Origin of the sequence: Neisseria sp. P0019.S003 (assembly GCF_051957115.1) — a bacterium.
GTDB classification, from domain to species: Bacteria; Pseudomonadota; Gammaproteobacteria; order Burkholderiales; family Neisseriaceae; genus Neisseria; species Neisseria flavescens_D.
The window spans coordinates 228,350-285,639 of the sequence record NZ_JBQCWT010000003.1; the positions used below are offsets into that span (position 1 = coordinate 228,350).

Below are 57,290 nucleotides of genomic sequence, written 5' to 3' on the forward strand. Positions count from 1 at the left end.
GGCAAACAGAGGGCGGTAGCTGATGCCGTTGAGCGGCTCGGCTTCGGAAACGATGGCAAGGTCGGCGCGGTGTTGCAGCAGCAGCCCGACCGGATCGGCTTGGAAACCGGAAACGATGTCCAATTCAACTTGCGGCCATAACGGGCGGAATTCGCCCATGGCAGGCATCAGCCAGTCGAAGCAGGTGTGGCATTCGACGGCAAGTCTGAGTTCGCCCGCTTCGCCTTCGATAATCCGTACCAGATCACGTTCGGCGGCGGCAACCTGCGGCAACAGCTCACGCGCCAGTTGCAATAGGCGCATACCGGCCGGAGTGAAGCGCAAAGGTGTGGATTTACGTTCAAACAACGGCGTTTCGTAATAATTTTCCAAGGCGCGGATTTGGTGCGACAGGGCGGATTGGGTCAGGAAAACCCGTTTGGCGGCAAGGGAAACGCTGCCGGTTTCTTCTAAAGCCAGCAAGGTTTTGAGATGACGCAATTCGATAATAGAGTCCATGTGTTTTCAGACGGCCTGTGGGTAAGGTAGCGTATATTAAAATAATTCATGATGATGTGCAAATGATTAATGTTGGGAATGATTGCTGAAATCGGAATGTAAGAATTTGAGGCATAAACAGATTTTGCGGTTAGAATGCGAAGCTGTTTTTGAAGATAGATATAAGGAGCGGAATATGGCTTTACGCCGCGAAATTCTGGCTTGGTGCGATGAGACATTGCAGGTCGGGCTGTTTAAGGACTATGCGCCCAACGGTTTGCAGGTCGAAGGCAAAGAAGAAATTGCCAAAATCGCCACTTCGGTTACCGCCAGCAAAGCTGCAATCGATTTTGCCGTAGAGCATGGGGTAGATATGCTTTTGGTTCACCACGGCATGTTTTGGAAAAGCGAGCCCGTCACGATTACCGGTTGGAAAAAAGCACGCATTGAAACCTTGCTGCAACACCAAATCAATATGGCGGGCTACCACTTGCCGCTGGACGCTCACCCACAACTGGGCAATAACGCGCAGTTGGCCGAGAAACTCGATTGGGTGCTCGAAAAACAATTCGGCGAGCAAAACCTGTTGAATACAGGCCGTCTGAAAACCACGCAAACATTGGCGCAGTTGTCTGAACGCATTGAGGCGGTATTTGGCCGCAAGCCGACCGTTATCGGTGATTTTGAACGCGAAATCAAACGTATTGCCTGGTGCAGCGGCGGTGCGCAGGGGTTTTTTCAGACGGCCGTAGACGAAGGTGTCGATGCATATCTGACCGGTGAAATTTCCGAAGCGCAATATCATCTTGCCAATGAAACGGGTGTGGCGTTTATCAGTGCCGGCCATCATGCGACAGAACGCTACGGCGTACGTGCCTTAGGCGATGCCGTGGCAGAAAAATTCGGTATCGAAGTGGTTCACTTTGATGAAAACAACCCTGCCTGAGTATTGAGCAATATCATAAAACTTTACCTTATTTTAAATAATGCTTTGAGTATTACAACAAACTAGGTAGAATTACGCTGTTTAATGGCTCGGTATTCCCAAAATTTTAGGACGACTGAATAATGGATAATCAAGAAATCAACAACGGTCGCCGCCGTTTCCTGACACTGGCTACATGCGGTGCAGGCGGTGTGGCGGCTCTGGGCGTAGCTACGCCTTTCGTGGCCAGCTTCTTCCCATCGGAGAAAGCTAAGGCTGCCGGTGCTGCTGTCGAAGTAGATGTCAGCAAAATCGAAGCAGGCCAAATGCTGACTGCCGAATGGCAGGGCAAACCGATTTGGCTGGTCAACCGCACAGATCAACAGCTCAAAGACTTGAAAAGTTTGGATGGTGCAGTTACAGACCCTAATTCCGAAGTGGATCAGCAACCGGAATACGCTAAAAACGAGCACCGTTCGATCAAGCCGAACCTCCTCGTCGCTATCGGTATCTGTACCCACCTGGGTTGCTCTCCGACTTACCGTCCCGACATTGCTCCCGCCGACTTGGGTGCAGACTGGAAAGGCGGTTTCTTCTGCCCTTGCCACGGTTCGAAATTCGACATTGCAGGCCGAGTATACAAAGGTGTTCCTGCACCGACCAACTTGGTTGTACCGCCTTACAAATATCTGAGCGATACAACTGTTTTGGTGGGCGAAGACTAAAAATAAGGAACGATAATTATGGCAAACCAAACCAATAGCAAAGCAAAAGCATTGTTAGGCTGGATGGACGCTCGCTTCCCTCTGTCTAAAATGTGGAATGAGCATTTGGCTCAATACTATGCGCCGAAGAACTTCAACTTCTGGTATTACTTCGGCTCTTTGGCCCTGCTTGTCCTTGTGATTCAAATCGTCAGCGGTATTTTCCTGACCATGAACTACAAACCGGACGGCAACCTTAACGCCTACCATTTGCCTGCTGCCTTTACCGCAGTAGAGTACATCATGCGCGACGTGTCCGGCGGCTGGATTATCCGCTACATGCACTCCACCGGCGCATCTTTCTTCTTCATCGTCGTTTATCTGCATATGTTCCGTGGTCTGATTTACGGTTCGTACAAAAAACCTCGTGAATTGGTGTGGATTTTCGGTTCCCTGATTTTCTTGGCATTGATGGCAGAAGCCTTTATGGGTTACCTGTTGCCTTGGGGTCAAATGTCCTTCTGGGGTGCGCAGGTAATTATTAACCTGTTCTCCGCCATCCCTGTTATCGGTCCTGATTTGTCCACTTGGATTCGTGGTGACTTCAACGTTTCCGACGTTACTTTGAACCGCTTCTTCGCCCTGCACGTTATCGCAGTACCTCTGGTATTGCTCGGCTTGGTTGTGGCTCACATCATCGCCCTGCATGAAGTGGGTTCTAACAACCCTGATGGCGTTGAAATCAAGAAAAACAAAGACGAAAACGGTATTCCACGCGATGGGATCCCATTCCATCCTTACTACACCGTTAAAGACATCTTGGGCGTCGTTGTATTCCTGATTGTCTTCTGTTCTGTGTTGTTCTTTGCACCTGAAGGCGGCGGCTACTTCTTGGAAGCGCCAAACTTCGATGCAGCGAATGCGCTGAAAACACCTCCGCACATTGCGCCGGTATGGTACTTCACTCCGTTCTACGCAATTCTGCGTGCGATTCCTTCCTTTGCCGGTACTCAAGTATGGGGTGTAATCGGTATGGGTGCGGCAGTTGTCCTGATCGCCTTGTTGCCTTGGTTGGATAAAGGCGAGGTTAAATCTGTCCGCTATCGCGGCCCAATCTTCAAAACTGCGTTGGTTCTGTTCATCATTGCCTTCATCGGTTTGGGTATTTTGGGTGCAATGGTAGCAACTGATACTCGTACTTTGGTTGCACGTATCCTGTCTTTCGTCTACTTTGCATTCTTCCTGGGTATGCCGTTCTATACCAAACTGGATACCAACAAACCAGTTCCTGAACGCGTAACCATGAGCACTACTAAACAAAAAATTATGTTCTTTGTTTACGTCGGTATTACCGTTGTTGGTGCTTACTTGTTTGCAACCAATATCTGATGAGGGCAGCGAAAATGAAACAAACTCTGAAAAACTGGTTTGCTGCCTTATTGCTGGCAGTGCCTATGAGTGCAGCCGTCGCCAGTGGCGGCCATGCAAACTACGAAAAAGTCGATATCGACCTGCGTGATCAAGTTAGTCTGCAGCACGGTGCGCAAGTCTTTACAAACTACTGTTTGTCTTGCCACTCTGCAAGCGGTATGCGCTTCAACCGTCTGAAAGATATTGGTTTGACTGAAGATGAAATCAAGAAAAACCTGATGTTCACAACAGACAACGTTGGTGACGTAATGGTAGCGGCAATGGATCCGAAAGATGCCTCCAAATGGTTGGGTGCGCCTCCGCCGGATTTGACCCTGATTGCTCGTTCTAAAGGTGCAGACTACCTGTATGCCTATATGCGCGGTTTCTATAAAGACCCAACTCGTCCGAACGGTTGGAATAATACCGTTTTGGCCGGCGCGAGTATGCCTCACCCATTGTGGGAGCAACAAGGTGTTCAAGCCGTTGAGTTGGATGCCAAAGGTCAGCCCGTTATGATTAAAGACGAGCATGGCAACCTGACTCCTAAACTGTATTGGGAATCTACCGGTCTGCATAGCCGTCGTCTGCCTAACGGTAAAGTAATCCAAAAAGAGTACGATGCTTATGTGCGCGATTTGGTAAACTACCTGGTATACATGGGTGAGCCTGCTCAGTTGCAACGCCACCGTATCGGCTACATGGTTCTGGCATTCCTGTTTGCAGTAATGCTCCCATTGGCTTACTTCCTGAAAAAAGAATTCTGGAAAGACGTTCACTAATTCTTTTGAATCAAAAAGGCAAACCTGTTTTAGGTTTGCCTTTTTTGTTTGCTTAATCAATTTATGTCGGATTAATGCAAATCTAAAAATTGCTTAATGTAAACAGTATGTTATTTTAAATTTCTGGATTAAGTATTTGAAATTATGTATAATTCTTTCTGAATTTTTATAAGGCTTAAGGCCGTCTGAAAAGATTTATCAGGAGTAAAAGATTATGATGACATTGTATTCAGGTATTACTTGTCCATTCAGCCAACGCTGCCGTTTTGTGCTGTACGAAAAAGGCATGGATTTTGAAATCAAAGATGTGGACGTGTTCAATAAACCTGAAGATTTGGCTTTGATGAATCCGTATAACCAAGTACCGGTTCTGGTTGAGCGTGATTTGATTTTGCACGAATCAAATATTATTAATGAATATATTGATGAGCGTTTCCCTCATCCTCAGTTGATGCCGGGTGATCCTGTTATGCGCGGTCGCGGCCGTTTGGTACTGTACCGTATGGAAAAAGAATTGTTCAGCTTGGTGCAAGTGTTGGAAAACCCTGAATCTACCAATAAAGAACAAGCTAAAGCGCGTGAAGCCATTGGCAATGGTTTGACACTATTGGCACCGTCTTTTACTAAAAACAAATACATCTTGGGCGATGACTTTTCTATGATTGATGTTGCCTTATCTCCACTGTTGTGGCGTTTGGACTATTACGACATCAAACTAGGTAAATCTGCTGCGCCTTTGCTGAAATACGCCGAGCGGATTTTCCAACGTGAAGCCTTTATTGAAGCATTGACGCCGGCTGAAAAAGCCATGCGCCGCTAAAGGACGGATCTATGGCAACTTCAACCAAACCGTATTTGTTGCGTGCTTTGTATGAATGGTGTTTGGATAATAACCAAACACCGCACATCGTAGCTTGGGTAAATGAACATACCCGTGTGCCTATGCAGTATGTGCGCGACAATGAAATTGTTTTAAATATTGGTCCTACCGCCAGCCATAACTTGAATATCGACAACGAATGGGTCAATTTTTCTGCACGCTTTTCCGGCGTAGCGCACGAGATTTGGATTCCGGTCGGTCATATTGTCAGTATATTTGGCCGCGAAAGTGGAGAGGGTATGGGTTTTGAGGTAGAACCATATCAGCCTGCTTCTGCCGAGGTTGCGGTAGCTGAAGATAAAAAAGCTGAATCTGCGGAAGAAAAACCGAAAAAAGTATTGAAGCTTGTGAAGTAATTAAAAGATAAAAGGCCGTCTGAAATGTTTCAGATGGCCTTTTATTGATTAGGTATTGTATTGATTAGGTATTGTATTGATTAGGTATTGTATTGATTAGGTATTGTATTGATTAGGTATTGTATTGATTAGGTATTGTATTGATTAGGTATTGTATTGATTGGGTATTGAAGTGGCAAAATTAATGAGCAATCAGTTATTAATCAAGCTAAACAAAAAAGCTCTTGCATTTAACAAGAGCTTTTTTGTTTAGTGGTGGAGGTAAGCGGGATCGAACCGCTGACCTCTTGCATGCCATGCAAGCGCTCTACCAACTGAGCTATACCCCCGAAATTTGGTGGCGAATCAGGGACTCGAACCCCGGACACAAGGATTATGATTCCTCTGCTCTAACCGACTGAGCTAATTCGCCGTTTCGTGAAGTCGCTATTATAGTTTTTTTTGAATATTTGGCAAGCGCTAATTTTGATTTTTTTTATTTCTTATTGTTTTTAAAAAATAAAAAGTAGGTTGTCAGGCTATAGCTTATGGCAAATATCGCCGTGGCTGAAGCCTGTCCAATCGATATTGATATCTTTGCCAAAAGCGATCACTTTAAAAAGTTCGCCCATTTCGTGCTGATGTATCAGTTTCTGTACTGCTGCTGCGGCTTGGATATATTCAACCGAATCCGAGCTGCCGATTTGTGTCAGCAGATCGGTGATGCCGAGATTGAGCAGGAAATAAGATTGGGGCAGGTAGCCGATTAAGTCCAAACCTGATTCCGTGCCGGCGCGTGCAATATCGGTGAAATTAACGTGCGCAGTCAAATCGGTCAGGCCGATATTGAAAAATGGGTCGTGGATAGTGTGGTGGCGATAGTGGCCGATAAATGTGCCTTCTTTACGTTGCGGATGGTAATACTGGGCGGCGTCGAAGCCGTAATCGATAAATATCATGCCGCCGCGCTGCAATTTGGCGGCCAGGGTTTGGATAAAGGCATATTGTGCAGGATGCAGCTCGCTTGTGTATGAAGGGAGGGGAGGGAAGTACAAGGAGGCTGTTTGTATCAGTTCGGCTTGGGTCAATGGTCTGATGGCTTCGATTAGCTCGTCATTCTCTAGGCTCACGCCGATTTGTTGAAACCCTTCATCTTGATAAATCAAGCGTTCAACCGGCATGGCATCCAATACTTCGTTGCCGATGATGATGCCGTCAAAGTGTTCGGGTAATGCGGTGAGGTGGATGACTTTTGCGGCTGCTTCGGGAGATGTGTGCTCAAGAATATGTTGACGTTGTCTCTCTGCAAGCTCTGCCGATAGCTCGATAATGTAGTAATGATTCAGGCTGTCTGAAAGATTTTGCAAGAGTGTGGCAGCGAGATGACCTGTACCTGCACCAAATTCGTAGATATTGCCTGCTGTTTGCGGCAGTAATTCGGCAAGTTGTTTGGCAAGGGTTTGTCCGAATAAGGGGGAGAGGGTGGGGGCAGTAATGAAGTCGCCGTCCGTACCAATTTTATGGCTGCCTCCGCTGTAATAACCGTATTGAGGTGTGTAAAGGGCAAGCTCCATAAAACGGGAGAAGGGTATCCAGTTTTGATGTTGTTCAATTTCGTTTTTTATGAGCTTCGTCAGGTGTGCTGAAGAGGCTTGTGCATCAGGGGAAGGAAAGAGGAGTTGTGGCTTCATGACTGTTAGATAATGTAAAAAATTTGAATTTGTTTGTATATTATAGCCCCTTGTGAGAGGGGTGGTAATTGGGTATAAAAATACTATATGTAGTATTTTAAGAATACAAATAATACTATATATAGTATTTTATGCTATATGGAATGACTAAAATATCAATTTGTCATGCATTTCTATATATATAACCTATTGAATTTTAAGTGTTTAGTGTTTCATTTCAGATAAAGGGTTGATTTGACCTGATTGCCAAAATTTCTTATAGTGTCGGTTAGTGGGGCATAGTAGGTGAAAGTGGTTACTTTTCCCTAAAAAGTGTTCCGTAGAAGTGAAAACGAAATATTTTAGGAAGATGGGATTTTTAATCCCACTCTGTTTTATTTTAATCGAATTTGGGGTGTGATGTGTTTGGCGGTGCTCATGAATTGAGTATGGACAGTAAAGGGCGGTTGGCGATTCCTGCCAAATTCCGCGATATTTTGCTGCGCCGTTATACGTCTGCAATTGTGGTCACACTGGATTCCCGAAAAAAATTATTGATGTACCCCGAGCCCGTTTGGGAAGAAAAAGCCGAGCAGATTTTGAAGTTGAAAGTGGCCGGCAATGAAGCTTTGCAACGGTATCAGAATTTGCTGCTGCACAATGCGGAGATTTTGGAGTGGGACAGCGCCGGACGTGTTTTGATTCCGGCCAATCTGCGCAAACGCGTGGATTTTGAAAAAGAAGTTACTTTGGTTGGCCGTGCAAACCGTATGGAGTTGTGGGGCCGCGAACATTGGGAAGAGGAAATGAATCAGGCTTTGGATATCGATCCTGATGAATTGGCTTTCCAATTGAGTCAAACGGATTTGCAATTGTGAGTAAAGTTGAAAATTATCAGCATGTTACTGTCTTGTTGCATGAGGCGGTGGATGCGTTGGCAATCCGTGAAGACGGGATTTATGTGGACGGTACGTTCGGTAGGGGAGGGCATTCCCGGCTGATTTTGTCACGTTTGGGCGAGCAGGGTCGTTTGGTTGTTTTTGACAAAGACCCTGAGGCGATTGCGGTAGCCAATGGGCTGGCGGCGCAAGATAAACGTGTCAGTGTCGTACACAATGGTTTTGAGACATTTCAGACGGCCTTGGATGAATTGGGCATTGATAAGATTGACGGTGCACTTTTTGATTTGGGGATTTCGTCGCCGCAAATTGACGATGGCAGCCGCGGATTCAGTTTCCGCTTTGATGCGCCGTTGGATATGCGGATGGATCCGACTCGCGGGATGTCTGCGGCAGAATGGATTGCAACCGCATCCGAACAGGATTTACACGAGGTAATTAAGAATTATGGTGAAGAGCGGTTTAGTTGCCAGATTGCGCGCGCCATTGTTGCGCAACGCGAGGAGAGTCCCATCGATACAACCCGCAAGCTGGCGCAGCTTGTGGCGCAAAACGTCCGTACTCGTGAGCGCGGACAAGACCCTGCAACGCGCACCTTCCAAGCAGTTCGCATCTTTATTAACCGCGAGCTCGAAGAGGTAGAGGCAGTCTTGCCGCAGGTTGCAGGCCGTCTGAAAGAGGGTGGACGCTTGGCTGTCATTGCGTTCCATTCGCTGGAAGACAGAATTGTGAAGCAGTTTATTAAAAAATATTCGCAACATGCGCCTTTGCCCCGTTGGGCAGTGGTTAAGGAAGCGGATTTGCCTCAGCCGCCTTTGAAGGCTGTGGGCAAAGCAATCAAACCGGGTTCGACAGAGACTGAAGCTAATCCGCGTGCACGCAGTGCGGTTTTGCGGGTGGCGGAGCGCAGCAGCGGCGAATTTTCGGTTGTTGACTAGGGAAAGCGTTTCGGCATTGTCGCAAGGGATGTTTCTGTTGGCAGGCCGTCTGAAAGTTTGAAATGGGTAAGTTGAATATTTTATTACTGGTTTTGGTGACGGTTTCTGCCTTTGCCGTAGTGTTTAAGCAAAACCAATCGCGCTTGCACTTTATCGAGTTGGATAAGGCGCAAAAGCGGGAAATTCAGTTGGAACAGGATTACGCGCGCTTGAAATTGGAGCAAGCAAGATTGGCAAATCACAAACTGATTAAAGTGGCGGCCGAAAAGCAACATCTGCTTCCGCCTGGTGCGCATAATACGGCTATGCTGGAACGCAAAAAATAAGAATATAGCCTTGTTTTCAAGGTGTTTACGGGAATTAATAGCTCACTGAGCAGCTAAGTCATGAGAAGTCCAACATGTTAATTAAGAACGAATATAAACCTCAAATGCTGTCTGGAACCACAAAAACAAAAAAACCGCTGACAAGTAACGGACGTATTGGTTTGGTGCTGGGTGCCGTTGCGCTGGCATTTACCGGTCTGTTGGTGCGCGGGGTTTATCTGCAAACCAGTCAGCATGAGTTTTTGAAAAATCAGGGCGACCAACGTTTTGTGCGCACACTTCCGCTGCCTGCATCACGCGGTATGATTACCGACCGCAATGGTGCTACATTGGCGTTGAGTGCGCCTACTGAATCATTGTATGCCATGCCTTCCGGTATGGAGGAAATGCCGACTGACGAGCAGTTAGAAAAACTGTCGGCCATTGCCGATGTACCTGTTGAAGTTTTGAAAAATAAATTGTCTAAAAAAGACAAAGGCTTTATCTATCTGAAACGTCAACTCAGCTACGAGAAAGCAGAAGAAATCAAAGCATTGGGCATTAAAGGCATCGCATTCCAAAAAGAATTGAAACGCCATTACCCGATGGGCAATCTGTTTGCGCATGTTATCGGCTTTACCAATATCGACGGCAAAGGTCAGGAGGGCTTGGAGCTTTCCCGTGAAGACAGTCTGCGCGGTGAAGATGGTGCGAAAGTCGTATTGCGTGACAACAAAGGTAATATCGTTGACAGCCTCGACTCTCCACGCAACAGCGTGCCTAAAAACGGGCAAGACATGATTTTGTCTTTGGATCAGCGTATTCAAACGCTGGCTTATGACGAGTTGAACAAGGCTGTGGCTTATCACAAAGCCAAAGCGGGTACGGTTGTGGTATTGGATGCGCAAACCGGCGAAATTTTGGCTTTGGTCAACAGCCCGGCTTATGATCCGAATCAACCGGGTCAGGCCAATAGCGAACAGCGCCGCAACCGTGCCGTAACCGACATGATCGAACCCGGTTCTGCCATGAAGCCGTTTACCATTGCCAAAGCGCTGGATTCCGGCAAAGTGGATACGACCGATACATTCAATACCCTGCCTTACAAAATCGGTCCGGCTACCGTACAAGATACCCACGTTTATCCTACTTTGGATGTGCGCGGCATTATGCAAAAATCTTCCAACGTCGGTACCAGTAAACTTTCTGCCATGTTTACGCCTAAAGAAATGTACGATTTCTATCACGATTTAGGTGTGGGTGTGCGTATGCATTCAGGCTTTCCTGGTGAGACTGCAGGTTTGTTGAGGAGCTGGCGCAGATGGCAAAAAATCGAACAGGCAACCATGTCTTTCGGTTATGGTCTGCAATTAAGCTTATTGCAATTGGCGCGTGCTTATACTGTCTTGACCCATGACGGCGAATTGTTGCCGGTCAGCTTTGAAAAACAAGCGGTTGCACCTAAAGGCAAGCGCGTCATCAAAGCCTCTACTGCGAAAAAAGTGCGCGAGTTGATGGTTTCCGTTACTGAAGCCGGCGGTACCGGTACTGCCGGTGCTGTGGATGGTTTTGACGTAGGTGCGAAAACCGGTACGGCGCGTAAACTGGTCAATGGCCGCTATGTAGACAACAAACACGTCGGTACATTCATCGGTTTCGCTCCAGCTAAAAATCCACGCGTGATTGTGGCTGTTACCATTGACGAACCGACTGCCAACGGCTATTACGGCGGCGTGGTTGCCGGTCCCGTATTCAAAGAAGTCATGAGCGGAAGCTTGAACATCTTGGGCGTCTCCCCGACCAAGCCTTTAAGTAATACCGCTACTGTCAAAGTACCGTCATAATCCAAACAATCAAAGAGATATTGTTTATGTTCAGCAAGTTAACCCCCTTGGCTGAAACCAACTTTCCGCCTCTGCTGTGTGAAAACGCAGCAGGGCGTTTGTTGCATTCAGACAGCCGACAAATTAAACAGGGTGACATTTTCGTTGCCTGCCAGGGCGAATATACAGACGGCCGTAGCTATATTCCTGCCGCCATCGCCAACGGTGCAACCTTTGTTTTTTGGGATGATGACGGCAAATTCACATGGAATCCCGAATGGAACGTTCCTAATCAAGGCATTAAAGATCTGAAACATCGCGCCGGTATGTTGGCGGCACAGGTTTACGGCAATGTTTCAGACGGCCTTAAAGTCTGGGGTGTAACCGGTACCAACGGCAAAACCTCTATCACACAATGGCTGGCGCAAGCTGCCGATCTGTTGGGCGAAAAAACCGCCATTATCGGCACAGTCGGCAACGGTTTTTGGGGCGTATTGGAAGAGACCACTCATACCACGCCAGCTCCCGTTGATGTTCAAACCCTGCTCTACCGCTTCCGCCAGCAAGGCGCAACAGCCGCCGCGATGGAAGTTTCCAGCCATGGCCTTGACCAATCGCGTGTCAACGGCGTGCCGTTTCGCAGTGCAATCTTTACCAATCTCACCCGCGACCACCTCGATTATCACGGCACCATGGAAGCCTACGGTGCCATCAAGTCACGCCTGTTCTACTGGCATGGTCTGCAACACGCCATCATTAATGTCGATGACGAATACGGTGCGGAACTCGCAGGCCGTCTGAAAAAAGACTGTCCCGATTTAGCCGTTTACGGCTATGGTTTCAGCGAGCAAGCCGATATTTGTATTACCGATTTCACCGCTTCTTCAGACGGCATGGAAGCCGTATTCCAAACCCCGTGGGGTGAAGGAAAATGCCGCACCCGTCTGCTCGGACGGTTCAACGCGCAAAACCTCGCCGCCTGCGTTGCCTTGCTGTGTGCCAACGGTTATCCACTCAATAACGTTTTGGAGGTACTGGCAAAAATCCGTCCTGCTTCAGGCCGCATGGATTGCATTATGAACAGCGGCAAACCTTTGGTCGTTGTCGATTATGCTCACACGCCCGATGCACTGGAAAAAGCACTCTCCACTTTGCAGGAAATCAAACCGCAGGGCGCGGCTTTATGGTGCGTATTTGGCTGCGGCGGCAACCGAGACCGCGGCAAACGCCCATTGATGGGTGCGGCAGCAGTTCAGGGTGCCGATAAAGTGGTGGTTACCAGCGACAACCCACGCTTGGAAAATCCTCAAAACATCATCAACGATATTTTGCCTGCCGTGCCTCATCCTGAACGCGTCGAAGTTGATCGTGCCGTTGCCATCCGTTATGCGGTTGAGCAGGCTGCCGCGAACGACATCATTCTGATTGCCGGTAAAGGGCATGAAAACTATCAGGATGTACAAGGCGTGAAGCATCATTTCTCCGATTTTGAAATCGCAGAAAAAGCATTGGCAGAGCTCAGGTAAAAATATTTTCCAGATGATTCCTTAAGGTTATTGGCAAATAGGAAATTACACATTACTCCATCTCACTTTTAATAGGTAAAAATATGCAACGTTATACTCCTTTATTCAATGCTTTACTTTCAGCCGTCCCTTACTTAACCCGTGAAGATTTACCAAAAGAGCCTCCGGCTGAAGATGAGGATTTGGTGTGTCGTTGGTTATTTAAGCATTTAGGTTGGTATCACGAATCAGGTAAATGGCATTATGCTGATCATCAATTTATGGAGTATATGGAGTGGAAAGAGCCACATTTAAAATTAGGGAAGTTTTATCCTGTACAAAAGCTAGGCATTGAAATAGATGCGACAGGAATTGATGACGAAGTATGCAAACGTACATTAGCAGAATTTTGCGCTCACGAAGGTATCCCCGTGCCGGATGATCAAGGTGAATTGGAAGATCTTTTTGAGAGTGAAGAGATGGAAATGTTTGCGATGTTCAATGATAGTAACTATGTCTTAGAGGCTTACGATGCATTACTTAAGCCACATGGGCTTCGACTAATAGACATTGGTTATACCGAAAATGCCTTCCTACTGATGGTAAAAGATGATGATGAGGCAGTCGGAAATATCGAGCAGGCACTGATCGATTTAGGATATGTCGATATTGAAGACTAATTTTTGAGAGTATACAGACAGAGTGAAATCATCATAAATGCAGAGTGGTTTTGTTGTACTTCATATTCGACTCATCAATCCCACTATGAATTTAACAACGATGTAATCAATTTTCAGACGGCCCAGCAGCCTTAAGGTCGTCTGAAAACGTTTATCCCCCATAATAAAAGCAACACGACACACGCATTACGGCACGTCAGCCATTAAACCCATCACAGTTGTTTGTTTCGGAGGACTTTTTAACAAGGCCGTCTGAACAACAAGGAGACCGATTTGATGCTGAAAATGCCGACAAAAACCTTATTAATCAGTGCAGCCGTAGTTTTATTCGCAGGCTGTACAACCAAACAACTTCCGCGTCCTACTGCCGAAATCGAGCAGTTGAGGGCGCAACAGCCTCCTGCCGAGCAAAGTCTGCCCAATCCTGTTAAAGGCAAGCGTTTTGACGACACTTGGGGCGCGGCGCGCAGTCAGGGGCGCAGGCATGAAGGTGTGGATATTTTTGCTAAGAAAAACACGCCGATACGCAGTACGACGCCCGGTATCGTGACCAAAATCGGACGCAACCGATTGGGCGGTAAAGTTATCGGTATTCAAGGGCCGGGTGCGTGGCATTACTATGCCCATCTGAATAAATTTGCCCGTATCCGCCTGTATGAGCGAGTCAAAGAAGGGCAGGTCATCGGCTATGTCGGTAAAACCGGCAACGCTAGAACCACACCGGCCCACCTGCATTACGGCGTATATCTGCCCAGCGGCGCGGTGAATCCGTATCCGCTGATTAATCAGAGCAGATAGGCCTTCTGAACAAGATTTGAGAGTATGAACGCAAAGAAATTGGTTAAGGCAACGAATATCGTCGGTATGGTGGCAGTTGTGCTGCTGGTGTATTGGGTATTTGTTCTGATTCTATCCAATGTTTTCGGGCTTAAGGTATTCCGCGAATACATTACGGAAATTTTCCTGATGAGTATTTTGGGGATTTTTGCCGTGATGGCGGGTGCCTTGATACTGAACATCATGCTGAATCTGACCCGTATCGCCGAGCGAGGACAAGAGGAAGAAAGCAAAGGTGGCCGGAAAACCTTATATTTGCTGTTGGCAGTATTTCCTGTTTTAGCAGCCTTGTTATTTGGCGGAAATTATCTGACTGTTCAGAAAAAACGTCAGATCTTGACTCAATCGCTAGAGCGTATCGTCAAGGATAATCCATCGCAAATCAACGCGTTGGCAGATTATCGTTTTGACTTGGCATACATCAAAAAAGCGGCGTTAATCCTTGAGATGATGTCGAAGGAAGATTCTGCCTTTAAAGCAGCTACAGTGATTGTGCCGGATACGATCGGTAATAAACAGGTTTATTTGGCTTTCTCAGTTGATTCCCAGTTAAGTGGGATTGATGAGCAGACACCCAATGCTCAGGGAGTAGGCGATGATAATGGTTTTGTCGTTACTCGGAATAGCAATAAAGAAACAATCAGCAAAACGCAATATCTTTATGCCCCAAATCTGAGCGAGCGTGAATACTTGCAAAGAATATTTGTCGGACAAACAAATGAAATACGTTATGAGGCAAAAGACGGTAATTACAGCCTTTGCCACCCCTACCGCCAAAACGGAAAAACCATTGTATTGTGTTTTTCCGATTACCAGCAGTATGGGAAAATCGGCAGTTGATAAGAGAAAGTGATTTGTAGTATGAAAAGTTGGTTTTCCAATACATTTCCTGATTATAAAAAATTGCCCAAAAGCGGCAAATTTATGGCATGGCTGACTTTTGTGCAGGGCGTGGTTTGGTTGATTCTGGCATCAATTCAGAGTGTGCAAGGACTGATTAACAACATGGCATGGGCTGTGTTTTTTGGGATTTTACTTTTCATTTTGGGTGTGTTGGCGCTGTCTGCAGCATGGAATGCGTTTAAATACCGTGCAGTAGGTTTTAAGAGAATGACGTATGTGTACATGCCATGCTTGTTCCAAATAGTCTTTGTAGGAGAGGCATTTTCTTTTACGTATTATATAGAAAGTGTACTGCAATTATCATTTAGTCTTACGGTACATAAGCTTACTGTCGGTGTAAATTTTGCCGCTATTCTTTTTATTGTGCTGGCAGGACGCAATTGTCGTCATTTAAAAATGGTTTCCCAAAATACGGATAAAAATGTGGAACCGTTAGAACAAGTAGAACAAGGACAAGAAACACAATCATGAAACCACTAGACCTAAATTTCATCTGTCAAACCCTCGGCCTTCCGATGCCGTCTGAAAATCAACCCGTTTCGCGTATTGTTACAGACAGCCGTGATATTCAGGACGGCGACGTATTTTTTGCGCTTGCCGGTGAGCGCTTTGATGCGCATGACTTTGTTGAAGATGTGTTGGCAGCGGGAGCAACGGCAGTTGTGGTTTCGCGCGAAGATTGTGCGGTTTTGAAAGGCGCTTTGAAGGTTGACGATACGCTTGCGGCTTTGCAAAAACTGGCGAAGGCGTGGCGTGAAAATGTGAATCCGTTTGTCTTTGGTATTACCGGCTCTTCCGGCAAAACGACGGTTAAAGAGATGTTGGCCGGCGTATTGCGTCATCGATTCGGCGATGAAGCTGTGTTGGCGACTGCCGGCAATTTCAACAACCATATCGGCCTGCCGCTGACTTTGTTGAAACTGAATGAAAAACACCGCTATGCCGTCATTGAAATGGGCATGAACCATTTTGGCGAATTGTCTTTGTTGACCCGAATCGCCGGTCCGAATGTTGCTTTGGTTAATAACGCTTTGCGCGCGCATGTCGGTTGCGGTTTTGATGGCGTCGGCGATATTGCTAAAGCAAAAAGTGAAATCTACGAAGGTTTGCTTTCAGACGGCATTGCGCTGATTCCGTGCGAAGATGCCAATATCGCTACATTTGAAGCTGCTACTGCGCAATTGAATGCTCAGACTTTCGGCGTTGCCAGTGGCGATGTCCATGCAGAAAATATTGAGTTGAAACCGTTGTCCTGCGAATTTGATTTGGTGCGTGGCAATGAACGTGTTGCCGTGGTGTTGCCAGTCCCCGGCCGTCACAATGTGCATAATGCCGTAGCGGCGGCTGCTCTGGCTTTGGCGGCAGGTTTGAGCCTTGCCGAAGTTTCAGACGGCCTGAAAAATTTCAGTAATATCAAAGGCCGTCTGAATATCAAGCAAGGCATTAAAGGCGCGACTTTGATTGACGATACTTATAATGCCAACCCCGACAGTATGAAAGCCGCCATTGATGTGCTCGCTGCTATGCCTGCGCCGCGTATTTTTGTGATGGGCGACATGGGCGAATTGGGTGAGGACGAAGCCGCCGCCATGCACGCCGAAGTTGGCGCGTATGCACGGGATAAAGGCATCGAGGCCGCATATTTTGTCGGCGACAACAGCGTTGAAGCAGCGGAAACGTTTGGCGCGGAAGGTTTGTGGTTTGCTGACAAAGATCCGCTGATTCAAGTGTTGAGCCACGACTTGCCTGAACGCGCTACTGTATTGGTCAAAGGCTCGCGCTTTATGAAGATGGAAGAAGTGGTCGAGGCACTGACGGATAAAGAGGTTGTCTGAAAATGGAACAGAAAAGGAAACGGCCTATACTGTTGCAGGTTATTGTTGGGATGATGGTAGTGGCAGCAGTTTTATGGCCGGTTGTAGTGTGGCAGTACATCAAAGATGTAGGGTTTGAGGCAATAAGCGAAGCATACGAAAGTACAAGTGGACGTTGGGGGTGGTTTGAATTTTGGTTAGGAAATTTTCATTTGCTTGTGCAAGTGATATTGATGCTGGTTAGTGCTGTTGGGCTATGGAGAGGTAAGGATTGGGCGCGTAGATTGTGGCTGTATGGCTGTATACTGTATATCGTCTACAATATGGTCGGTTATTTGGTTTCCCCTAGGAACGGTTTTCCATTGTTGGATGTCATCATTCGTGTTGCAATTTGTTACAGCTTGTTTTGCTTACATCCCAAGGATTATTTTCAGACTCAAGAAAATAAAACTTAAGAAGGCCGTCTGAAATATGAAAAAGATTTTACTATTGGCTGGATTGCTGATTGCCGCATTTTATGCCGGAATGAAAGTACAGGCATTTATCTATGAGGATACCTGCTTGGACTTGGGAGGCGGAAAGAATCCCGGAAACTATCCAATTTGCGTGGTAGAGAAATAATCTTACTCAATAAGGTCGTCTGGAATTTCAGACGGCATACCGATTTATTTTTAATTGGGCGATAAGCCCGCTGTAACAACAAAAACAAAAAAGGAAGCCCCATGTTTTTATGGCTCGCACATTTCAGTAACTGGTTAACCGGTCTGAATATTTTTCAATACACCACATTCCGCGCCGTCATGGCGGCTTTGACTGCTTTGGCGTTTTCCCTATTGCTTGGTCCGTGGACCATCCGCAAACTGACTGCGCTTAAAGTCGGCCAAGCCGTCCGTACCGACGGCCCTCAAACCCACCTGATCAAAAACGGTACGCCAACCATGGGTGGCTCGCTGATTTTGACCGCCATTACCGTGTCCACAATCTTGTGGGGCAACTGGGCAAATCCTTATATCTGGATTCTCTTAGGAGTCTTGCTTGCTACCGGCGCACTCGGTTTTTACGACGACTGGCGTAAAGTGGTTTATAAAGACCCTAACGGCGTGTCTGCCAAATTTAAAATGGTGTGGCAGTCCAGCGTTGCCATCATCGCTGGTTTGGCGTTGTTCTACCTTGCGACAAACTCTGCCAACAATATCCTGATTGTTCCCTTCTTCAAACAAGTTGCCTTGCCGCTTGGCGTAGTCGGCTTCTTGGTATTGTCCTACCTGACCATCGTCGGTACATCCAATGCCGTTAACCTGACCGACGGTTTGGACGGCTTGGCCGCATTCCCCGTTGTACTTGTTGCAGCCGGTCTTGCCATCTTTGCTTATGCCAGCGGACACTCCCAATTTGCCCAATACCTGCAATTACCTTACGTTGCCGGCGCAAACGAAGTGGTGATTTTCTGTACCGCCATGTGTGGCGCATGTCTCGGCTTTTTGTGGTTTAACGCCTATCCGGCACAAGTCTTTATGGGCGACGTCGGCGCGCTCGCGCTTGGCGCGGCGCTTGGTACCGTTGCCGTCATCATCCGCCAAGAATTTGTCCTCGTCATCATGGGCGGCCTGTTTGTTGTTGAAGCCATTTCCGTTATGTTGCAGGTCGGTTGGTACAAACGCACCAAAAAACGCATCTTCCTGATGGCACCGATTCATCATCATTACGAACAAAAAGGCTGGAAAGAAACACAAGTCGTCGTCCGTTTCTGGATTATCACCATCGTCTTGGTACTGATTGGTTTGAGTACCCTTAAAATCCGCTAAATCTCCAAAGGCCGTCTGAAAGTTTCAGACGGCCATTATGTAAGGTAAGTATGCTTGCCTGAATCCTCCATTTCAAAAACAAATCCCGCAATAATCCACACAGAAAGTCCCCAAACATGTACCAATCTTTCGGCGGCGCAACCGGCATCCGCACCCTGACCGACCGTTTCTACGACTTAATGGAACTTGAGCCGAAATACCAAGCCTTACGCCAAATGCACGGCGAAGACATGACCCTGATACGCGAAAAGCTCTACGAATTTTTCAGCGGCTGGCTCGGCGGCCCGCAACTTTTTGTCGAAAAATACGGCCATCCCCAACTGCGCGCCCACCATATGCCTTTTGTTGTCAACGTACAAGTCCGCAACGAATGGATCGCCTGCTTTGCCCAAGCCATGAGCGAACTGGACATCGATAAAGCACTTGCCGAGCCGGTTTTAATCCAAGTTTTTGCCATGGCAGATTGGTGCCGTAACCAAAACGAAGACGGTATCGAACCGCCTATGCCGCCGATGGCGGTCGATCCCGTAATCCGCATTCCCGAATTGAAAAACGTTTTAAAGCAGTATGGCGTGGATAGTTATTTTGAAGGTTGAGGTCGTCTGAAAAGTGATTGTGATAGCAAATGTAAAAATAGATTAATCATCATGATAAAAGGGGACTTTTAACTCAAATCATGAAAAGGTCGGATTCTGAATCCAGCCTACGGCTAAAACAAGAGGTAATATGGATGTTGTAGGAATAATGCTGATGTGGTTAGTTGGAATAGTCTTTTTTCCTATTATTGTGTACATCGTATGGAGAATTTATAAATATACGTGCACACTTCCTATAAAAGTGCAGCGAGGTATAGCAATTTTAATCATTGTTACCCCGTTAATTTTATATATGGGTATGTCGCAAATCGTAGATAAAGGATATTGCATTAGGGACAGAAAGTATTTTTCTGAATATTCAAAAGAAAAAATGGTTAATGATGCAATAATTTTGTTGATAAATAAGGGTTCAGATATTTCTTTGGGTGGGTATAAAAAAAATCAAGATTTTTCTAAAAATTCTGAGACTTTTGATATTGCTAATTTTAAATCATTTAATGATGATTGCTGTCATGTATATATAGGTGATATTATTAATGACGGTAGCGGTCCGGTTAAATATGTCTATAAATTCACTGGGAAATTTTATGGATATGTAATGTTGGAGTATTGGCAAATAAGGCCAAATTTTAAAATGGATGAAGAACAAAAGCGTGTTTATCAGAAAATTGAAAAAACAAGAAGCTATTATGGAGTGAGCCGTTGCGGAGAAGTTTTTGAAATTCCCAGTTATCTATATTTTTAAAATTGTGGAAAAGATATAAGAAAGGATAGTTATGTTGAGATTTCTACTTGGAATTAGTTTTTGTATAACATTATCAGCTTGCCAAACAGAAACTTTGGTAAAAGATGTGAACATTTCGAAAAAACAGGAGTTGCATAATATGAATATGAATACTTATTTTGCTAAGAATACAAAAAAATTAGATGAGGTGATACAAATTCCTAGTGAGGGTGTTAAATCTATCGATGTATATGCTCTCTATGGATTTGTTGAATCATTTTCGCCCATTTCTACTGCTGAGCAAATTAAACAAAGAGTAGGGGAAGGTTTGGGTTATAAGGACTTATTTGGTACAAAATCTGTCCATTACCGTTTAGAACCAAAAGACTTTTCTCATTTTTTCTCTGGTTTTAATAGAATTAAAAGTACATTAAATCCCTATGATAAATTTGATTCAGTATATTTGATATTGATTGAAATTAAGTATAACACCCATTCTGTCCAAATACTTACTCGAGAGGCAGCAGAGGGAGAAGCTTTTTTATTCAGTAAAATTATTAAAAATGATGAGAGATTTTTGATTTTATTGGATTCAAAAGGATTAAAAGAGTTATTTAATACGATAGACCCAAATCAAAATATCCTGAAATGATTAATTTAGGTTGGAGCTGTTTATGACAAGCGGTGTGGATTTTAATAAAAAAGGTTTTGTTGCCAGTGTGCAAAATAAGGAAACTTTTGGGAGAGTTTTAATAGAAAATAACGCTTACAGTAATGAGACGAAAGAGTTTGATAAAACAAAAGTGAATGCTTTAATGCCTGCGGATTCGGATGATGTCAAAAAATTAGACTTGGCTTTGCAATATTTGCAGCAAAATGAAAAAGCTAATTCGTTGATTCAAAAGGCTTCTGATATGGGTATTCATATCGTAATCTTTAAAGAGGGAGATAACACTTTTTATCCACTAAGACCCGATAACACTGATGGGATTATCTTTTGGAACCCTAATCAATCGGCAGAGATTTTTTCTGAAATTAATGGGAAAAAAGTTTCATTAGGTATCCAATCTGCTGCTAATGTTTTGTTTCATGAGTTGGTTCATGCAACTGATCCTAATTTGGCAAAATCTGATGTTGAAATGGACAGTTATAACAAGCCTTTTGCATCAGATGACGTGAAACATAAATTTTATAACGCTCCTGAATATTTGGCTGTAACGATGTCCAACGAAATAGTCAGTAAATTTCATAATGAGCCAATAAGACCTGATTATATCGGTGATTCAATGTTTGTTTCTGTACCTAATCCCATCAATTCTCAAACCAATCATTACGATCAAGATGGCAACCTTATAGGTAAAACAGTCAAAACTTACGACGAAAAAAACGAAACTATCAAGACGGTAAATACTGATTATTTGCGTCAAGATGAACGTGGTTTGCCAGTGGAAAGTGAGACGGTCACTGATATAAATGGAGAGCCTGTCAAACAAATTCAAGATAAGTCCTCTTTCAACTATAATTTGCCTGACTGGAACAATTTGAACGGCAGTGATTTATACGCTGCAGTTTTGTCTGCGGACAGCAGTCAGTTGGATGCGTTGGGTAAAAGTCTGGCGCAGTCGGAAGAAGGTCAGCGTATGCTGAGGCAGGGAGAAAATCTGTTGGCTGAATATAAAGAACAGCAGGAATTGGAGCGGCAACAGGAGTTGGTACATTCAAGCCGGGCAATGGTCAGAACGCTTTAAATCCGTATATCAGGGAAGGTTTAAATGGACGATAAGAAATTTGATGAGGCTATAAAGGTGTTGGTAATGTTGCGGGCGGACGTTATCGAACAGGGGAAGAAAATTGATGGCCGAATTAATGAGCAACAGCGTGCTTTGTCGGAGGAGTCTGACCGGTTCAGACGACAGGTTGGTAATATAGTTGACAATGCAGGGAAGACTATCCGACAAGAAACTGAGCAGTCATTGGGCTTAGCAAGTGAAGGGTATAAGAAGGCAGTTGATGAATTAAATCGTGAAGTGGGAAAGCTCAATAAAATTATCAAAAGCTGGTATATCGGCATAGGCGTAGTATTAGCTATTGCTGTCATTATATTGTTTGTGGTGGTGCGATATATGGTTGTTGATTTGGCTGATAGGCGTGCGGAATTGGAGAGTTATGAACATGCCATTGAAACTGCCAAAGCATTTGCTGAGTCGGATGCCTACATATGTGAAGGGCGCATTTGTATCAATACAGGTAAAAATGTCGGTAACGGCTATCGTCAGGCAAAACCGAGAAAGAAATAAAACGTCGTCTGAAAAACTAGTATAAAACAGAAACAATAACTTGAAAGAAATAGATTTTAGAATGAATAAATTATTAAAAAAATGATGGTTGCCTTACTAGCTTTTGGCATAGGGCAAGCAGCTTGGGCGGAAGATGTGTCTGATTTGGACAAACTAATACAAAATGCAAAACAAGGCAGTGTACCAGCACAGTCTAGTTTGGGAGCAATCTATCTTTTTCGTGAAGATTACGCATCGGCTACGTATTGGCTTCGGAAGGCAGCAGAGCAAGGTCAGCAAACTGCTCAAAAAAATTTAGGTTTGCTGTATTACAATGGAGTAGGAGTTAATCAGGATTACGAAGAAGCGCTAAAATGGTTTCGTAAATCAGCAGAACAAGGGTATGCACAAGCCCAATATAATTTGGGTTGGATGTATGCCAATGGGCAAGGAGTCCGTCAAGATGATGCACAGGCAGTGCAGTGGTATCGCAAGGCGGCAGAACAAGGGCATGTCGATGCCCAATATAATTTGGGTGTCATGTATTATGATGGACAAGGGGTCCGTCAAGATGATGCACAGGCAGTGCAGTGGTATCGTAAGGCGGCAGAACAAGGGGATGCCGAGGCACAATATAATTTGGGTGTGATGTATACCCAAGGACAAGGAGTTCGGCAAAATCTTGTGATTGCTAAGGAATGGTATGGCAAGGCTTGTGATAATGGATCTCAACAAGGTTGTGATAATTATCGAGAATTGAATCAGACAGGATATTGAATTTTTCTAAAGGCCGTCTGAGAAAACTTAGGATAAAACCAAAATGACTTTCCAAGATAAAAAAATCCTCGTCGCCGGACTCGGCGGCACGGGTATTTCCATGATTGCCTACCTGCGCAAAAACGGCGCGGAGGTTGCCGCGTATGATGCGGAGCTGAAACCGGAGCGCGTGTCGCAAATCGGTAAGATGTTTGAAGGGCTGGTGTTTTACACGGGTCGTCTGAAAGATGTGCTGGACAACGGTTTCGATATTTTGGCGCTCAGTCCCGGCATCAGCGAGCGTCAGCCGGATATTGAGGCGTTCAAGCAAAACGGCGGGCGCGTGTTGGGCGACATTGAATTGCTGGCGGATGTTGTGAACCGCCGCGGCGACAAGGTGATTGCAATTACCGGCAGCAACGGCAAAACCACGGTAACGAGCCTGGTCGGCTATCTCTGCATCAAGTGCGGGCTGGATACCGTTATCGCAGGTAATATCGGCACGCCGGTTTTGGAGGCGGAATTGCAGCGCGAAGGCAAAAAGGCGGACGTGTGGGTGTTGGAGCTTTCCAGCTTCCAACTGGAAAACACCGAAAGCCTGCGCTCGACTGCGGCGACGGTGCTGAACATTTCCGAAGACCACCTCGACCGCTACGACGACCTGCTTGATTACGCGCATACCAAGGATAAGATTTTCCGTGGCGATGGCGTGCAGGTTTTAAATTCAGACGACGTGTTCTGCCGCGCCATGAAGCGTGCCGGGCGCAAGGTGAAATGGTTTTCGTTGGAACACGAAGCTGATTTTTGGTTGGAACGTGAGACAGGCCGCCTGAAACAAGGCAATGAAGATTTGATTGCCACGCAAGACATTCCGCTGCAAGGTCTGCACAACGCCGCCAACGTTATGGCTGCCGTGGCTTTGTGTGAGGCTATCGGTTTGCCGCGAAACGAGTTGCTCGAACACGTTAAAACCTTCCAAGGCCTGCCGCACCGCGTGGAAAAAATCGGCGAGAAAAACAGCGTGGTGTTTATCGACGACAGCAAAGGCACGAATGTCGGCGCGACCGCTGCCGCGATTGCCGGTTTGCAAAACCCGCTCTTCGTGATTTTAGGCGGCATGGGCAAAGGGCAGGACTTCACGCCCCTGTGCGACGCGCTTGTCGGCAAGGCAAAAGGCGTGTTCCTGATTGGTGTTGATGCGCCGCAAATCCGCCGCGATTTGGACGGCTGCGGTCTGAATATGACCGACTGCGCCACTTTGGAAGAAGCCGTTCAGACGGCATACGCCCAAGCCGAAGCGGGCGATATCGTGTTGCTCAGCCCCGCCTGCGCGAGCTTTGATATGTTCAAAGGCTATGCGCACCGTTCGGAAGTGTTTATCGAAGCGTTCAAAGCTTTGTAAGGCCGTCTGAAAGATGAAAGTCGGGTTGAAAATCGGCTTGGCGGCAGTCTTGCTTCTGGCTGTCGCGGCTTCGGTGTTCTGGTTTGCTGCGCCGATTCGTACTACGACCACTATTGCCACACCGACCGAAACGCCGTTGCCTGAAGATGCGGTTATCGACAGATTGGTCGTGCATAAAAGCAAACGCACCATGTCGGCGTATTCGCAAGGAAAATTACTGAAAATCTATCCTATTGCGCTGGGCAAGCAGCCTGTCGGGCATAAACAGTTTGAAGGCGACGGCAAAACGCCCGAAGGAAAATACCGCATCAATGAGCGCAATCCCAATAGCGGCTACCATAAAAACCTTGGCGTTTCCTACCCCAACGAGGCCGACAAAGCCTACGCGGCGGCACAAGGCAAAAGCCCGGGCGGGCTGATTAAAATCCACGGCATCAAAAACGGCTGGGGTTCTATCGGCAAAAGGCATCTGCAAAGAGACTGGACCGACGGCTGCATCGCGGTAACGGACGAGGAAGTCGACGAACTCTACCGCAGTGTGAAACACAATGCGGAAATTGAGATTCTGCCGTAGGTTTTATGCCTGTTGAAGTGATGGGGCAGGTTGGAACGGGTAGTCGATTGCTTGTCAGGCCGTCTGAAAAGCTTGGTAGGGCAGGGGACTTGATACTGGGATTTTTATCTAAAATAAGCCGCCAATCCTTCCTAAGGACAGGTCAACACGCTTTCTCTTTTTTGAACCGTAGATTCTGAATTGTTGGTTTGGAAATAAACCTTTAAAATAACGTTAATTCATTTTTTTAGACGGCCTCTTGCCCATTAGCAGGCCGTCTGAATATTTTATTCAAGCCGTTACGGATGTTTTCATGATTAGTCTTTCCAAAATGCTTGACCGGTCGATTGCGCGCGATGGTCGGAAGTTTGATGTTTCTCTCTTGTGGATGGTCGTCTTAATGACGGTCTTCAGCCTGATTATGATTTATTCGGCTTCTATTGCGTATGCGGCATCGGAAGGGGGTAGCCAGTTTTCTTTTGTGTCTAAGCAGGCAATCTTTATCCTGTTTACTGTGGTCATATGCTTGCCGCTTTCCCTTCTGAAAATGAGCTTCTGGCGGCGGATTATTCCGTTTTATTTTGCTGTTTCGGGTTTGCTGTTGTTGCTGGTTTTGTTTGTCGGCCGCGAGATTAACGGCGCGACGCGCTGGATTCATATCGGACCGCTCAACTTGCAACCGACTGAATTTTTCAAATTGGCGACGGTCTTGTATTTGTCCAGCCTGTTTACGCGCCGTGAAGAAATGTTGCGCGATTTGGATTCTTTGGGTTGGTCGTCTTTGTTTACCGGTATTGGCGATTTGGTGTGCAGCCCTTTTAAAAGTGAAGCTTGGGTAAGGGTAAAGGAACGCTTCCGCAAGTTTAAGACCTTGATTCTGCCGATTATGTTGGTGGCGGTCGGTTTGGTTTTGATTATGGGTCAGCCGGACTTTGGCTCGTTTGTCGTGATTGTCGTGATTACCATGGGTATGCTGTTTTTGGCAGGCTTTCCGTGGAAGTATTTTGCTGTATTGGTGGCGACTGTTGTGAGCGGTATGGGCTTGCTGATTTTGGCTGCGCCTTACCGTATGGCGCGTGTGGCGGCGTTTTTGGATCCATGGAGCGATCCTTTGGGTAAAGGCTATCAGCTGACGCATTCCTTGATGGCGATTGCACGCGGCGGCTGGTTTGGCGAGGGCTTGGGTGCGAGTTTGGAAAAACGTTTCTACCTGCCTGAAGCGCATACGGACTTTATTTTTGCCGTCATTGGCGAGGAATTTGGCTTTGTCGGGATGCTGGTTTTGGTGTTCTGCTACGGCTGGCTGGTGTGGCGCGCGTTTTCCATCGGCAAACAGGCGCGTGATTCGGGCTTGATGTTCAGCGCGTACATCGCCAACGGCATCGGCATTTGGATTGGTATTCAAAGTTTCTTCAATATCGGTGTGAACATCGGTATCCTGCCTACTAAAGGTCTGACTTTGCCGTTTATGTCTTACGGCGGTTCGGCTGTCTTTATCATGTTGGTGTGCGTTACTTTGTTATTGCGCATTGATTATGAAAACCGCCAAAAAATGCGCGGTTATTCGGTGGAGTAAAACCATGAGCGGTAAAACTTTTATGCTGATGGCCGGCGGTACGGGCGGCCATATTTTCCCTGCATTGGCGGTTGCCGAGTCGCTGCAAAAGCGCGGCCATCATGTGATTTGGCTGGGCAGTCAGGATTCGATGGAAGAGCGCATCGTGCCGCAATATGGCATACGCTTGGAAACGCTGGCGATTAAAGGCATACGCGGCAACGGTATCAAGCGCAAGCTGATGTTGCCGTTTACGCTGTATAAAACCGTCCGTGCGGCTCAGCAGATTATTAAGAAACACCGTGTCGAGTGTGTTATCGGTTTTGGCGGTTTTGTTACTTTCCCCGGTGGCTTGGCGGCAAAAATTTCCGGTGTGCCGATTGTGATTCACGAGCAAAACGCCGTAGCCGGTTTGTCCAACCGCCAACTGTCGCGTTGGGCAAAACGTGTCCTGTATGCTTTCCCCAAAGCCTTTCAGCATGAAGGCGGATTGGTGGGTAATCCTGTCCGTGCCGATATTGCGGCATTGCCTGTTCCTGAAGAACGCTTTGAAAACCGTCAAGGCCGTCTAAAAGTTTTGGTGGTGGGCGGCAGTTTGGGTGCGGATGTGTTGAACAAAACCGTCCCGCAAGCTTTGGCATTGTTGCCTGAGGAGGCTCGTCCGCAAATGTATCATCAGTCCGGCCGCAATAAATTGGGCAACCTGCAGGCAGATTACGATGCTTTGGGTGTACAAGCCGAGTGCGTCGAATTTATTACCGACATGGTGTCCGCCTACCGCGATGCCGATTTGGTAATTTGCCGTGCCGGCGCGCTGACGATTGCCGAGCTGACGGCTGCCGGTTTGGGTGCATTGCTGGTGCCGTATCCGCACGCGGTGGATGATCACCAAACAGCCAATGCGCGTTTTATGGTGCAGGCCGAAGCTGGTTTGCTGCTGCCGCAAACTCAACTGACGGCAGAAAAACTGGCCGAAATACTTGGCGGATTAAACCGTGAAAAATGCCTGAAATGGGCGAAAAATGCCCGTACGCTGGCGTTGCCGCACAGCGCGGACGATGTGGCGGAAATTGCCATATCCTGTACTGAATAAGCAGGCAGACTTCGATTCAAGGCCGTCTGAAAAGTTGATTAACGGCGTTTCAGACGGCCTTTATTGCTTTTGTTAAAATTCCTTTACAATAAAAGCATAGCGCAGAAGCGGATAGCCCTTTAAAATAACGCCTTTACGCACTAAAAACCAACCGGAACGCAACGTTATGATGAAAAATCGAGTGACCAACATCCATTTTGTCGGAATCGGCGGCGTCGGCATGAGCGGTATTGCCGAAGTTTTACACAATTTGGGCTTTAAAGTTTCCGGTTCGGATCAGGTGCGTAATGCCGTTACTGAGCATTTGAGCGCTCTCGGCATCCAAGTTTACCCCGGCCATACTGCTGAACACGTCAATGGCGCCGACGTGGTTGTTACCTCTACTGCCGTCAAAAAAGACAATCCTGAAGTTGTTGCCGCGTTGGAACAGCAAATCCCCGTGATTCCGCGCGCGTTGATGTTGGCAGAATTGATGCGCTTCCGTGATGGTATCGCCATTGCCGGTACGCACGGTAAAACCACAACCACCAGCCTGACCGCTTCTATTCTCGGCGCGGCAGGACTTGACCCGACTTTCGTTATCGGCGGCAAGCTCAACGCCGCTGGTACCAACGCCCGTTTGGGTAAAGGCGAATACATTGTTGCCGAAGCCGACGAATCCGATGCTTCTTTCCTGTATCTGACGCCGATTATGTCCGTCGTGACCAATATCGACGAAGACCATATGGACACTTACGGTCACAGCGTTGAGAAACTGCATCAGGCGTTTGTCGATTTTATCCACCGTATGCCGTTCTACGGTAAAGCCTTTTTGTGTATCGACAGCGAACACGTCCGCGCGATTTTGCCCAAAGTGAGCAAGCCTTACGCGACTTACGGTTTGGACGATACTGCCGATATCTATGCGACCAATATTGAAAACGTCGGCGCGCAAATGAAATTTACCGTTCATGTTCAAATGAAAGGACACGAGCAAGAGCCGTTTGAAGTTGTTTTGAATATGCCCGGCCGCCACAATGTCCTCAATGCGTTGGCGGCTATCGGTGTTGCGCTGGAAGTTGGTGCATCGGTTGAAGCCATCCAAAAAGGCTTGCTCGGCTTTGAGGGCGTCGGCCGCCGCTTCCAAAAATATGGAGACATTAAGTTGCCAAACGGCGGAACTGCTTTGCTGGTGGACGATTATGGGCATCATCCTGTCGAAATGGCGGCAACCCTTTCCGCTGCACGCGGCGCATACCCTGAAAAACGCTTGGTTTTGGCTTTCCAACCACACCGCTATACCCGTACACGCGATTTGTTTGAAGACTTTACCAAAGTCCTCAATACTGTTGATGCGCTGGTGTTGACCGAAGTTTATGCCGCAGGTGAAGAGCCGATTGCCGCAGCCGACTCCCGCGCCTTGGCGCGCGCCATCCGCGTATTGGGCAAACTTGAGCCTATTTACTGCGAAAACGTTGCCGACCTGCCGCAAATGCTGCTGAATGTTTTGCAGGACGGCGATGTTGTTCTGAATATGGGTGCCGGCAGCATCAACCGCGTTCCGTCTGCATTGGTGGAATTGTCGAAACAATCATAATAAACAGGCATATTTGCCTTTGAGGACACATAGGTCGTCTGAACAATATTTCAGACGGCCTGTATCAGTATTTAAGAAAGTGGAAATTATGCAGAATTTTGGCAAAGTGGCCGTGTTGATGGGCGGCTTCTCCAGCGAGCGTGAAGTTTCGCTGGACAGCGGCGCCGCTATTTTGGCTGCCTTGAAAAGCAAAGGTGTCGATGCCCATGCGTTCGACCCCAAAGAAACTCCGTTGTCTGAATTGAAAACACAAGGTTTTCAGACGGCCTTCAATATTCTGCACGGCACTTTCGGCGAAGATGGCGCGATTCAAGGCGCGTTGGAACTGATGGGTATTCCTTACACCGGCAGCGGTGTAGCCGCTTCTGCGCTGGGTATGGACAAATACCGCTGCAAACTGATTTGGCAGGCCGTGGGCTTGCCTGTCCCTGAATTTGCCGTATTGCATGACAACAGCGACTTTGATGCCGTTGAAGAAAAATTGGGCCTGCCGATGTTTGTGAAACCTGCCTCAGAAGGCAGCAGCGTCGGTGTGGTAAAAGTCAAAGAAAAAGGCCGTTTGAAAAGCGTTTACGAAGAATTGAAACATTTGCAGGGCGAAATCATTGCCGAACGCTTCATCGGTGGCGGCGAATATTCTTGTCCGGTATTGAACGGCAAAGGCCTGCCCAGCATTCATATTATTCCGGCTACCGAGTTTTACGATTACGAAGCCAAATACAACCGCGACGATACGGTTTATCAATGCCCGTCGGAAGATTTGAGTGTGGATGAGGAAAACCTCATGCGCGAACTGGCCGTGCGTGGCGCGCAGGCGGTTGGTGCGGACGGTTGTTCGCGCGTGGACTTCCTAAAAGATACGGACGGTAAGTTGTATCTTTTGGAAATCAATACCTTGCCCGGTATGACCAGCCACAGTTTGGTGCCAAAATCTGCAGCCCATACCGGCGTAGATTTTGCTGATTTATGTATTGAGATTTTGAAGACCGCTCATGTGGGATGATGCAGGTGCACTGGGTCGGTTGACCCGCCGGCTATTGTTGCTGATGGCCTTTCTACTGATAGGTTCGGGCATAGCTTGGCTTTACAATTCAAAATATTTCCCAGTGAAACAGATTGCCATTCAGGGTAAGCTGAAATATGCTTCCAGCAAAGAATTGCAAACCGTTGCACGAGAGCATATCAGGGGTAATATGTTCCGCGCCGATATTGATTCGGCGCAGGCCGCTTTTCAGGAATTGCCTTGGATTGACTCGGCAATGGTACGCCGCCGTTTTCCGGAAACCGTGGAAATTATCCTGACCGAGCGTGTGCCGGTTGCACACTGGCGCGCTGGTGGCTTGGTGGACAGTAAGGGCAATGTGTTTGCCGCAAGCCTGAAACAGGACCTGCCTATATTTGAAGGGCAGCAGGGGACAGGCAAAGACATGGTCAAACATTATGCGGACTTTTCCGGTATTTTGAGCCCGTTGAAACTGACCATCAAAGAATTGATCTACACGCCGCGGTCGGCATGGCTGCTTGTATTGAACAACGGCATTACCGTGCGTTTGGGGCGTGAAAATGAAATCAAACGTTTGCAGCAGTTTGCCCAGATTTGGCCATCGCTGTTGCGCAAAAAACAAAGTCGTATCGAGTATGTCGATATGCGTTATAAGGATGGTTTTTCAGTCCGTTACAGGCCGTCTGAAAACCCTTCCGACAGTGAATAGCCGATTAGACGTGAAGCAATCTTGTTTCAAAAATAATCAAACCGTCAGTCAGACAACATAGCGAACGAGCAATTATGGAACAACAACAAAATAAATATATCAGTGCCTTAGACATTGGTACGTCCAAGGTCATCGCCTTAATCGGTGAGATTCGGGAAGATAACGAAATCCACATTGTTGGCTTGGGTCAAAGCCCTTCACGCGGCCTGCGTGCAGGTATGGTGACCAACATTGACGCCACTGCGCAAGCCATTCGTCAGGCGGTAGAAGATGCCGAGCTGATGGCAGATACCAAAATTTCCCATGTCGTCACCGGTATTGCTGGTAACCATATCCGCAGCCTGAATTCACAAGGCGTGGTCAAAATTAAAGATGGCGAAGTATCGCAAGCCGACATCGATCGTGCCATCGAAACGGCCAAAGCCATCAATATTCCGCCTGATCACAATATCTTGCATACCGTGGTTCAAGAGTACATCATCGACAACCAACCCGGTGTGAAAGAGCCTATCGGCATGAGCGGCGTGCGTTTGGACACCCGCGTACACATCATTACCGGTGCGAACACTGCTTTGCAAAATATCCAAAAATGTATCCAACGCTGCGGCCTGCAAATGGATCAAATCATGCTTCAGCCTTTGGCGAGCGGTCACGCTGTTTTGACTGAAGATGAAAAAGATTTGGGCGTGTGCGTCATCGATATTGGCGGCGGTACAACCGACATCGCGGTTTATACCAATGGCGCCATCCGCCATACCGCGGTTATTCCCGTTGCCGGCGATTTGATTACCAAAGACTTGGCGCAAGCCCTGCGTACGCCGCACAGTGCCGCCGAGTACATCAAAATCCATTACGGCGCCGCCATTCCGACTATGGACGGCTTGGATGAAATGATTGAAGTTCCTAGCGTTGGCGACCGTCAATCACGTCAAATTTCACGCCGTGTATTGGCTGAAATCATCGGCCCGCGCGTAGAAGAGATTTTGGAATTGACGCTGAACGAATTGCGCCGTTCCGGCTTCCCTGAAGAAGTGCTGACTTCCGGTATCGTTTTGACCGGCGGTGCTTCTATGTTGACCGGTATTGTTGAGTTGGCGGAAGAAGTCTTTAATTTGCCGGCACGTATCGGTGTTCCGCAGGAAATGGGCGGCGTATCCGAGCGTATCCGCAATCCACGCTATTCAACAGCAATTGGCCTGCTTCAGACGGCCTATGCTGCCGAAGAGGGTGAACAAACCAGCCGAACCGGTGCGATTGCCCTGAATGATTCAGGCAAAAAAATGGGTCTGTGGGAAAAAATCCAAAGATTCTTCAGAGACAATTTCTGATAAAAGCGTTCAGGGCAGGCGGTGTAAAACCCGTTTGTCCTGAATATTTAAGTAGAATTAAACGGTTTTAAATAATTGCTAAGTGAATAATTTAAAACTTGTATATTTTCTGTTAAAAATTGTAGTAAAAATATAACGCCGACAGTCGGATGATAAGAAGATTTTTGCCAGTATCAGGATACTTCTTATATAATACGGATAATAAATTATTTTTGAACCGTCCTTATAAAGCGGGGCGCGGAGGATTATTGAATGGAATTTGTTTACGACGTAGCAGAATCAGCAACAAGCCCTGCTGTTATTAAAGTTATCGGTTTGGGTGGCGGCGGCTGTAATGCCATCAACAACATGGTTGCCAACACTATTCATGGTGTTGAGTTCATCAGTGCCAATACCGATGCGCAATCATTGGCTAAAAACAATGCGGCTAAACGCATTCAATTGGGTACAAACCTGACTCGTGGTTTGGGTGCCGGTGCAAATCCTGAAATCGGTCGCGCCGCAGCCCAAGAAGATCGCGAAGCCATCGAAGATGCCATCCGTGGTGCAAACATGCTGTTCATCACTACCGGTATGGGTGGCGGTACAGGTACCGGTTCTGCTCCTGTTGTGGCTGAAATCGCTAAAGAAATGGGTATTCTGACCGTTGCGGTTGTAACCCGTCCGTTTGCTTACGAAGGCAAACGCGTACACATCGCTCAAGCAGGTTTGGATCAGCTCAAAGAGCGCGTTGACTCCCTGATTATTATCCCGAACGACAAATTGATGACTGCCTTGGGCGAAGACGTGACCATGCGCGAAGCTTTCCGTGCGGCCGATAATGTATTGCGTGATGCGGTTGCCGGTATTTCCGAAGTGGTGACTTGCCCGAGCGACATGATCAACTTGGACTTCGCCGACGTGAAAACCGTGATGAGCAATCGCGGCATCGCCATGATGGGTTCAGGTTTCGCACAAGGTATCGACCGTGCCCGATTAGCTACCGATCAAGCTATCTCCAGCCCGCTCTTGGATAACGTTACTTTGGATGGTGCACGCGGTGTATTGGTAAACATTACCACTGCTCCTGGTTGCCTGAAAATGTCTGAGTTCAACGAGATTATGCGTATCGTCAACCAAAATGCACACCCTGAAGTGGAATGCAAATTTGGTGCTGCCGAAGACGAGAGCATGAGCGAAGACGCTATCCGTATTACCATCATTGCTACCGGCTTGAAAGAAAACGGTACTGACAACCAACTGCGTGCTGCTGCCCGTACCCAACAATTGGTACGTGGTGCGGAAGAAGCGCCTCAAGCTCAAAGCCAAAGCAGTGCTGAAAGCCTGGTTCGTACCAACCGCAATATCCGTTCTATGAATCTGACTGCGGCTGATTTCAGCAACCAGTCTGTACTGGATGACTTTGAAATTCCTGCTATCTTGCGCCGTCAGCAACATACTTCTGAGAAATAATCAGGATAATGTATGAAAAGACCTGCCTTTAAGGCAGGTCTTTTTTATTAGTAAAATATACTTAAGGCCGTCTGAAAATTTTCAGACGGCCTTAAGTTCAAATAAAGCAAATAACAAACTTACCCTTTATTGAGAATTTGCTTGTTTTCACCCTCACGACGCAACTCTTTAGGCAAGACAAATACAATGCTTTCTTCTGCGCCTGCTCCTTCGCGTATGGTCTCATGTCCCCAGTCTTGAATGGTTTGTAAGACTTCTCGAACTAAGACTTCGGGTGCAGATGCACCGGCAGTGACACCGACCTTAGTTTTGTTTTCAAACCATTCTTTTTTCAGGTAGGAAGCATTATCGACCATATAGGCATCGACCCCGCGCAATGCGGCTACTTCACGCAAACGGTTGCTGTTGGAAGAGTTGGGCGAGCCGACAACAATTACGAGATCGCATTCTTCGGCCAATTCTTTAACAGCGGTTTGGCGGTTGGTTGTGGCGTAGCAGATGTCTTCTTTGTGCGGATTGCGGATATTGGGGAAGCGTTGGTTTAAAGCTGCAATAATGTCTTTGGTTTCATCCACCGATAAAGTGGTTTGGCTGACGTAGGCAAGTTTGTCAGGATTCTTGACGTTCAGTCCGGCTACATCTTCCACTGTCTCAACCAGAAACATTTTACCCGGAGGTAATTGTCCCATCGTGCCTTCTACTTCGACGTGGCCTTTGTGGCCGATCATGATAATTTCGTAATCTTGCTCATCAAGGCGGGCTACTTCTTTATGGACTTTGGTTACCAAAGGGCAGGTGGCATCAAAAACTCGGAAACCACGTTGCACCGCTTCTTCCTGTACGGCTTTGGATACGCCGTGAGCAGAGTAAATCAGTGTGGCACCCTTTGGGACATCCGCCAAGTCATCAACAAAGACGGCACCTTTTGCCCGCAGATTGTCCACGACGAATTTGTTGTGAACGACCTCATGGCGGACGTAAATGGGCGCGCCGAATTCTTCGAGTGCACGTTCAACAATGCTGATGGCACGGTCAACACCGGCACAGAAGCCGCGGGGATTGGCAAGGATAATGGTTTTTTGAGTCATGTGTGTTCCGTTTTCAGACGGCCTTTGTGTCGTTTGAAGGTGTTTTTTTGTGCAGCAAACCGTCTATTACCAAGCAAACTGCGCCAACGCAGATAAAGCTGTCGGCAATGTTAAATGCGGGGTAGAACCAGTTTTGCCAATAGAAAAGCAGAAAATCGACAACGTGGCCATGAATCAGACGGTCAACCACATTGCCAATCGCGCCACCGATAATCATGGCTGCACCCAATTTGCCCCAGCGGCCAAACTCATCACGCAAAATGGCACGGGCTAAATACAGGCTGATAACGACTGCCAGACCTAAAAAGAAGAATTTTTGCCAGCCGCCTTGGTCGGCCAAAAAGCTGAATGCCGCGCCTGGATTATAGGCAAGGGTCAGGTCAAAAAAGTCTGGAATGATATTGAGGCGTTCGCCTTCGGTAAAGTGTTTCAAGATTTCCCATTTGCTCAGTTGGTCAAGAATGATGGCAACGAGGGAAAGTAAGAAAAAGGGCGTTTTTGCAGAAGAGGATGAACTCATGTTTTCAGACGGTTTATGTAATAAAGGGCTTATTTTACCTGAAAGCAGGCAGGAAGTGTTTGCGATGGCATCGACGTTAGGCCGTCTGAAAATAGAAACGCCGCCACTTGAATGTATCAAAGGGCGGCGTGGTAAGCATGTGCGGGCTTATTGGTTTTTAAGTAACGGGAAGCCCAGTTTCTCGCGGCTTTCAACGAATTTTTGAGCAACGATACGGCTCAGTGCGCGAATACGGCCGATGTAGGTTGCGCGTTCGGTAACAGAAATGGCACCGCGTGCATCCAAGAGGTTGAACGTATGACCGGCTTTGAGTACAAGCTCGTAAGCAGGCAGGGCAAGACTGGTGTCTTCAACTGCAAGCAGGCGTTTGGCTTGTTCTTCGTAGTCGTTGAATTGGCGCAAGAGCCAATCGGCATCGCTGTATTCGAAGTTGTAGGTGGATTGTTCGACTTCGTTTTGATGATAAACGTCGCCGTAAGTGACGATGTTGCCATCAAGGGTTTTTGCCCAAACAAGGTCGTACACGTTTTCCACGCCTTGCAGATACATGGCGAGACGCTCGATACCATAGGTGATTTCACCGAGTACAGGGGAGCAGTCGATACCGCCGACTTGTTGGAAATAGGTGAATTGGGTTACTTCCATGCCGTTGAGCCAAACTTCCCAACCCAAGCCCCAAGCGCCGAGAGTAGGGTTTTCCCAGTCATCTTCGACAAAGCGGATGTCGTGTACTTTAGGATCAATACCCAATTCGCGCAAGGAGTCGAGGTAGAGGTCTTGAATATTGGCGGGAGCTGGTTTGAGCGCAACTTGGAATTGATAGTAGTGTTGCAGGCGGTTGGGGTTGTCGCCATAGCGGCCGTCTTTGGGGCGGCGGCTGGGTTGAACGTAAGCGGCAAACCAAGGCTCCGGGCCTAATGCACGCAGGCAGGTGGCTGGATGTGAAGTACCGGCACCGACTTCCATATCGAAAGGTTGGATAACGGTGCAGCCTTTGTCTGCCCAGTAGTTTTGTAATTTGAAAATAATTTGTTGGAAGGTGAGCATGGTGGATGGAATAGGTTGGAATAAAGAGGGTATTTTACTGTTTTGAGCCTGTTTTGGATAGGCTGAAGGAAGCGGCGTAGGTTATTTGCCGTCCAACAGGTCTGAAAAGGGGTCGTCTTCCGAAGAAACGGTGTATTTTTCTTGTGCCCATTCGCCTAAATCAATGAGTTTGCACCGTTTGCTGCAGAAAGGGCGGTAGGGGCTGTCGGTGTTCCAAACGACTTCTTTGTGGCAGGTTGGACATTTTACAACAGGAGCAGTCATGCAGTTTCTTTCAGTGATTGTGCAATGGATTGATAGTATTGATGCAAGCGGGCAACCTTGATTTTTGCTTCTTCCATGCTATGGGTATTGTCCAATACATCGTCGGCATGCAGCAGTCTGTCACATCGAGAAGCTTGAGTGGCCATGATTTGACGCGTTTGTTCTTCTGAAAAACCATTGCGTTGATGTACGCGTTCGATTTGGACGGACTCTGGAACATCTACAACCAAAATGCGGTCAGTCTCCGCTTTAAATGCCGGATTCTCAATTAAAAGCGGTACATCGACAATGCCGTAGGCGGATGAGGCAAGTTGTTGTTTCTGCTGTTGGATTTTGTTTAAGATTAATGGCAGAAGCAGATTTTCCAGTTGTTTTTTAGATTGAGGCCGTCTGAAAACCTCTTCCCGTAAAGCCGTACGATTCAGACGGCCTTCGCTGTCAAAAACCTCATCACCGAATAGTTGGCGGATGGCAGGAAGAGCCTCGCCGTTTTCCTCGGTCAGTGAGCGGCTGATGGCATCGGCATCGATAATGGGTACGCCAAGTTCGGCAAACATTTGGGCGATAGATGATTTGCCGCTGCCGATACCGCCGGTCAAGCCTATCCATAATGTCATTATCGGAATCCTGATTGTACGAGCCACCATTGTACCAGTTGGGTAATAGGTGCATTGGCAACCAAAATAATCCATCCTGCCACAGCAAGGCTGGGACCAAAAGCAAAATATTGACCTTTACCGACGCGGGCAATGAGTGCGCCCACCAGCCCGACTAAGGCAGCCATGAAGATCAGAACAGGTAAAATTCCTACCCCCAGCCATGCACCGAGTGCAGCCAAAAGTTTGAAGTCGCCATTGCCCATGCCGATTTTACCAGTCAGAAGTTTATAGGCGGCGCATAAAGTATAAAGGCTCATATAGCCTGCGATTGCACCCCAAACGGCTGAATGCAGGGGCACGAATGTGTCATTCAGATTAAACAGCAGGCCGATCCAAATTAGGGGTTGAGTCAGGCTGTCGGGCAAATATTGAGTATCGGCATCGATAAAGGTCAGCGCAATCAATATGGCAGTCAGAATTAATCCGCCAATAGTTGCCCATGACCAGCCGTATTGCCACGCGACAATACCGAATAAGACGCCTGTCAGCAGCTCAATCAGCGGATAGCGTATGCCGATAGCGGTTTTGCAGGAGTGGCATTTCCCACCCAGTAAAACATAGCTGAGGATAGGGATGTTTTGCCAAAGTTTGACCGGGCTTTTGCATTTTGGGCAGCGTGAATCCGGTTTGCGCAGATTAAATGGCTGTTTTTCTTCGTCTGTCAGCTCGATGCCCAAATGTTCTTTAGAAAATTGTGTCCATTCGCGTTCCATCATTATCGGCGTACGATAAATGACGACGTTCAGAAAGCTGCCAATCAGCAATCCTAAAATAACGGCTAAAGGAATGGCGAATGGCGCAAGAACGGAGAGGGCGTCGATGGCAGAGTAAATACTATCAAGCATATCAACCTACGACATTACCCAAGTTAAACAGCGGCCAATACATGGCAGTCAGCAAAATACCGATGAGCGAACCCAATACCACCATGATGATAGGCTCCATCAAGGCAGATAAGCGGGAGACGGAGTTGTCTACTTCATCTTCGTAAAATTCGGCTGCTTTGTTCAGCATATCATCCAAAGAGCCTGACTCTTCGCCGATGGCCGCCATTTGGATCACCATATTGGGGAACATATCCGTACTTTGCATACTGGATGTCAGCGACAGACCTTGGGTTACCTTGGCGCGGATGTCTTGAGTAGCTTCTTCATAGAGAATATTGCCGGATGCGCCTGCAACTGAATCTAATACTTCCACCAAAGGAACGCCGGCTGCGAATAGGGTAGAAGTCGTACGCGCCCAACGGGCAATGGTTGCTTTTCGGACGATGGTGCCAAAAACAGGCAGTCTCAAAATCAAAGCATCGATTTGTTTTTGGAAAGTAGGCGATTTTTCATGGAGTTTGTACAGGCCGAAGGCCGAAACAATCAAAAGGATGATCATAATCCAGCCGTAGTCAACGAATAAATCAGACAAGTTCATGACAAGTTGGGTAAGGCTTGGTAACTCTGCACCCATATTGGCATAAACTTCTTTAAAGGCAGGTAGCACAAACATCATCATGATGAAGATAAGCGCAATCGCCACCACGATAATGGCAATCGGGTAGGCCAGTGCGGTTTTGACTTTTTTCTTAATGGCTTGGGTTTTTTCTTTATAGACAGCCAGTTTGTCCAATAAGCTTTCCAATACGCCGCCGGACTCGCCTGCGCTGACCAGATTGCAATAGAAACGGTCGAAATATTTTGGATATTTGGAGAACGATTTACCCAATGCGCTACCTTGTTCGACATCGGAGCGAACCTGCATCAGCATTTCTGTCATGCTCGGATTGGAGTGGCCGCGAGCAACGATTTCAAAAGCCTGCATCAGCGGCAAGCCTGCCTTCATCATCGTTGCCAGTTGGCGCGTAAACACCGTGATGTCTTCTTGTGTAATACGGCGTTTGCGTGCGGTTTTGACTTTGCTGATACGTAAAGGACGAATGCCTCTGCGTTGGAGTTTTTTGCGTGCTTCTTCTTCGTCTTTGGCAACTACTTCACCACGGACAAGACGTTCGGTCTCGATGTTTTTTCCTTCAAATGTAAAACGCTTGCCTTTGCTTCTTGAACCGAACAGACTTCTTTTTTGCTCTGCTTGAGCCATGAGTTATCCCTTGTTAGTAAGAAATAAAGCGGACTGTTTCCCCGTGCCGCTTTATTTTAATTTTGAAAATATGGCAGTTTAGTCATTGGTATGAGCAGTCACTTCTTCCAACGAGGTCAGGCCTTGCATGACTTTCATGAGACCGGCACGACGCAAGTCTACCATGCCTTCCTGATAGGCCATGTTCATGATATCAACTTCTGTACCGTTGTTCATAATGACTTTTTGCATTTCATCGCTGACCGGCATGACTTCATAAATACCGACGCGGCCTTTAAAGCCTTTGCCGCGGCAGCTGTCGCATCCAACCGGGCGGTAGAGTTTCCAATCTTGAGCCAAGTCCGCATCGGTAAAGCCGGCTTTTTTCAATGCCGGAACCGGTGGGCGCTCAACTTCGCGTTTGCAGTTCGGACACAGTCTGCGCAACAGCCTTTGCGCCATAATCAGGCTGACCGAGCTGGCGATATTGAAAGGCGCTACGCCCATGTTCAAAAGGCGGGACAGCGTGGCCGGTGCATTATTGGTATGCAGGGTCGAGAAAACCATGTGGCCGGTTTGGGCGGCTTTAATGGCGATGTCGGCGGTTTCTAAGTCACGAATCTCACCGACCATAATAATATCAGGATCTTGACGTAAGAAGGATCGGAGTGCGGCAGCAAACGTCAGGCCTTGTTTTTCATTGACGTTGACTTGGTTGACGCCCGGCAAGTTAATCTCGGCCGGATCTTCTGCCGTCGAAATGTTGACATCTTCCGTGTTCAAAATACTCAGGCAGGTATAGAGCGAAACGGTTTTGCCCGAACCTGTCGGACCTGTAACCAACACCATGCCGTAAGGGCGGTTGATGGCCTCAAGCAGCATTTCTTTTTGGAAAGGCTCTAAGCCGAGCTGGTCGATATTGAGCGATGTACCATCGGAATTTAGGATACGCATCACCACTTTTTCGCCAAACAGCGTCGGCAAAGTGCTAACACGGAAGTCAATCGGACGGCCGTGTTTATGGAAGGCAATTTGAATTCTGCCGTCTTGCGGAATACGTTTTTCGGAAATATCCAAACGTGCCATCACTTTGATGCGCGATGCCAACTGGCCGCGCACAGCGACAGGCGGCTGTACGACTTCACGTAACTGTCCGTCCACACGGAAACGGACGCGCGCCATTTGCTCGTAGAATTCAAAGTGGATGTCCGATGCACCCGCGTTCAGGGCATCGGATAAAGTTTTGTGGATGAAGCGGGGGATAGGGCCGTCTTCAGCTTCTTCATTGTCGATATAAAGCGATTGAGATTGCTGCGTTGCTTCATGTTCGTCGTTGATTTCTTTCAGAATGGTGGTCGAGCGTTGGCCTAGCCATTCCAGCAATGAGCTGAGCTGGTCATCTGGCACTACGACCAAGTCGACACTTAGACCTGAAGCAAAAGCGATTTTTTGAAAGTTTTGGATTTGGGTCGGATCGGATACGGCGAAATAAACCTTGCGTCCGCGTTTGAAAATCGGAATGCAACGGTTTTGCACCATTTGCTCTTCCGTCAGGATGTCGCTGACTACATTATTGCGCGGGTAGTAGTGCAAATCCAAAAGGGGATAGCTGAATACGCGCGCGACTAACTCTCCCAAAGCTTTAGGGGAGATGACGCCGTCTGAAAACAGGTTGGGCAGGATTTCTTTGCCTGATTGTAAAAGGTTGTTGTAATGTTCCGCTTGTTGATTTGAGATGGTCTGGCTTTGAACCAAAACACGCAATAATCCGACACTCATTTTATTTTCCGTTTCTTGTGCAGTTTTCCCTTTAATTTAGAGGAAAGCCGTATTATTTTATCATTATTATGATTAAAGCATATGTTTAATTATGCAAATCTGCTTAAGTTGCAAAGACATGCTTTTGCTTTAATTGTATTTTTATTTCAGACGGCCATTATAAAGCAAGGGGAATAGGCGTTAAACTCGATATTTTTGGATTATGATGAAAAAACAACAATTTTGTCGTATGAATCCAATCAATAACGAAATTATATTTCATGTTGCTATTGCTTGTTTGGAGATGGCAGAAAAGGTTGTTTTGATGGACAGACGGTTGGAATTTGAAATATGAAAAGGCCGTCTGAAACTGAGCAATCAGGTTTCAGACAACCTTTTAACTATTTAAATCCGATAGGATTGATTAGGCTTTGTTTTTCAGACGGCCATGCAGTTCCTGTACGCTGTACACGCCCAAGTGTTCGCGGCTTTTTGCGCCTTCGCTCATGGCTTCGCCGCCGGCGATGGTGGTGTATTGCGGTACGCGTTGGGTGAGGGAGGTGCGGCGGATGCTGTGGCTGTCGGTAACAGATTGTACTGTGCTGCCGACGGTGTTGACCACCAGTGCGATTTCGCCGTTTTTAATTGCGTCCACGATGTGTGGGCGGCCTTCCTGCACTTTGTTGACCGCTTGCACGATGATGCCGTGTTCTTTCAAGTATTCGGCGGTACCGCGAGTGGCGCAGACACCGTAGCCGAGTGCTTGGAAGTTTTGTGCGGTTTTGACGATGAGCGGTTTGTCTTCGTCGCGTACGGCGAGGAACACTTTGCCTGTTGTGCTCAAGCGTTCGCCTGCGCCGAGTTGGGCTTTGAAGTAGGCTTCGCCGAAGCTTGCGCCTACGCCCATGACTTCGCCGGTAGAGCGCATTTCTGGGCCGAGAATGGTGTCCACACCCGGGAATTTGATGAATGGGAACACGGCTTCTTTAACGGCGTAGAAGTCCGGGATGACTTCTTTTTCTACGCCTTGCTCTTTCAGCGAAATGCCTGCCATCACGCGTGCGCCGACTTTGGCGAGCGGTACGCCGGTGGCTTTGGATACGAATGGTACGGTACGGCTGGCGCGTGGGTTTACTTCCAGTACGAAGACCACGCCGTCTTGTACGGCAAACTGTACGTTCATCAAGCCGACCACGCCCAGTGCGTATGCCATGGCTTTGGTTTGACGGCGGATTTCGTCTTGAATCTCTTCGTCCAATGAGTATGGAGGCAATGAGCAGCCGGAGTCGCCGGAGTGGATACCTGCTTGTTCGACGTGTTGCATGATGCCGCCGATCACGACATCTTGGCCGTCTGAAACGCAGTCTACGTCCACTTCGATGGCGTTGTTCAAGAAGAAGTCGAGCAATACAGGGCTGTCTTCGGAAACTTGTACGGCTTCGCGCATGTATTTTTGCAACTCTTCGGCAGAGTGAACAATCTGCATGGCGCGGCCGCCGAGTACGTAAGAAGGACGGACAACCAACGGATAACCGATTTCTTCAGCTTTAACGAGGGCTTCTTCTTCGTTGTGGGCGATACGGTTAGGCGGTTGACGCAGGCCTAAGTCGTTCAATACTTTTTGGAAGCGTTCGCGGTCTTCGGCAGCATCGATGCTGTCGGCAGATGTGCCGATAATGTTCACGCCGTTTGCCACCAAGGCATTGGCCAGTTTGAGCGGAGTTTGGCCGCCGTAATGAACAATTACGCCCCATGGGTTTTCGGTGCGGACGATTTCCAATACGTCTTCCAAAGTCAGCGGCTCGAAGTACAGGCGGTCGCTGGTGTCGAAGTCGGTGGATACGGTTTCAGGGTTGCAGTTGACCATAATGGTTTCAAAACCGGATTCGCGCAGGGCGAGTGCGGCATGAACGCAGCAGTAGTCAAATTCGATACCTTGGCCGATACGGTTTGGACCGCCGCCGAGAATCATCACTTTTTTACGGTCGGAAGGACGGGATTCGCATTCTTCTTCGTAAGTGGAGTAGAGATAGGCGGTTTCAGTGGCAAACTCGGCGGCACAGGTGTCGACGCGTTTGTAAACCGGATGCAGGTTCAGCGCGTAGCGGTGTTCGCGGACTTCTTTTTCGCTTACGTTCAACAATTGTGCCAAACGTTTGTCAGAGAAGCCTTTGCGTTTCAGACGGCGTAAAGCGGCGTAATCCAAATCTTGCAACTGGCCGTCTGAAACCGATTTTTCTTCTTTTACCAAGTCTTCGATTTGCGCCAAGAACCAAGGGTCGATGGCGCAGATTTCGTGGATTTCTTCCAGCGTGAAGCCTGCACGGAACGCGTCTGCCACAAAGAGCATGCGTTCGGGGCCTGGGTTCGCCAGTTCGCGGCGGATTTCCGCTTTGTCTTCGCTGCGCGGATTGAAGCCGCACAAGCCTGTTTCCAAGCCGCGCAGGGCTTTTTGGAAGCTTTCCTGAATCGTGCGGCCCATCGCCATCACTTCGCCCACCGATTTCATTTGCGTGGTCAGGCGGTCGTCTGCGGCGGGGAATTTTTCAAACGCGAAACGCGGGATTTTGGTCACGACATAGTCGATGGAAGGCTCAAACGACGCTGGGGTGCGGCCGCCGGTAATGTCGTTGCGCAACTCGTCCAGCGTAAAGCCAACCGCCAGCTTCGCCGCCACCTTCGCAATCGGGAAGCCCGTTGCTTTAGAGGCCAACGCGGAAGAACGGCTCACGCGCGGGTTCATCTCAATGACAATCATCTCGCCGTTTTCGGGGTTCACCGCAAACTGAACGTTTGAGCCACCGGTATCCACGCCGATTTCGCGCAATACTGCCAACGAAGCATTACGCATGATTTGGTATTCTTTGTCGGTCAATGTTTGTGCAGGCGCAACAGTGATGGAGTCGCCCGTATGCACGCCCATCGGGTCGAAGTTTTCAATCGAGCAAATAATGATGCAGTTGTCGTTTTTATCGCGTACAACTTCCATTTCGTACTCTTTCCAGCCGAGAACGGACTGCTCAATCAGCAATTCATGAGTAGGAGACGCATCAAAACCGCGTTCGCAAATCGCCAAAAACTCGTCTTTATTGTAGGCAATGCCGCCGCCCGAACCGCCCATCGTGAAAGAAGGACGAATCAGGGTAGGGAAGCCGACCTGTTCTTGCGCTGCCAAAGCCTCGTTCATCGTGTGGCAGACAAAGGATTTTGGGCAAGACAAACCGATTTTTTCCATCGCCTCCTTAAAGCGGCCGCGGTCTTCTGCCTTGTCGATCGCATCTTCTGTCGCGCCAATCAGCTCGACGTTGTATTTCGCCAGCACTCCGTTACGCGCTAAATCCAGCGCACAGTTCAGCGCAGTCTGGCCGCCCATGGTAGGCAGAATCGCGTCAGGACGCTCTTTAGCAATAATTTTTTCCACCGTCTGCCACATAATCGGCTCGATGTAGGTAACATCCGCCATTTCAGGGTCGGTCATGATGGTGGCGGGGTTGGAGTTTACCAAAATGACTTTATAGCCTTCTTCACGCAAGGCTTTGCAGGCCTGTGCGCCCGAATAGTCAAATTCGCAGGCCTGACCGATAACGATAGGGCCGGCGCCGATGATAAGGATGGATTTTAGGTCGGTACGTTTGGGCATGGGGGGTTACACTCCTAAATATTGGATCTAATAATATAATTACATGAATAGATTATTTATCATCATCTAAATCATTGTCGGGATATTGAGCTTGTGTATCTAACTCATAATATTCTTCACTTGGTTTGTACTTTTTACTTTTACAAAAGCAACGTTTCCATTTAGATATAGATGGGGAAAATTTAATATTGTTTATAGATTCAAACCTATTTTTTTGTCTTTCTGTAAGGTTTACTTTATATTCATTGAGTAAGTTTATCGCCTTATATTTGATAAGATACGCCTCTTTTTTATGGTCGGTATGAATTTCTATATCATTTGTTTCAAGTTTCTGCCTAAAATTAAGTAAGCTATTATTAATTTCTGATCCTTGTTTTATTAATTCTACAGCCTTTAGATCTTTTATACCTTTGGCATCTTTTTCGATACTATCAAAAGGATTCTTATCAGACCGATATGAAGTTCCTTTTATCCATTTGCTTTTTCTAGATGCTTTCACCCATAATTTAGACGAAACTTCTAAGCTCTTAGAGAGATCAAATTCACAAAATTCTGCTACTTGATATAAATCGATAATGACTTCTAAGCAACGCTTTCTGATTTCTTCGATTTTAGCTTTTTCATCTTGCTGTTTATTGTTTATTTTTTTATTCATATTTTTATATAATTTAAAAACAATAAATAATATAATAGCAGCAAGTACATATATTATTGGATATGGATTACTTTTTACTGATTCTAAACAAGAAGCTATACCTTTATCTTTGCAATTATTATAAATATTTATTATATCTCCACCGATGTCTTTAAAATTTGAATAATCCATCCTAAGTTCTCCAAAATTAGCAAGCGTAGGTTGGGTCATGACCCAACAAAACTTATCAAATTATCCGTTAAACGTTGGGTTTGGCAACCCAACCTACTTTGGGGTCGCCTGAAATTGGTTCGCAGCCGTATAGCAAGCGTAGGTTGGGTTAAAAATCCAACACAAATCGCTTAATTACCTAAAATGTTGGGTTTGCTAACCCAACAACTCCTAGCCTGCATATAGGGTGTGTGCGGTACGCACGCACGCGTTCCCCATTTTCCCTGCAACCCCAACCCACCGCGTGCGTACCTTGCGGCACACACCCTACCGACGGGTTCAAAGGTCGTCTGAAAAAACGCTCGCGGCGTTTGTTCCATCTGCCTTGCGATAAAGGCTGCCTGAAAAATTCCTGCTGTTGATATTTCAAGCATTCTTTTTCAGACGACCTTTTGCGTTTTTATGTTGCACAGGCCGTCTGAAAACTTCCTTAAAAACTAGTGACAAACGTAATCAAGCCCAAAATGATGCCCGGGGCGTTCGCCAGCATGACGGGGTAGTCGCGTTTTTCTTTCAAAAAGCCGTAGGCAACCCATAATGTGCAGTTGATGGCGGCAACGAGAGGTTGCAGCGGCGAGCCGGGGTTGCCAGCAAGGTTGTTTTGGATTTGTGGGATATAAGAAACGTACATACCGACGGCGGTCAGGGTGGCTACGACGGAAAGAATGCGCATTTGCTTTTCTGTCATGGTTTTTCCTTTCTGATTTGAGGGCTGAGTTTTCAGACAGTATAGATGTTGAGAAGGTGTCTGAATTTATATTTTTGAAGTTTGGTTTTCAGACGGCCTGTTGTTGAGTTGAGTGTGGCCGTCTGAAAAAGTCAGCTTTATTGTTTTGCTGCTTTGATATTGTCAATGAATTTGTCGAACAGATAACCGACATCTTGCGGGCCTGGGCTGGCTTCGGGGTGGCCTTGGAAGCAGAACACAGGTTTGTCTGTCAGTTCGATACCTTGCAATGTGTTGTCAAACAAGGATTTGTGGGTAATGCGTGCGTTGGCGGGCAGGGTGTCGGCATCGACGGCGAAACCGTGGTTTTGGCTGGTGATGACGACTTTGCCGCTGTCCAAATCTTGTACCGGGTGGTTGGCACCGTGATGGCTGAAGCGCATTTTCAGGGTTTTTGCGCCGATGGCGAGGCTGATCAGCTGGTGTCCCAAACAAATGCCGAAAATCGGTTTGCCGCTTTCCATCAGTTTTTGTACGGCTTTGATGGCGTAGTCACAAGGCTCGGGGTCGCCGGGGCCGTTGGACAGGAATACGCCGTCAGGATTGAGTGCCAAGACGTCTTCCGCGCTGGTTTGCGCCGGAACGACGGTCAGGCGGCAGCCGCGTGAGGCGAGCATGCGCAGGATGTTGGTTTTAACGCCGAAATCGTAGGCGACAACGTGGTAAGACTGTTCGGAAGGGGTAACAAAACCTTTGCCTAATTCCCATTCGCCTTCGGTCCATTCGTAAGTTTCTGTGCAGGAAACTTCTTTTGCCAAGTCTTTGCCGACCATGCTGCCGAATGCAGCAATCAGTTCTTGTGCTTTTTCAACAGTGGCATCTGCACCGGTCAAGATTGCACCGCCTTGTGAACCTTTTTCACGCAACAGGGTGGTCAGGCGGCGGGTATCGATATCGGCGATGGCGACGGTTTTGTTGCGTACCAAATAGTCGTGCAGGCTTTCGGATGCACGGAAGTTGCTGTGCAAGAGCGGCAGGTCGCGGATAATCAAACCGGCGGCGTAAACGCTGCGACTTTCTTCATCTTCGGCGTTGGTGCCGGTGTTGCCGATGTGTGGATAGGTGAGGGTAACGATTTGTTTGCAGTAGGAAGGGTCGGTCAGGATTTCCTGATAGCCGGTCATGGAAGTGTTGAACACGACTTCGCCGGAAGTCGAACCTTCGTAACCGATTGATGTGCCGTGAAATACGCTGCCGTCAGCGAGAACGAGAAGAGCCGGAGTGGTCATGATGGAATCCTGTTTGCCTGATGATGGTCGGTTCGAAAAAAAATGGGTCAGGCCGTCTGAAAAATAAAAATTGTTTACAAAAAAGACAGCCTTCGGAAATCTCGGCTAAAAAAAAACACGCTCCGCAGCTTTGATTTTGCTGTGTAACGTGCTTTTTCAGACATAGCGGTCTATGCCGTAGAAGCAGTGTATTTTAAGTCAAAGTAATAGGAATTTCAAGCGTAGAGCAAATAATCGATAATTTAAAAACGTTTTATCTTTACGGTACAGTCCCTTGCTTTTGGAATGCTTGATGAATAAAGTTGAACTAAATATTCAGTCAGGCCGTCTGAAAACTGAGCAGGCAGATTGTTTCATTTTTGTTGTGTTTGAAATGCAGGTGTAGGGAAATTCAGCCGAATCAAACATGAAACAGGTTGTTTATGCTAGAATCGTAACCTTATAAAAAATAAAAACAACGTCATTTTTAGCTGAGATTATCCGATGAAAAAAGAACACATTATGCAAAACGCTCTATCAGGCCGCCATCGCCTCATTCATGCAAGTGTAGCTTCCGCTTTAGCACTCATCAGTATTTCCGTTCAGGCAAATACGCAGCAATTTTCCCAAACTCCTTTTTACCTGCAAAACAAAACCGACGTCAGTGGCCAACCCAAAGTCAAACACAATATTATGTTTTTGATTGATGATTCGGGCAGTATGTTGGCTGATGCAAAGGGTGATTATCATGTCCGTGATGAGCAAAAAAAAATCAATATTGCAAAATCGGCATTAAAGCAGGTTTTAGCGCAATATAAAGATCAGTTCAACTGGGGCTTGCAGACTTTGCACAATAATCCTCGGTATTGGAAATGGGATGAGAAAAAAAGGAGAGAGAATAATGCTATTTACGCATATGCAGAATTGCCTAGCCCCGACGATACCAAAGGCGATATGAAGGATTCTGAAGGCTTTACGGATGGTTCTGTCGGTCGAAACTGGGAATATGTCAGTAAAAAAGTAGACGAGATGTTGGCTTATCAAGGTACGCCGACAACGCGCCGTTATTATGAAGTCGTCAAAAATTTCGTTATCCCTAATATCAAATACCGTTGCCAGAAATCTTATGTTGTTGTGGTATCTGATGGTGATGCCAATATGAGTTGTAGCAATCAGGGTGCCGGTGAGGATCCTCGCTTATCGCGCAATACCAGCTTCAACTACGATCGAGATTATTACTATTCAAACTACTACCGAGCCATCGAACATAGCGCGGATACACCTGCATACCAATATTTCGGGCCGTCTGCAGCGAAGGCTTATGACGATAAATATGGAAAAGGTGAATTTTTCAACGATGGTCGTGGTTTTAGTGGATATTTTGACCTGCCACTTTATCAATATGATGCCCATATCCCGCCGCATGAGAAAAAAGTGATGTGCCAATATACCGATTATAAATTCGGGTATAGCGATTATTATCGTAGGCGAATGTGGATAGGTAGTGGCGAAATCATTGTTCCTATTTGGGATAGAAACTATGGTAATGAGAAACGCGGTATGCGTTTCTTCAGTCAGACTTTGGCAGAAAAAGACATCAAAACAGAAAAAGATGGCAAAGATGATGCAGGTAAGAGCTGGGATGGTGATCCAAACGACCCTAAAGGCGCGGATTATAGTAAGCAATTGGTTCAGACTTTTACCGTGGGCTTTGGTGAGGGAATCTCTAAAGTCGGGAGAGAGTATCTGGAAAAGGGTGCCAGTCGCCCAGACTGGTATTTTAATGCCGCAAAACCTGAAAAGTTGCTCGATGCTTTTAAAACCATCGTCGATAATATTGAAAATGACAGCAAGAATACGAAATTTGAAGGAGTATCCTCTACTGCGCCGGCAACGACCAGTATGGGTATTCCCGATATGGCGGCAACGGTTCATTTGAATACCGGCTCTTGGAGTAGTCAGTTACGGTTTTATAAATTAAACCGCGATGGTACGCCTATCAATACGACCGAGTTTGTTCAGCCATCATTTAATAACCGCCTCACTTTGGTTAATGATGGCAGTAAGACCTATTTTATCGATAGAGTTGCAGATAATGAGGCTTCAAATGCCGATTTTGGCATTTCAGACGGCAGTGCGAAAGATAAGTTGGAATGGAAAAATGCATTGCTGAAATGGACTGGCCGAGTAGGTAGTGATGAAACCATCAAAGCGGATGCAGAGGCAAAAGGTTATAACCAGTCTTATCGCATCCGTCCAACTGATCCAGCTGACGCAAGTAAAGATGAGCGCAATTTGGGCGATATTTTGGACGGTTCAGTTGCTTCGATTGGCGATAAGCGCGACAACCGTCAAGAGTTTTTGGTCGCTGCTGCCAATGACGGCATGGTACATATTTTCCGTAATGGTACGCCTAGCAATCCTTATGACTTGAAACTCAGCTATATTCCGGCAGGCATGGAGCGCGAGGACGATCAAGGTCAAGCGACAACTTTGGGCAAGGTTCTGAAAGATATTGCACGAGATGGTTACGGCTCTGGCACACCACACCGCTATATGGTCAATGGTGGCTTTGTTCTCCGTCAGACGCCTGATAAGCAAACCTTTATGTTTGGTGCGATGGGGCAGGGTGGACGCGGTGCGTATGCGTTGAATATTGGTGCGGTAGCTAACAGTGATCGTAGTGGTTGGAATACGACTGTGCCTTTGTTCGAAACAAAAAAAGGCTCTGACAATAAGCTGGGTTATACCATTGGTTCGACGCAAATCGGCCGTGTTTCCATCAAACGCGATACCACTCCGGTCAATCTGGAATCGAATGTGCGTTATGCGGGCTTCTTGGCTAGCGGCTATCGCACTGAAGATGTGAATAGTGCCGACAATGAAACAGCTTTGTATGTCTATGATATGACAGGGAAAGAGGCAGGGACGAAAAATACTGGCACTAATGTTTCTTCTTCTAAAGCCGGCAAGCTCTTGGCCAAAATTTCTGCACCGAATGGCAAAGGTGGTCTCTCTACCCCCACTTTGGTAGACACCGATTTTGACGGTATTGTCGATATTGCCTATGCAGGCGACCGTTACGGTAATATGTTCCGCTTTGACTTGAGTGGTGAAACTCCGTCCAAATGGTCTGCGCAAATGATTTTCCAAGGATCGGGTAATCAACCGATTACGTCTGCGCCTGCGGTATCACGCCGCAGTAAAGATAAGTATGTCGTCATTTTTGGTACGGGTAGCGAGATTTATCAGAATGAATTGACCAATACCAATGGCCAAATCAATGCCGTTTACGGTATTTACGACGATGTGTCTACTGATGAATCCAAAAAAGCGGTTTTGGCGAAAAGCAGCGAGTTGGAACAGCAAACCAGAGAAAGTGACGGCGAACACATTTATGTCAGCGACAATAAGGTTGGTGAAGGCAAAAAAGGCTGGAGTCTGACTTTAGATCCGAATGAACGTGTGACTGTCAAACCGACGATGATTTTGCGTACAGCCGTTGTGACCATCCGCAAGTATGAAACCAAAACAATTCATACTGATTCTTCCAGTACCGATGTTTGTTTGCCGGACAGTACGTCCACACAAACGACAGCGAAAACGATAATCCTTGGCGTAAATGCTGAAAATGGCGGCCGTTTGGGCTTGCGTGATGCGCGTATCTCCAGTAAGGATCGCATATTTATCAAACGTGAAATTAATGGCCAGATTTATTACGCCAACGGTATGACTTTTGATGGCGTTATCAACTTTACTTATATGAATTCCAGCAAAGCCGACGATTCTCCGGTAACTGCCGATGGCGATAGCGGCGGCACTGGTACGGATAAGGAGTTGAACGCCACGCCGAGCGTGCCAAACAATAAATGTTTTGCAACCAAAGGTGATCGCAGTCTCTTGTCCAATCAATTGGACAGTCTGGAAGTACAAGGCCGTACATGCGGACTCAAACGCATCAGCTGGCGTGAATTGTTCTTTTAATCTGTAAGGCTTGGATATCGAGGCCGTCTGAATTTTTTCAGACGGCCTTTTCTGTTGAGTGGTAGTAATTCAAAAATGTTGGATTGGTGGATAGAAAAGCTTGTTTGAGGGCAAAACAAGCTTTGATCAAATTGAAAGCTTGGATAGAGCTAAACGACAGATTTGGACTATTCTTTTTTTAAATTTCTACCATTTGGCTGATAAGTTAAAAGGCCGTCTGAAAATATCTTTTCAGACGGCCTTTGATTTAAAAAGAGCTAGTCAAGGAGCGCATTGTTAGATGCTGTTTTTAATGATTTTTCGCAGGGTGGACAGTTGTCGGCGGCTGACGGGCAACGGGGTCGGAATATCGAGAATTTTTGCACCCCATGTGGATGCGTATTCGTCGTTTTCGTCGTCGTCCAGTCGAATCAGGCTGTCGAGGGTGTGGCGGAAGACGAGGGCGTTGCGGTGGATGCGGATGACTTTGTCGCCCAGCAACTCTTCCCAGTAAACCAAGGTCTTCGGTAATTCGTAGCTGTGGCCGTCGCCAGTAAACAGATAGACGGTTTTGTGTTCCGCCATCAGGTAACGTGCCTGTTGCCATGGAATTTCAACCATGCGTTCGCGGTTGTACACTTTGAAATGGGTAAAACTGTCTGCTTTTTCGCGGTTTTTCTCGATGATGCGGTCAAGCGCGGTTTGCAGGCGGGTCATTTTGATCGGTTTGAGCAGATAGTCTGCGGCAGCCAGCTCAAACGCGCGCAGGGCGTGTTCTTCGTAGGCTGTGGTGAATACAATTTCCGGCTGGCGCTTGGCGGTACGCTTAATGCGTTCGACAAATTCGAGACCGTCGATTTCCGGCATGCCGATGTCGGCAAAGACGATGTCGACTTCGTGGACACTCAGCCACTCCAATGCTGGCATGGCATGGTGAAAGACGTTGAGCAGTACGACATTGCACTCTTCCAATAATACACGTAAGCGTTCTGCTGCTAATACTTCGTCTTCTACAATAATGGCACTTGGCATAGCGGTATTCTTTTTGTTGTATCGTGGGAGATCTGCCGCGCTTTGTCATCCTCAATAACGCGTCAGCCGTATGTTGTTACAACCTTGAAATTATCAGTTTGTGACAATTTTAGGAAATTTTTGAAATATACATGATTTTTCGCTTCTTGGGCATGGTTTGGAATGGATCGTAAGATTACTTACATAATTTTATGAAATATTGTAATACCTAGAGTAATTTTGTTGTAATCATGCTAATTCAGTCCGTGATAATGGACGATTTTGGGATTTTGTCCATTTGCCAGTGCGCTACCGTCCAATCGAGCAATTCTTGCGGACGGTTCACGGTAGGTGCATCGGGTAGGTTGAGGTAGGTTAGGACTTGGCGGAGAAGTTGTTCTTTTTGATTCAAATCCAAAGCCGGGGCAAGGGTTTGTTTCGACCATTTTTGCCCTTGGCTGTTGGTCAATAGGGGAAGGTGTGCGTAGGCCGGTGTGGGAACGCCGAGGCATTGTTGCAGATAGATTTGGCGCGGCGTGGAAACAAGCAAATCTTGACCGCGGACAATATGGGTTATTCCTTGATCGGCATCGTCGGCAACCACGGCAAGCTGATATGCCCAATAGCCGTCGGCACGAAGCAGGACGAAATCGCCGATGTCGTGTGCCAGATTTTGTGCGTAATGTCCGACAATGCCGTCTGAAAAACCGATCACGCGATCAGGCACTTGAATGCGCCATGCCGGAGTTTTGTTTTGCGTATCGGGTCTTTGCTGAGGATTGCGGCAACGGCCGTTATATACAAATCCGTCTGCGCCATGTGTTGCCGCCGCCTGCCAGTCTTTGCGGCTGCAATAGCAGGGATACACCAGCCCGGCCGCTTTGAGGCGGTCGAGGGTGTCTTGATATAGGTTGTAACGGCGGCTTTGATAGGCGACTTCGCCGTCCCACTCAAAACCGAAAGCTTCAAGCGTGCGCAAAATGTCGGCAGCGGCGCTGGGCATTTCGCGCGGGGGGTCGAGGTCTTCAATGCGGACCAGCCATTTACCCTGATGAGCGCGTGCGTCGGCATAGGAGGCGACGGCGGTCAGTAGGGAGCCGATATGAAGCAGGCCGGTAGGGCTGGGGGCGAAACGTCCTATATACATGGCAGGGTGGTTTTGTAGGGCAGGGGCAGTATGCCTGCATGGTATTCAAATCGTGATAGAAAAGGGCGTGCCGTACACGCCCGAATTTGGGTTTCAGACGGCCTGAGACTTTTCAAAATGATTTAAGTTTCTCGGCCGTCCGTTCAATCCGCTTAAGCCAATGGAGCAAGCAGTTTGGCGAAAGCGTCTTCAAATTGTTTCAAACCGTCTTCCTGCAAACGAGTTGCCAAAGTTTCGACATCAATGCCGAGTTTCGCGGTTTCGGCAAGCTGCGCTTGGGCTTCGTCCACACCTTCGGTCAAAGTGGCTTTGGCGGTGCCGTGGTTGATAAAGGCTTTGAGTGTCGCATCGGGAACGGTGTTGACGGTATGGGCGCCAATCAGGCTGTCAACGTACAAAGTGTCAGGATAGGCAGGGTTTTTCACGCCGGTAGATGCCCACAAAAGTTGTACGCGGTTGGCACCTTTTTCGGCAAACGCGGTAAATTCGTTGCTGCCGAAGTATTGTGCCCAATCTTGATAGGCGGCTTTGGCCAGCGCAATGGCGATTTTGCCTTTGAGGTGGTCGGGCAGGGTGGCATCCAATGCGGCATCGACACGGGAAATAAAGAAGCTGGCGACAACTTGGATATGGGAAACGTCGTGTCCTGCTTCCAAACGTTTGGCAATGCCGCGCGTATAGGCCGCATAGGCTTTAAGGGTTTGGGTGCGGGAGAAGAGCAGGGTCAGGTTGATGCTGATGCCGTCTGAAACGAGGGTTTCGAGTGCTTCGATGCCTTCGTCGGTTGCTGGTACTTTAATCATGACATTTTTACGGCCGATGGCGGCGTGCAGGCGGCGCGCTTCTTCAACCGTGCCTTGCGCGTCTTTGGACAATTCAGGCGAAACTTCGAGGCTGACGAAGCCGGTTTTGCCGCCGGTGGATTCGTGTTCGGCAAGACATACGTCGCAAGCGGCTTGCACATCGGCAACCGCCATGGTTTCGTAGCGTTGTTTCGGGGTCAGGTCCTGCTGTTTGAGTGCGGCTACTTCATCGGCGTACAGGGCATCTCCGGCAAAGGCTTTTTGGAAAATGGCAGGATTGGAAGTTACGCCACACACACCTTGCTTCAGCATTTCTGCCAATTCGCCGCTTTGTACCAGCGAACGGGAGAGATTGTCCAACCAGATTTGTTGTCCTAATGCTTTAACGTCCGATAAAATAGTCATCTCTGATTCCTTTTACATAATAGGTTTGTTTGTGAAGTGGCGGTAATGCTACGCCGATTCGATGAATTTGAACAGTTTACAGCCGATTAATTTGGGCAAAACAAACCTAAATTCAAGCACGAAAGGTGGCTTTGATGGCGGAAAACACACTTTATCTCGACTGGGCGCGCGATGTATTGGATACGGAAGCCGAAGGTTTGCGTGAAATTGCGGCGGCTTTGGACCATGATTTTGTCCGTGCGGCAGAAGCGTTGTTGCACTGCAAGGGCAGGGTCGTCATTACCGGCATGGGCAAGTCCGGACACATCGGCCGCAAAATGGCGGCGACCATGGCTTCGACCGGAACGCCTGCGTTTTTTGTCCATCCTGCCGAAGCGGCGCACGGCGATTTGGGCATGATTGTGGACCACGATGTCGTGGTTGCCATTTCCAATTCCGGCGAAAGTGATGAAATTGCAGCGATTATTCCGGCGTTGAAACGCAAAAACATCACGCTTATTTGTATCACTGCCCATCCGACTTCCACCATGGCGCGTCATGCCGATATCCATATTACCGCGGCGGTTTCCAAAGAAGCCTGTCCTCTCGGCCTTGCACCGACTTCCAGTACGACAGCCGTGATGGCGTTGGGCGATGCGCTGGCGGTGGTATTGCTGCAGGCTCGTGCGTTTACGCCGGATGATTTTGCTTTAAGCCATCCGGCTGGCAGCTTGGGCAAACGCCTGCTGTTGCGCGTGGCGGATATTATGCACAAAGACGAAGCCCTGCCTGCCGTTTTGTTGGGTACGCCGTTGAAAGAAGCCATCGTCCGCATGAGTGAAAAAGGCTTGGGCATGTTGGCGGTAACCGATGCTGAAGGCCGTCTGAAAGGCGTATTTACCGATGGCGACTTGCGCCGTCTGTTTCAAGAACGCGACAGCTTTGCCGGTTTGAAAGTGGACGACATCATGCACGCTTCGCCGAAAACCATCTCTGCCGACCGCCTTGCCACTGAAGCTTTGAAAGCTATGCAAAGCGGCCATGTGAATGGTTTGCTGGTGGTCGAAGAAAACGGCGTACTGATTGGCGCTTTGAACATGCACGATTTATTGATGGCACGAATTGTCTGAATCGACGGCAAAAACGTTTTCAGACGGCCTTATGCTAGAATAGGCCGTCTGAAATAAGGAAACCTTATGCAAAATCTCTCTTCCGATCTGCAACAACGCGCTTTAGGTATCAAACTGCTGATACTGGATGTAGATGGCGTTTTGACCGACGGCCGCATTTTTATCCGCGACAACGGCGAAGAAATCAAATCGTTCCACACTTTGGACGGACACGGTTTGAAAATGCTTCAGGCCGGCGGCGTGCAAACAGCGATTATTACCGGCCGCGATGCGCCTTCCGTCGGTATCCGCGTGAAGCAGCTCGGTATCAACTATTACTTCAAAGGCATTCATGACAAACGTGCTGCCTACGCCCAATTACGCGAACAGGCCGGTGTGGAGGAGCATGAGTGCGCCTTTGTTGGCGACGATGTTGTCGATTTGCCCGTGATGGTGCGTTGCGGATTGGCGGTCGCCGTCCCTGAAGCGCATTGGTTTACTTTGCAATACGCCCATTATGTAACCCGACGTTCCGGCGGCGCAGGCGCGGTGCGTGAAGTGTGCGATTTGATTATGCAGGCGCAAGGTACGCTTGAACCTGCTTTGAAAGAGTATGTACGATGAAAATCAGATGGCGTTACGGAATCGCCTTTCCGCTGGTGTTGGCAGTCTCACTCGGCGCACTGGCGGCGTGGCTCGGCCGCATCAGCGAAGTACAAGTCGAAGAAGTCGTCCTCAATCCGAATGAGCCGCAATATTCGATGAAAGGCATCAACGGCAAACGTTTTGACCAAGAAGGCCGTCTGAAAGAAAACCTGAGCGCGGTCGATGCCGTCCAATATCCGAATAGCGCGGACGTGCATTTGGACAAACCGCATCTTTCGTTTTACCGCGACGGCAGCCTGCTGTACGAAGTCGGCAGCGACAAGGCCGCGTACAATATTCAAAACAAAAAAGTCGTTTTTGAACAGAATGTTGTCCTAAATAAAGCGGCAGATGCCAAGCGTTTGGCCGGCATCGTCAAAACCGAACGTTTGAATGTCGATACCGAGGCGCAATATGCTCATACCGACAGCCCCGTTACTTTCCAATACGGACAGTCCAGCGGTCAGGCAAACGGCATGACTTATGATCACAAAACCGGTTTGCTGAATTTCCCTTCCAAAGTGAAAGCCACAATTTATGATACAAAAAATTTGTAAAACCTTAGCCCTTGTTGCCGTTTTTGCCGCCAGCCCGGCCTTTGCTCTGCAAAGCGACAGCAAGCAGCCGATTCAAATCGAAGCCGACCAAGGCTCGCTTGACCAAAACAACC

At 47.6% G+C, this 57,290-nt stretch carries 57 protein-coding genes and 2 tRNA genes (2 of these 59 running past the window's edge); 40 read left to right on the plus strand and 19 right to left on the minus strand.

All coding sequences use genetic code 11. The features are described from left to right. Positions 1-498, minus strand: partial view of a LysR family transcriptional regulator gene (locus ACTHTS_RS06515; protein ID WP_003748251.1) — the 5' portion only. Its footprint begins 429 nt before the window's first position; 498 of the gene's 927 nt are visible here — the first part of the coding sequence; the start codon lies at positions 496-498; the stop codon falls past the left edge of the window. A 175-nt stretch (positions 499-673) separates the two neighbouring features. Here ACTHTS_RS06515 and ACTHTS_RS06520 point away from each other — a divergent pair, with 175 nt between their 5' ends. The 6 genes from ACTHTS_RS06520 to ACTHTS_RS06545 all read left to right on the plus strand — a co-directional run bounded on the left by ACTHTS_RS06520 (position 674) and on the right by ACTHTS_RS06545 (position 5,534). Continuing rightward, positions 674-1,423: a Nif3-like dinuclear metal center hexameric protein gene (locus ACTHTS_RS06520; protein ID WP_440369571.1), complete on the plus strand. Its 750-nt coding sequence runs from the start codon at positions 674-676 to the stop codon at positions 1,421-1,423. 122 nt (positions 1,424-1,545) lie between these two features. Beyond that, positions 1,546-2,127: a ubiquinol-cytochrome c reductase iron-sulfur subunit gene (gene petA / locus ACTHTS_RS06525; protein ID WP_003685865.1), complete on the plus strand. Its 582-nt coding sequence runs from the start codon at positions 1,546-1,548 to the stop codon at positions 2,125-2,127. Positions 2,128-2,145: 18 nt separating this feature from the next. Beyond that, positions 2,146-3,495, plus strand: coding sequence for a cytochrome b (locus ACTHTS_RS06530; RefSeq protein ID WP_003681866.1), 1,350 nt, complete (start codon positions 2,146-2,148; stop codon positions 3,493-3,495). Positions 3,496-3,509: 14 nt separating this feature from the next. After that, complete coding sequence (locus tag ACTHTS_RS06535) at positions 3,510-4,298, plus strand: cytochrome c1 (RefSeq protein WP_440369572.1); 789 nt, start codon at positions 3,510-3,512, stop codon at positions 4,296-4,298. 214 nt (positions 4,299-4,512) lie between these two features. Next, entirely contained in the window at positions 4,513-5,118 is a 606-nt protein-coding gene (locus tag ACTHTS_RS06540) for a glutathione S-transferase N-terminal domain-containing protein (RefSeq protein WP_039861850.1), read from the plus strand. A gap of 11 nt (positions 5,119-5,129) precedes the next feature. Next, complete coding sequence (locus ACTHTS_RS06545; protein WP_070585198.1) at positions 5,130-5,534, plus strand: ClpXP protease specificity-enhancing factor; 405 nt, start codon at positions 5,130-5,132, stop codon at positions 5,532-5,534. Between the two features lie 253 nt (positions 5,535-5,787). On the opposite strand, the gene ACTHTS_RS06550 is transcribed toward ACTHTS_RS06545, so the two are convergent. From ACTHTS_RS06550 to ACTHTS_RS06560, 3 genes are all read right to left on the minus strand, one after another. After that, positions 5,788-5,863: transfer RNA gene (locus tag ACTHTS_RS06550), tRNA-Ala, on the minus strand. 6 nt (positions 5,864-5,869) lie between these two features. After that, a tRNA-Met gene (locus tag ACTHTS_RS06555) sits at positions 5,870-5,946 on the minus strand. A gap of 106 nt (positions 5,947-6,052) precedes the next feature. Beyond that, positions 6,053-7,204, minus strand: a complete 1,152-nt coding sequence (locus ACTHTS_RS06560; RefSeq protein ID WP_440369573.1) for a class I SAM-dependent methyltransferase — start codon at positions 7,202-7,204, stop codon at positions 6,053-6,055. Between the two features lie 401 nt (positions 7,205-7,605). Between ACTHTS_RS06560 and mraZ the strand changes: the two genes are divergently transcribed. From mraZ to ftsZ, 28 genes are all read left to right on the plus strand, one after another. Beyond that, positions 7,606-8,061 carry a division/cell wall cluster transcriptional repressor MraZ gene (mraZ, locus tag ACTHTS_RS06565; RefSeq protein WP_440369574.1) on the plus strand — a complete coding sequence of 152 codons (456 nt, stop codon included), beginning with the start codon at positions 7,606-7,608 and terminating at the stop codon, positions 8,059-8,061. After that, complete coding sequence (gene rsmH / locus ACTHTS_RS06570; protein WP_440369575.1) at positions 8,058-9,020, plus strand: 16S rRNA (cytosine(1402)-N(4))-methyltransferase RsmH; 963 nt, start codon at positions 8,058-8,060, stop codon at positions 9,018-9,020. Before mraZ ends, rsmH begins: the two co-directional genes overlap by 4 nt. Before the next feature lie 62 nt (positions 9,021-9,082). Beyond that, on the plus strand, positions 9,083-9,346 hold the full coding sequence (ftsL, locus tag ACTHTS_RS06575; protein WP_003681879.1) for a cell division protein FtsL: 264 nt from the start codon (positions 9,083-9,085) through the stop codon (positions 9,344-9,346). 74 nt (positions 9,347-9,420) lie between these two features. Beyond that, positions 9,421-11,169 carry a peptidoglycan D,D-transpeptidase FtsI family protein gene (locus tag ACTHTS_RS06580; protein WP_440369576.1) on the plus strand — a complete coding sequence of 583 codons (1,749 nt, stop codon included), beginning with the start codon at positions 9,421-9,423 and terminating at the stop codon, positions 11,167-11,169. A gap of 26 nt (positions 11,170-11,195) precedes the next feature. Then, positions 11,196-12,674: a UDP-N-acetylmuramoyl-L-alanyl-D-glutamate--2,6-diaminopimelate ligase gene (locus ACTHTS_RS06585; protein WP_440369577.1), complete on the plus strand. Its 1,479-nt coding sequence runs from the start codon at positions 11,196-11,198 to the stop codon at positions 12,672-12,674. Positions 12,675-12,757: 83 nt separating this feature from the next. Further along, entirely contained in the window at positions 12,758-13,333 is a 576-nt protein-coding gene (locus tag ACTHTS_RS06590; RefSeq protein WP_440369578.1) for a hypothetical protein, read from the plus strand. 276 nt (positions 13,334-13,609) lie between these two features. After that, positions 13,610-14,131 (plus strand): M23 family metallopeptidase, encoded by a 522-nt coding sequence (locus tag ACTHTS_RS06595; protein ID WP_308887929.1) that lies wholly within the window; start codon positions 13,610-13,612, stop codon positions 14,129-14,131. 24 nt (positions 14,132-14,155) lie between these two features. Beyond that, positions 14,156-15,010: a peptidase gene (locus tag ACTHTS_RS06600; RefSeq protein WP_070765619.1), complete on the plus strand. Its 855-nt coding sequence runs from the start codon at positions 14,156-14,158 to the stop codon at positions 15,008-15,010. Between the two features lie 21 nt (positions 15,011-15,031). Next, on the plus strand, positions 15,032-15,544 hold the full coding sequence (locus tag ACTHTS_RS06605) for a hypothetical protein (RefSeq protein WP_070765620.1): 513 nt from the start codon (positions 15,032-15,034) through the stop codon (positions 15,542-15,544). Next, positions 15,541-16,908: a UDP-N-acetylmuramoyl-tripeptide--D-alanyl-D-alanine ligase gene (locus ACTHTS_RS06610; protein WP_070765621.1), complete on the plus strand. Its 1,368-nt coding sequence runs from the start codon at positions 15,541-15,543 to the stop codon at positions 16,906-16,908. The genes ACTHTS_RS06605 and ACTHTS_RS06610 overlap by 4 nt, the downstream gene beginning before the upstream one ends. A 32-nt stretch (positions 16,909-16,940) precedes the next feature. Then, the gene (locus ACTHTS_RS06615; RefSeq protein ID WP_141761534.1) at positions 16,941-17,342 is read left to right on the plus strand and encodes a hypothetical protein; all 402 of its coding nucleotides are present in this window, start codon (positions 16,941-16,943) and stop codon (positions 17,340-17,342) included. A gap of 16 nt (positions 17,343-17,358) precedes the next feature. After that, entirely contained in the window at positions 17,359-17,508 is a 150-nt protein-coding gene (locus tag ACTHTS_RS06620; RefSeq protein WP_003748282.1) for a hypothetical protein, read from the plus strand. 101 nt (positions 17,509-17,609) lie between these two features. Then, the gene (mraY, locus tag ACTHTS_RS06625; RefSeq protein ID WP_004518887.1) at positions 17,610-18,692 is read left to right on the plus strand and encodes a phospho-N-acetylmuramoyl-pentapeptide-transferase; all 1,083 of its coding nucleotides are present in this window, start codon (positions 17,610-17,612) and stop codon (positions 18,690-18,692) included. A gap of 116 nt (positions 18,693-18,808) precedes the next feature. Beyond that, on the plus strand, positions 18,809-19,288 hold the full coding sequence (locus ACTHTS_RS06630; protein ID WP_440369579.1) for a group II truncated hemoglobin: 480 nt from the start codon (positions 18,809-18,811) through the stop codon (positions 19,286-19,288). A gap of 154 nt (positions 19,289-19,442) precedes the next feature. Next, positions 19,443-20,033, plus strand: coding sequence for a hypothetical protein (locus ACTHTS_RS06635; RefSeq protein ID WP_440369580.1), 591 nt, complete (start codon positions 19,443-19,445; stop codon positions 20,031-20,033). A 139-nt stretch (positions 20,034-20,172) separates the two neighbouring features. Then, entirely contained in the window at positions 20,173-20,664 is a 492-nt protein-coding gene (locus ACTHTS_RS06640; RefSeq protein ID WP_141752878.1) for a hypothetical protein, read from the plus strand. A gap of 22 nt (positions 20,665-20,686) precedes the next feature. Further along, entirely contained in the window at positions 20,687-21,760 is a 1,074-nt protein-coding gene (locus tag ACTHTS_RS06645) for a hypothetical protein (protein WP_440369581.1), read from the plus strand. Between the two features lie 24 nt (positions 21,761-21,784). Then, a complete protein-coding gene (locus ACTHTS_RS06650) occupies positions 21,785-22,309 on the plus strand; it encodes a hypothetical protein (RefSeq protein ID WP_440369582.1) in 525 nt (174 codons plus the stop codon). Between the two features lie 81 nt (positions 22,310-22,390). Then, a complete protein-coding gene (locus tag ACTHTS_RS06655) occupies positions 22,391-23,065 on the plus strand; it encodes a tetratricopeptide repeat protein (RefSeq protein ID WP_440369583.1) in 675 nt (224 codons plus the stop codon). A gap of 43 nt (positions 23,066-23,108) precedes the next feature. Then, a complete protein-coding gene (gene murD / locus ACTHTS_RS06660) occupies positions 23,109-24,446 on the plus strand; it encodes a UDP-N-acetylmuramoyl-L-alanine--D-glutamate ligase (RefSeq protein WP_440369584.1) in 1,338 nt (445 codons plus the stop codon). A 13-nt stretch (positions 24,447-24,459) separates the two neighbouring features. Beyond that, positions 24,460-25,020, plus strand: a complete 561-nt coding sequence (locus ACTHTS_RS06665) for a L,D-transpeptidase family protein (protein WP_440369585.1) — start codon at positions 24,460-24,462, stop codon at positions 25,018-25,020. Between the two features lie 292 nt (positions 25,021-25,312). After that, positions 25,313-26,575 (plus strand): FtsW/RodA/SpoVE family cell cycle protein, encoded by a 1,263-nt coding sequence (locus ACTHTS_RS06670; RefSeq protein ID WP_440369586.1) that lies wholly within the window; start codon positions 25,313-25,315, stop codon positions 26,573-26,575. A 4-nt stretch (positions 26,576-26,579) separates the two neighbouring features. Then, complete coding sequence (gene murG, locus ACTHTS_RS06675; protein ID WP_070765628.1) at positions 26,580-27,647, plus strand: undecaprenyldiphospho-muramoylpentapeptide beta-N-acetylglucosaminyltransferase; 1,068 nt, start codon at positions 26,580-26,582, stop codon at positions 27,645-27,647. Positions 27,648-27,813: 166 nt separating this feature from the next. Next, positions 27,814-29,223: a UDP-N-acetylmuramate--L-alanine ligase gene (gene murC / locus ACTHTS_RS06680; RefSeq protein WP_440369587.1), complete on the plus strand. Its 1,410-nt coding sequence runs from the start codon at positions 27,814-27,816 to the stop codon at positions 29,221-29,223. 88 nt (positions 29,224-29,311) lie between these two features. Continuing rightward, entirely contained in the window at positions 29,312-30,226 is a 915-nt protein-coding gene (locus ACTHTS_RS06685) for a D-alanine--D-alanine ligase (RefSeq protein ID WP_440369588.1), read from the plus strand. Further along, positions 30,216-30,935, plus strand: coding sequence for a cell division protein FtsQ/DivIB (locus tag ACTHTS_RS06690; protein ID WP_070606055.1), 720 nt, complete (start codon positions 30,216-30,218; stop codon positions 30,933-30,935). Before ACTHTS_RS06685 ends, ACTHTS_RS06690 begins: the two co-directional genes overlap by 11 nt. A 74-nt stretch (positions 30,936-31,009) precedes the next feature. Further along, complete coding sequence (gene ftsA / locus ACTHTS_RS06695; RefSeq protein WP_003682483.1) at positions 31,010-32,263, plus strand: cell division protein FtsA; 1,254 nt, start codon at positions 31,010-31,012, stop codon at positions 32,261-32,263. A gap of 252 nt (positions 32,264-32,515) precedes the next feature. Beyond that, positions 32,516-33,715 (plus strand): cell division protein FtsZ, encoded by a 1,200-nt coding sequence (ftsZ, locus tag ACTHTS_RS06700; RefSeq protein WP_003682480.1) that lies wholly within the window; start codon positions 32,516-32,518, stop codon positions 33,713-33,715. 119 nt (positions 33,716-33,834) lie between these two features. On the opposite strand, the gene ispH is transcribed toward ftsZ, so the two are convergent. From ispH to ACTHTS_RS06750, 10 genes are all read right to left on the minus strand, one after another. Continuing rightward, positions 33,835-34,803 carry a 4-hydroxy-3-methylbut-2-enyl diphosphate reductase gene (ispH, locus tag ACTHTS_RS06705; RefSeq protein WP_440369589.1) on the minus strand — a complete coding sequence of 323 codons (969 nt, stop codon included), beginning with the start codon at positions 34,801-34,803 and terminating at the stop codon, positions 33,835-33,837. 13 nt (positions 34,804-34,816) lie between these two features. Then, positions 34,817-35,323 (minus strand): signal peptidase II, encoded by a 507-nt coding sequence (gene lspA, locus ACTHTS_RS06710; RefSeq protein WP_164836697.1) that lies wholly within the window; start codon positions 35,321-35,323, stop codon positions 34,817-34,819. Between the two features lie 147 nt (positions 35,324-35,470). Further along, complete coding sequence (gene glyQ / locus ACTHTS_RS06715; RefSeq protein ID WP_003685919.1) at positions 35,471-36,370, minus strand: glycine--tRNA ligase subunit alpha; 900 nt, start codon at positions 36,368-36,370, stop codon at positions 35,471-35,473. A gap of 81 nt (positions 36,371-36,451) precedes the next feature. Beyond that, on the minus strand, positions 36,452-36,634 hold the full coding sequence (gene yacG, locus ACTHTS_RS06720; protein WP_003682475.1) for a DNA gyrase inhibitor YacG: 183 nt from the start codon (positions 36,632-36,634) through the stop codon (positions 36,452-36,454). Continuing rightward, positions 36,631-37,251 (minus strand): dephospho-CoA kinase, encoded by a 621-nt coding sequence (coaE, locus tag ACTHTS_RS06725; RefSeq protein ID WP_440369590.1) that lies wholly within the window; start codon positions 37,249-37,251, stop codon positions 36,631-36,633. The genes yacG and coaE overlap by 4 nt, the downstream gene beginning before the upstream one ends. Further along, a complete protein-coding gene (locus ACTHTS_RS06730; RefSeq protein WP_440369591.1) occupies positions 37,251-38,138 on the minus strand; it encodes a prepilin peptidase in 888 nt (295 codons plus the stop codon). The genes coaE and ACTHTS_RS06730 overlap by 1 nt, the downstream gene beginning before the upstream one ends. A 1-nt stretch (position 38,139) precedes the next feature. Continuing rightward, positions 38,140-39,381, minus strand: coding sequence for a type II secretion system F family protein (locus ACTHTS_RS06735; protein ID WP_440369592.1), 1,242 nt, complete (start codon positions 39,379-39,381; stop codon positions 38,140-38,142). Between the two features lie 78 nt (positions 39,382-39,459). Beyond that, on the minus strand, positions 39,460-41,139 hold the full coding sequence (pilB, locus tag ACTHTS_RS06740) for a type IV-A pilus assembly ATPase PilB (RefSeq protein WP_440369593.1): 1,680 nt from the start codon (positions 41,137-41,139) through the stop codon (positions 39,460-39,462). Positions 41,140-41,542: 403 nt separating this feature from the next. Further along, the gene (carB, locus tag ACTHTS_RS06745) at positions 41,543-44,758 is read right to left on the minus strand and encodes a carbamoyl-phosphate synthase large subunit (protein ID WP_070824178.1); all 3,216 of its coding nucleotides are present in this window, start codon (positions 44,756-44,758) and stop codon (positions 41,543-41,545) included. Between the two features lie 52 nt (positions 44,759-44,810). After that, positions 44,811-45,623, minus strand: coding sequence for a hypothetical protein (locus ACTHTS_RS06750; RefSeq protein ID WP_440369594.1), 813 nt, complete (start codon positions 45,621-45,623; stop codon positions 44,811-44,813). A 191-nt stretch (positions 45,624-45,814) separates the two neighbouring features. On the opposite strand from ACTHTS_RS06750, the gene ACTHTS_RS06755 reads away from it, so the two are divergent. After that, positions 45,815-45,985: a hypothetical protein gene (locus tag ACTHTS_RS06755; RefSeq protein ID WP_440369595.1), complete on the plus strand. Its 171-nt coding sequence runs from the start codon at positions 45,815-45,817 to the stop codon at positions 45,983-45,985. 68 nt (positions 45,986-46,053) lie between these two features. Here the strand turns inward: ACTHTS_RS06755 and ACTHTS_RS06760 are convergent, their stop codons facing one another. Further along, positions 46,054-46,311 (minus strand): SemiSWEET family transporter, encoded by a 258-nt coding sequence (locus ACTHTS_RS06760; protein ID WP_049331825.1) that lies wholly within the window; start codon positions 46,309-46,311, stop codon positions 46,054-46,056. A 137-nt stretch (positions 46,312-46,448) separates the two neighbouring features. After that, the gene (carA, locus tag ACTHTS_RS06765) at positions 46,449-47,579 is read right to left on the minus strand and encodes a glutamine-hydrolyzing carbamoyl-phosphate synthase small subunit (protein WP_107768722.1); all 1,131 of its coding nucleotides are present in this window, start codon (positions 47,577-47,579) and stop codon (positions 46,449-46,451) included. 501 nt (positions 47,580-48,080) lie between these two features. Between carA and pilC the strand changes: the two genes are divergently transcribed. After that, on the plus strand, positions 48,081-51,542 hold the full coding sequence (gene pilC / locus ACTHTS_RS06770; RefSeq protein WP_440369596.1) for a PilC family type IV pilus tip adhesin: 3,462 nt from the start codon (positions 48,081-48,083) through the stop codon (positions 51,540-51,542). A 276-nt stretch (positions 51,543-51,818) separates the two neighbouring features. Here the strand turns inward: pilC and ACTHTS_RS06775 are convergent, their stop codons facing one another. The 3 genes from ACTHTS_RS06775 to tal all read right to left on the minus strand — a co-directional run bounded on the left by ACTHTS_RS06775 (position 51,819) and on the right by tal (position 54,887). Next, positions 51,819-52,553 carry a LytR/AlgR family response regulator transcription factor gene (locus ACTHTS_RS06775; protein ID WP_003686784.1) on the minus strand — a complete coding sequence of 245 codons (735 nt, stop codon included), beginning with the start codon at positions 52,551-52,553 and terminating at the stop codon, positions 51,819-51,821. Positions 52,554-52,791: 238 nt separating this feature from the next. After that, the gene (gene gluQRS / locus ACTHTS_RS06780) at positions 52,792-53,679 is read right to left on the minus strand and encodes a tRNA glutamyl-Q(34) synthetase GluQRS (RefSeq protein ID WP_440369597.1); all 888 of its coding nucleotides are present in this window, start codon (positions 53,677-53,679) and stop codon (positions 52,792-52,794) included. Between the two features lie 152 nt (positions 53,680-53,831). Further along, positions 53,832-54,887, minus strand: a complete 1,056-nt coding sequence (gene tal, locus ACTHTS_RS06785) for a transaldolase (protein ID WP_440369598.1) — start codon at positions 54,885-54,887, stop codon at positions 53,832-53,834. Positions 54,888-55,021: 134 nt separating this feature from the next. On the opposite strand from tal, the gene ACTHTS_RS06790 reads away from it, so the two are divergent. The 4 genes from ACTHTS_RS06790 to lptA all read left to right on the plus strand — a co-directional run. Further along, on the plus strand, positions 55,022-55,996 hold the full coding sequence (locus ACTHTS_RS06790; RefSeq protein WP_063076105.1) for a KpsF/GutQ family sugar-phosphate isomerase: 975 nt from the start codon (positions 55,022-55,024) through the stop codon (positions 55,994-55,996). A 66-nt stretch (positions 55,997-56,062) separates the two neighbouring features. Further along, entirely contained in the window at positions 56,063-56,599 is a 537-nt protein-coding gene (locus ACTHTS_RS06795; RefSeq protein ID WP_063069321.1) for a KdsC family phosphatase, read from the plus strand. Then, positions 56,596-57,177, plus strand: coding sequence for an LPS export ABC transporter periplasmic protein LptC (gene lptC / locus ACTHTS_RS06800; RefSeq protein ID WP_004518853.1), 582 nt, complete (start codon positions 56,596-56,598; stop codon positions 57,175-57,177). Before ACTHTS_RS06795 ends, lptC begins: the two co-directional genes overlap by 4 nt. Next, positions 57,158-57,290, plus strand: partial view of a lipopolysaccharide transport periplasmic protein LptA gene (lptA, locus tag ACTHTS_RS06805; protein ID WP_049328829.1) — the 5' portion only. Its footprint extends 398 nt past the window's final position; the window shows 133 of its 531 coding nt (coding positions 1-133); the start codon lies at positions 57,158-57,160; its stop codon lies off the right edge, out of view. Before lptC ends, lptA begins: the two co-directional genes overlap by 20 nt.

Excerpts from the sequence above, each read along its gene's own strand:
- coaE (WP_440369590.1), bottom strand. The coding sequence starts at position 37,251 with ATGACATTATGGATAGGCTTGACCGGCGGTATCGGCAGCGGCAAATCA.
- murC (WP_440369587.1), top strand. The coding sequence starts at position 27,814 with ATGATGAAAAATCGAGTGACCAACATCCATTTTGTCGGAATCGGCGGC.
- ACTHTS_RS06560 (WP_440369573.1), bottom strand. The coding sequence starts at position 7,204 with ATGAAGCCACAACTCCTCTTTCCTTCCCCTGATGCACAAGCCTCTTCA.
- pilC (WP_440369596.1), top strand. The coding sequence starts at position 48,081 with ATGCAAAACGCTCTATCAGGCCGCCATCGCCTCATTCATGCAAGTGTA.
- carB (WP_070824178.1), bottom strand. The coding sequence starts at position 44,758 with ATGCCCAAACGTACCGACCTAAAATCCATCCTTATCATCGGCGCCGGC.
- ispH (WP_440369589.1), bottom strand. The coding sequence starts at position 34,803 with ATGACTCAAAAAACCATTATCCTTGCCAATCCCCGCGGCTTCTGTGCC.
- ACTHTS_RS06620 (WP_003748282.1), top strand. The coding sequence starts at position 17,359 with ATGAAAAAGATTTTACTATTGGCTGGATTGCTGATTGCCGCATTTTAT.
- lptC (WP_004518853.1), top strand. The coding sequence starts at position 56,596 with ATGAAAATCAGATGGCGTTACGGAATCGCCTTTCCGCTGGTGTTGGCA.
- carA (WP_107768722.1), bottom strand. The coding sequence starts at position 47,579 with ATGACCACTCCGGCTCTTCTCGTTCTCGCTGACGGCAGCGTATTTCAC.
- petA (WP_003685865.1), top strand. The coding sequence starts at position 1,546 with ATGGATAATCAAGAAATCAACAACGGTCGCCGCCGTTTCCTGACACTG.
- ACTHTS_RS06690 (WP_070606055.1), top strand. The coding sequence starts at position 30,216 with ATGTGGGATGATGCAGGTGCACTGGGTCGGTTGACCCGCCGGCTATTG.
- ACTHTS_RS06520 (WP_440369571.1), top strand. The coding sequence starts at position 674 with ATGGCTTTACGCCGCGAAATTCTGGCTTGGTGCGATGAGACATTGCAG.
- ACTHTS_RS06795 (WP_063069321.1), top strand. The coding sequence starts at position 56,063 with ATGCAAAATCTCTCTTCCGATCTGCAACAACGCGCTTTAGGTATCAAA.
- ftsA (WP_003682483.1), top strand. The coding sequence starts at position 31,010 with ATGGAACAACAACAAAATAAATATATCAGTGCCTTAGACATTGGTACG.
- ACTHTS_RS06640 (WP_141752878.1), top strand. The coding sequence starts at position 20,173 with ATGAATATGAATACTTATTTTGCTAAGAATACAAAAAAATTAGATGAG.
- ACTHTS_RS06590 (WP_440369578.1), top strand. The coding sequence starts at position 12,758 with ATGCAACGTTATACTCCTTTATTCAATGCTTTACTTTCAGCCGTCCCT.
- tal (WP_440369598.1), bottom strand. The coding sequence starts at position 54,887 with ATGACTATTTTATCGGACGTTAAAGCATTAGGACAACAAATCTGGTTG.
- ACTHTS_RS06650 (WP_440369582.1), top strand. The coding sequence starts at position 21,785 with ATGGACGATAAGAAATTTGATGAGGCTATAAAGGTGTTGGTAATGTTG.
- lspA (WP_164836697.1), bottom strand. The coding sequence starts at position 35,323 with ATGAGTTCATCCTCTTCTGCAAAAACGCCCTTTTTCTTACTTTCCCTC.
- ACTHTS_RS06610 (WP_070765621.1), top strand. The coding sequence starts at position 15,541 with ATGAAACCACTAGACCTAAATTTCATCTGTCAAACCCTCGGCCTTCCG.
- ACTHTS_RS06535 (WP_440369572.1), top strand. The coding sequence starts at position 3,510 with ATGAAACAAACTCTGAAAAACTGGTTTGCTGCCTTATTGCTGGCAGTG.
- ACTHTS_RS06760 (WP_049331825.1), bottom strand. The coding sequence starts at position 46,311 with ATGACAGAAAAGCAAATGCGCATTCTTTCCGTCGTAGCCACCCTGACC.
- ACTHTS_RS06790 (WP_063076105.1), top strand. The coding sequence starts at position 55,022 with ATGGCGGAAAACACACTTTATCTCGACTGGGCGCGCGATGTATTGGAT.
- pilB (WP_440369593.1), bottom strand. The coding sequence starts at position 41,139 with ATGAGTGTCGGATTATTGCGTGTTTTGGTTCAAAGCCAGACCATCTCA.
- ACTHTS_RS06655 (WP_440369583.1), top strand. The coding sequence starts at position 22,391 with ATGATGGTTGCCTTACTAGCTTTTGGCATAGGGCAAGCAGCTTGGGCG.
- gluQRS (WP_440369597.1), bottom strand. The coding sequence starts at position 53,679 with ATGTATATAGGACGTTTCGCCCCCAGCCCTACCGGCCTGCTTCATATC.
- ACTHTS_RS06665 (WP_440369585.1), top strand. The coding sequence starts at position 24,460 with ATGAAAGTCGGGTTGAAAATCGGCTTGGCGGCAGTCTTGCTTCTGGCT.
- ACTHTS_RS06750 (WP_440369594.1), bottom strand. The coding sequence starts at position 45,623 with ATGACCCAACCTACGCTTGCTAATTTTGGAGAACTTAGGATGGATTAT.
- ACTHTS_RS06775 (WP_003686784.1), bottom strand. The coding sequence starts at position 52,553 with ATGCCAAGTGCCATTATTGTAGAAGACGAAGTATTAGCAGCAGAACGC.
- ACTHTS_RS06630 (WP_440369579.1), top strand. The coding sequence starts at position 18,809 with ATGTACCAATCTTTCGGCGGCGCAACCGGCATCCGCACCCTGACCGAC.
- ACTHTS_RS06735 (WP_440369592.1), bottom strand. The coding sequence starts at position 39,381 with ATGGCTCAAGCAGAGCAAAAAAGAAGTCTGTTCGGTTCAAGAAGCAAA.
- ACTHTS_RS06595 (WP_308887929.1), top strand. The coding sequence starts at position 13,610 with ATGCTGAAAATGCCGACAAAAACCTTATTAATCAGTGCAGCCGTAGTT.
- ACTHTS_RS06580 (WP_440369576.1), top strand. The coding sequence starts at position 9,421 with ATGTTAATTAAGAACGAATATAAACCTCAAATGCTGTCTGGAACCACA.
- ACTHTS_RS06685 (WP_440369588.1), top strand. The coding sequence starts at position 29,312 with ATGCAGAATTTTGGCAAAGTGGCCGTGTTGATGGGCGGCTTCTCCAGC.
- ACTHTS_RS06540 (WP_039861850.1), top strand. The coding sequence starts at position 4,513 with ATGATGACATTGTATTCAGGTATTACTTGTCCATTCAGCCAACGCTGC.
- ACTHTS_RS06545 (WP_070585198.1), top strand. The coding sequence starts at position 5,130 with ATGGCAACTTCAACCAAACCGTATTTGTTGCGTGCTTTGTATGAATGG.
- ACTHTS_RS06585 (WP_440369577.1), top strand. The coding sequence starts at position 11,196 with ATGTTCAGCAAGTTAACCCCCTTGGCTGAAACCAACTTTCCGCCTCTG.
- mraY (WP_004518887.1), top strand. The coding sequence starts at position 17,610 with ATGTTTTTATGGCTCGCACATTTCAGTAACTGGTTAACCGGTCTGAAT.
- murG (WP_070765628.1), top strand. The coding sequence starts at position 26,580 with ATGAGCGGTAAAACTTTTATGCTGATGGCCGGCGGTACGGGCGGCCAT.
- glyQ (WP_003685919.1), bottom strand. The coding sequence starts at position 36,370 with ATGCTCACCTTCCAACAAATTATTTTCAAATTACAAAACTACTGGGCA.
- ACTHTS_RS06645 (WP_440369581.1), top strand. The coding sequence starts at position 20,687 with ATGACAAGCGGTGTGGATTTTAATAAAAAAGGTTTTGTTGCCAGTGTG.
- ACTHTS_RS06600 (WP_070765619.1), top strand. The coding sequence starts at position 14,156 with ATGAACGCAAAGAAATTGGTTAAGGCAACGAATATCGTCGGTATGGTG.
- yacG (WP_003682475.1), bottom strand. The coding sequence starts at position 36,634 with ATGACTGCTCCTGTTGTAAAATGTCCAACCTGCCACAAAGAAGTCGTT.
- murD (WP_440369584.1), top strand. The coding sequence starts at position 23,109 with ATGACTTTCCAAGATAAAAAAATCCTCGTCGCCGGACTCGGCGGCACG.
- ftsZ (WP_003682480.1), top strand. The coding sequence starts at position 32,516 with ATGGAATTTGTTTACGACGTAGCAGAATCAGCAACAAGCCCTGCTGTT.
- ACTHTS_RS06730 (WP_440369591.1), bottom strand. The coding sequence starts at position 38,138 with ATGCTTGATAGTATTTACTCTGCCATCGACGCCCTCTCCGTTCTTGCG.
- ACTHTS_RS06635 (WP_440369580.1), top strand. The coding sequence starts at position 19,443 with ATGTGGTTAGTTGGAATAGTCTTTTTTCCTATTATTGTGTACATCGTA.
- ACTHTS_RS06605 (WP_070765620.1), top strand. The coding sequence starts at position 15,032 with ATGAAAAGTTGGTTTTCCAATACATTTCCTGATTATAAAAAATTGCCC.
- ftsL (WP_003681879.1), top strand. The coding sequence starts at position 9,083 with ATGGGTAAGTTGAATATTTTATTACTGGTTTTGGTGACGGTTTCTGCC.
- ACTHTS_RS06670 (WP_440369586.1), top strand. The coding sequence starts at position 25,313 with ATGATTAGTCTTTCCAAAATGCTTGACCGGTCGATTGCGCGCGATGGT.
- ACTHTS_RS06530 (WP_003681866.1), top strand. The coding sequence starts at position 2,146 with ATGGCAAACCAAACCAATAGCAAAGCAAAAGCATTGTTAGGCTGGATG.